The following is a 57,164-nucleotide window of genomic DNA, read 5'->3' on the forward strand; positions in this document are numbered from 1 at the left end:
ACCCGGGGACGAGGGGTGGGCGGGTCGGCGGCGGGCGGTGCTGCCGGCGCGGGCGGTGCTGCCGGCCGGGGGCGGCTGCCCGGCTCGGCGGTCTCGGGCCAGTCGGCGGTCGCCGCGGGACGCGGTGCCCCGCCGCCTGGGCGCGCGGTCTCGGGCCAGCCGTCGGCCGCCGGCGCCGGGGTCGACGGCGCGGGGGTCGCCGGCGCGGGGGCCGACGGCGCCGGGGTCGAGGACGCGGCGCCGGCCGGCAGCGGTGCCGGAGCCGATCGCGCGGGGGCTGCCGGTGCCGGCGCGGCGGCTGCGGGGGACGCGGGCGCGGACGTGGGGGGCGCGGCGGCGGCCGGCGGTCGGGTGTCCGGGCGCGCGACCGCCTGCTCCGCCTGCGACCGGCGGACGAACTCCCGCTTGGGACCCGACGGCGTGGGCTGGCCCGCGTCGGGGCCCGCGGCCGGGGCGGCGTCGGCCGGGGCGGCGTCGGCCGGGGCGGCGTCGACCCGGACGGTCTCGCGGTGGCCGATCTCCTCCCGCGGCCGGCCGGCGTGCTCGCCGGCGATCGACATCCGGCGCTCGAGCCGCTCCAGGCGTTGCAGGGTCGCGGCCGCCGACCCGTCGGTGGCCGGCAGCAGCATCCGGGCGCAGACGAGCTCGAGCAGCAGCCGGGGCGCCGTCGTCCCCCGCATCTCGGTGAGCCCCTCGTGCACGGTGTCGGCCATCCGCGAGAGCGTCGCCGAGCCCAGCGCCTGCGCCTGCTGGTTCATCAGGTCCAGCCGGTCGGGCGGGCAGTCGAGCAGGCCGTTGCCCCCCGCGTCGGGGACGGCGTCGAGCACGATCAGGTCGCGCAGCCGGTCGAGCAGGTCGGTGGCGAAGCGGCGGGGGTCGTGCCCGGCCTCCACCACGCGGTCGACGGCGCGGAAGACGCCCGGCGCGTCGTGCGCGGCCAGCGCGTCGATGGTCTCGTCGAGCAGGGCGTCGTCGGTGACGCCGAGCAGCCCGACGGCGGTCCTGTAGGTGACGCCCTCCGGCCCGGCGCCGGCCAGCAGCTGGTCCAGGATCGACAGCGAGTCGCGGACGGAGCCACCGCCGGCCCGCACGACCAGGGGGAAGACCGTCGGCTCGACCTGCACGCCCTCGGCGGCGCAGGTCTTCTCCAGCAGGGTGCGCAGCGTCGTGGGCGGCACCAGCCGGAACGGGTAGTGGTGGGTGCGCGACCGGATGGTGGGCAGCACCTTCTCCGGCTCCGTCGTCGCGAAGACGAAGACCAGGAACTCCGGCGGCTCCTCGACCACCTTGAGCAGGGCGTTGAAGCCCTGCGTCGTCACCATGTGCGCCTCGTCGACGATGTAGACCTTGTAGCGACTGCTCACCGGCGCGAAGAACGCCCGCTCGCGCAGGTCGCGCGCGTCGTCGACGCCACCGTGGCTGGCCGCGTCGATCTCGATGACGTCGAGCGAGCCCGGCCCGTCGGGGGCGAGCGCCACGCAGGAGCCGCAGACGCCGCACGGCGTGGACGTCGGCCCCTGCTCGCAGTTCAGCGAGCGGGCCAGGATCCGCGCCGAGGACGTCTTGCCGCAGCCGCGCGGACCGCTGAAGAGGTAGGCGTGGTTGATCCGGCCGCCGTCGACCGCGTTCACCAGCGGCGCGGTGACGTGCTCCTGCCCGACCACCTCGGCGAAGGTCGCCGGGCGGTACTTCCGGTAGAGCGCCAGTGCCACGGACGCAGGTTACGCGGCGGGACCGACACCACCGACGAAGCGCCGGGCGGGCCCCCGCGCGGCCGGGCGGACGTCCCCGGCCCGCTGCGGTCGGCGGTGCCGACCGGCTGTTATGAGACCGATACATACCGGTATGGGGCGGGACCGGTTCCTCGGGGCGTCCTCCTGACGAGACCTACCTCCGGAGGAGCGAGTGACCGAACACAGGGACGCGGAGTTCACCGACTTCGTGGCCGACCACGGCGGGCCGCTGCTGCGCACGGCCTGCCTCGTCACCGGGGACGCCCACCTCGGTGAGGACCTGCTCCAGACCGCTCTGGCCAAGGCCTACGGGTCCTGGGACAAGGTCCGCCAGGCCGACCACCGGGTCGCCTACGTGCGCCGGCTGATGATCAACGCGCATCTGAGCTGGCTGCGCCGCCTGACCAACACCGAGCGGGTCCTCGAGACCTTCCCCGACGTCGGCGGCGGCGACCCGCAGAGCGCGCACGCCGAGACCGACGAGATGCGCCAGGCGCTCCTCCGCCTGTCGCCACGGGTCCGCACCGCCGTCGTCCTCCGGTACTTCGAGGACCTCACGGAGGCGGAGACCGCACAGCTCATGGGCTGCTCGCGCAGCACCGTCAACAACCACGTCGCCAAGGGACTGAGCACGCTGCGCGGTCTGCTCGATCCCCGCACGGACGACGACCTCACGCCCGCGTCGGGGAGGCACCAGTGAACGACCACGAGACCACCGTCCTCCGTTCCCGCTTGACCGCGCTGGCCGACGACATGACGCCACCGCTCGACGTCGTGGGTCTCGTGCGGGACGCGAGCCTCCGGCACCGGCGGAAGCGCCGCGGCCGCCTGGCCCTCCTCGCCGTCACCACCGCGACCGCCGCGGTGGCGGCCGGAACCGTGGTCGCGGTCGACGCGCTGACCGCGGACCGCGGGCAGGAGGTGGCGCGACCGACGCCGGTCCGGACGTCCACCCCGCCCCCGCCGGTCTCCGCCACTCCCGCGGCGGAGCCGACCGCGCCGGTCACGGGCTGGGAGATCCGCACGTTCGAGGGCGTGACCTTCGAGGTCCCGCCCGGCGCGCGTGCGGCCGACACCATCGACCCGGGACCCGCCCCCTCCTTGTTCGACGGCCCGTCCCTGACCTGGAACGGCCCACGCCTGGGCGGTGACGTGTACGCCGAGGTGCAGATCACGCAGATCGTGACCTACGAGGGTGGCCTGTACCCCGCCGATGGTGGCGACTGGTTCACCGTCGCGGGCGCCGACGCCGCCTACGGCGGTGTCGACGCAGCCAGCCGGAGCGACGGCGCCGGCGCCGAGGTCGCGACGACGTCGGTCTGGCTGTACCTCCTGGACGGGGACCGGCAGTTCCGGGTCTCCGCCCTCCTCCCCGGCGGGGACACCGGTGTGCAGATGGCCGAGCGCGTCGTCGCCTCGCTCGCCGTCACCCCGGCCGCCGTGGAGGAGGACCCGGGCGGCGCCCACCAGCCCTCGACGGCGTGGGAGAGCCGCACCGTCCAGGACATCACCTTCTCGGTCCCGCCGGGGTCCAGTGCCCCCGAACACCGGACCGACTCGACGCTCATCTGGTACGGCCCGCAGGTGGACGGCCAGGCGACGTTCCTCACGCTGGACGTGACCCCTCTGCTCCCGGGCCAGTCGGTGGGCGACGGGTACGCCCGGACGACGGTCCCCGGCACGCAGGAGGCCTGGGTGATGACCGACCTCGGCACCATGAACCCCGGCATCGCGACGTTCACGGTCTGGATGCACGACGGCCTTCGGAGCATCAGTCTCGGGGGGACCCTCCCCCTCGGTCCCGGCAGCGAGGAGACGATGCGACGGGTCGTGGAGTCGGTCGTCGTGGGCTGATCGCCGAGGCTCCCGGTCGTGAGCCCGGTGCCGGCACCTCGTGGACCGGCACCGGGCTCACACCCCGGGTGCAGCAGGAACCCGATCGAGCCCTGGCCGCCGATGCGGAGGTCCGGCGAGGCCGTATCCGGCGGTGGCGACCGGCCCCCGGGAAAGCGAGGACCCCCCGCGCACCCGCCAGAGCCCGCTTATCCTTGCTGCCTTCCGGCCCTGGGGAGGTTCACAGGATGACGCCACACGAGGGGTCGCGCTCCACTGTAGAGGAAACCCCTCGGGCCGCGGACGCACGCCCCGCTACGCTGCCGCCCATGACGCTGTGGCCCCGTCCGGAGGCTCGCCCCGGGCGTGCGAGGGGCGGGGGGGACGGGGTCCTGTCACTTCCCCCGCCGCGCTCCTGACCCGGAGCCCGGCGGGCTGATCCGTCCCGCGCTCCGGGCAACGAGCCCCGTCCCGGCAGCCGCACCTGGAGCGTCATGTCCTCCCCGAGCACCACCGCGTCCCGTCGCGGCTTCTCCCTCGTCGTCCTGGCCGCGCTCTGCTGGGGCACCTCCGGCTTCAGCGGCTCGATCGTCGCCCGGCACAGCGACCTCGGCCCCCTCGACATCGCCTGGCACCGCATGGCGATCGGCGCGGTCGCACTGCTCCTCCCCTGGGCGCTCACCCGGCGCGGGGCCGCCCCGGCGCCGGCGGTCGGGCGTGGCACCACCGTCCGTCCGCCTGGCGCTGATCGGCGCCGGCCTGGCCTGCTACCAGCTGGCCTACTTCGCGGCGGTCGCGACGGCGGGGGTCAGCATCGCCACCCTGGTCGCGCTGGGGCTGGCCCCGCTGCTCATCGCCGTCGGCGCGACGGTGCTCGGCCACGGCCGCCCGGACGCGGCCACGGTCACCGCCCTCGTCGTCGCCCTCGTCGGGCTGGTCCTGCTCGTCGGCATCTCGGCCGGGGCGGACACCGGGACGGCGGTGCTGCTCGGCGCCCTGCTCGCCGTCGGCTCCGCCCTGGGGTACGCCGTCGTCACGCTGGCGGGGGCGGGGGTGCCGGCCGGGGTGCCGGTGACCCTCGTCGGCTTCGCCGGGGGTGCGCTGCTGCTCACCCCGGTCGCGCTCGCCACCGGCCTGCGGTTCACCGCCGACCCCGTGGCGCTGGGTGTGCTCCTCTACCTGGGCATCGTGCCCAGCGCGGTGGCGTACGCGATGTTCTTCACCGGGCTGCGCACCGTGCCGGGCGCGGTCGCCTCGATCGTCACGCTGCTGGAGCCGCTGACCGCGACCGCGCTGGCCACGCTGCTGCTGGGCGAGCGCCTGGCGCCGCTGGCGCTGGTCGGCGGGCTGCTCGTGCTCGGCGCGGTCGCGGGGCTCTACCTGCGCCGGCTGCGGCAGCCCGTGCCGACGGCGGGCGCCTGACCGCGGAGATGCGACGGGCCCCCGGCGTGTGCCGGGGACCCGTCGGTGCTGCGGAGGATGGGAGATTCGAACTCCCGAGGGGTTGCCCCCAACCCGCTTTCCAAGCGAGCGCCATAGGCCACTAGGCGAATCCTCCAGGTACGGCGTCGATGGTACCGGGCGCCCTCGCGCGGCTCGCCGGGACACCGCCGGGGAGGCCGGCCGCGGTGGCGTGCGGCATCCTCACCGCAGAGCGGTTGACCGGATGGCCGGCGGGGAAGGGCCTGCACCTGCGGGCCGCACAGGAGGAGGCGCAGGACATGGACGAGCACAGCGAGGTCCGGCCGGACGTCGTCGAGGCGATCGTCGGTGTGCTCAAGGGGGGCGACGCCGCGGCGCTGCCGGCCGGCGCCACCGCCGCGGAGAAGACCGCCGCGAAGGACCGCTACCTGTCCGAGTTCGCCGCCGAGCGCAGCAAGCGCGATCGCCAGGCGCAGGCCTGGGAGCTGCTGCTGACCCGCAGCTACGACGAGCCGCCCACCTGGCAGCGGATCTTCGACGACCTCGACGGCGACGTGCACACCGAGCTCGGCGGGCTGTACGACGTCCTGCCGGTCGGTGCGCAGGAGGAGTACGCACGTCGGTACGGCGTGCCCTCCACCGTCTGACCCGGCTGCCGCCCGTCGATGACCCGTCCCGCCACCGGGCCCGGCCGTCTCATCGCCGGCCGCTACCGGCTGGAGTCCCAGATCGGCGGCGGCGGGATGGGCACCGTCTGGCTGGCGCGCGACGAGCGGCTGGGCCGGCAGGTCGCGGTGAAGCAGGTGCTCTCGCCGCTGGGCGCCGACGAGCAGCTGATCGACGAGCAGCGGCAGCGGGCGCTGCGCGAGGGCCGGATCGCCGCCCGGCTCAGCCACCCGCACGCGATCTCGGTCTACGACGTGGCCCTCGAGGGCGGGGCGCCCTGGCTGGTCATGGAGTACCTGCCCTCCCGCAGCCTCGCGGAGGTCCTCGGCGCCGAGGGCGTGCTGCCCGCCGGCCTGGTGGCGCAGATCGGTGCGCAGGTGGCCGACGCGCTGGCGGCCACCCACGCGGCCGGGATCGTGCACCGCGACGTCAAGCCGGCCAACGTCCTGATCGGGGAGGGCGGTCGCGTCGCCGGCCTGGTCAAGATCACCGACTTCGGCATCTCGCACGCCAGCGGCGACGTCACCCTCACCCAGACCGGTCAGATTACCGGCACCCCGGCGTTCCTCGCGCCGGAGGTCGCCCAGGGGCACGAGATGACCGAGGCCAGCGACGTCTTCTCCCTCGGCGCGACGCTCTACACCTGCCTGGAGGGCCAGCCACCGTTCGGCATGCAGGACAACCCGCTGAGCATGCTCCACCGGGTGGCGGCGGGACGGATCACTCCCCCGCAGCGGGCCGGGGCACTCACCGACCCCCTGCTGCGGATGCTCGCCGACGACCCCGGCGTCCGCCCGCCGATGACCGAGGTGCGCGACGAGCTGGCCCGGCTCGCCGCGGGACGGGACGGCGACCCGACGACGGTGCTCGTGGCCCGCACCGACCTGCGCCCGGCGGGCCCCTCCGGGACGGCGGTGCTCGCCGCGGGCGCCGCCTCCACCGCGCCACCGGCCTCCGCCGAGACGCCGGTGCCGATCCCGCCGGCCGCCCGCACACCCGTCCCGCCCGCCGCCCGGACCCCGCTGCCGCAGCCACCTCCCGTCGGGTCCGCCGCCGCGGCGCCCGCTGCGCCGGCAGCGGCCGTGGCGCCCGCCGACCGCCGCGGACGCCGCCGGGGACCGTGGGTGGCGGCCGGCGTCGGCGTCCTCGCGCTGCTGGCCGCGCTCGGGGTCTGGCTGGGCACCTCCGGCGGCGACCCCGACGCCACGGCCGCCTCGCCCACGTCGACGACGTCCGAGGCCCCCACCTCCAGCCAGGAGCCGGTGCCCACGGAGACCCAGCCGGAGGAGCCGGCTGCACCGGTCGTGCCGCCGCCGGCGGAGGAGGAGGTGGTGGTGGAAGGCGATGACGGCGAGGACGAGGGGAACGGCAACCGCGGGAACGGCAACCGCGGGAACGGCAACGGCGGGAACGGGGACGACGGGGACCCGCTCACGGCGGACAACATCCGCGACTTCGTCGAGGACTACCACGAGCAGGTGATCGAGGACCCCGCTCAGGCGTGGGAGCGCACCGGCCCGACGCTGCGCGCGAACATCAGCCGCGCGAACTACATCAGGTACTGGGAGCAGTTCGAGGACGTGCGTCTCAGCGACATCCAGGCCGCGGACGGCGACAACACCGCGACGGCCACGATGGAACTGCGCTACGCCGACGGCCGCCGCGAGACCGGGCCGCACGTCTTCACGTTCCTGGTCCGGGACGGGCAGCTGATCCTGGACAGCGACTTCCCCGCCTGAGGGGCTCCCGGACGACGCAGCCCCCGCCCTCCCGGAACGGGAGGGCGGGGGCTGTTCCTGCTGGCGGTGGCGGTGGGATTTGAACCCACGGAGGCTTGCACCTCACACGCTTTCGAGGCGTGCTCCTTCGGCCGCTCGGACACGCCACCGCCGAAGAGACTACAGGCCCCGCTGACGGCGGAAGAAGGCACGTAGCAGCGCGCCGCACTCCTCGGCCCGCACCCCGCCGGTGACCTCGGGCCGGTGGTTGAGCCTGCGGTCGCGGACCACGTCCCACAGGGATCCGGCCGCCCCCGCCTTCGGGTCGTCGGCCCCGTAGACCACCCGCGCGACCCGCGACAGCACGCTGGCGCCGGCGCACATCGTGCACGGCTCCAGTGTGACCACCAGCGTGCAGCCCGCCAGCCGCCAGCCGTCGCCGTGCGCCCGCGCCGCCGCGCGCAGGGCGAGCACCTCCGCGTGGGCGGTCGGGTCGCCGAGCTTCTCCCGCTCGTTCGCCGCCTCGGCGAGGACCGCCCCGTCCGGCCCGAGAACGACGGCGCCGATCGGGGTGTCCCCCCACTCCTCCGCGGCGGCCGCGAGCTCCAGCGCCCGCCCCATCGCCGCGTCGAGCTCCTCCCCCGCGATCATGGCGCGGGAACCACTCGAACGGCCCCGTACGTGGTCACGGCGCCATGGTCGCGGGGCCGTCCAGCGGGAAGCCGACGAGCTCGGAGAGCTCGGCCAGCGCGACGGCGGGGTCGACCACCTTGATCGTCGAGAAGCCGAGCGCGCGGGCGGGCTTGAGGTTGATGCCCAGGTCGTCGAGGTAGGCGCAGTCGGCCGCCTCCACGCGGCGCCCGACCGCCTCGGAGAGCCGGTCCAGCGCCCTCCGGTAGATCTCCGGCTCGGGCTTGCGGACACCCTCGACCGACGACTCGACGATCGCGTCGAACAGGCCGAGCAGGTCGCCCAGCCGGCCGGTGCGCTCCATCGGCGCGACGTTGTTCGACAGCAGTGCCAGGGGCAGCCCGGCCTCGCGCAGCCGGCGCACCGCCGCGACCATCGCGGGACGCAGCTCCCCCTGCAGGGCGGCGAGCACCCGCGCGGCCTCGACCCGGTGCCCCAGCGCCGCGGCCTCGGCCTCGAAGGCGGCGGAGAACCCGGCGACGTCGAGCTCGTTGCGCTCGTACCGCGCCCACGCGTTGGTGTCGGGGTCGGTCGAGTTGAGCTGCCGGATCAGCCCCTCGGGCAGCCCCGCTTCCCGCTCGTACGCGGCGAAGGCGGTCATCGGGCTCTCGGTGAGCACGCCGCCGAGGTCGAAGACCACCGCGGTGACGGTCACGGGGTCACCGCCGCGGCCAGCTCGTCGGCGAACCCCAGGCGGGCGGCGATCCGGGCGACCATCTCGTCGGCCCACAGGTCGTCAGCGGTCACGATCGGTCGCAGCTCCTCGGCCGGAAGCCCGTCGTCGGCGAAGAGGTCCAGGTCGCCGCCGGGCCAGCCGGTCTCGTCGTCGTCGAAGGCGCCGTCGGTGTCGACGCCGATGCCGTACCGCTCGACCACCTCGGCGGCGAGCACCCACTCCAGCATCGTCGCGTCGGAGATCAGCGCCCGCACCATGCCGCCGGGGCCGTGCCGCAGCGCGACGAAGTACAGCCGCGAGTCGACGACGAGCACGAACGGCGGGGGCCAGCCCGCGGTGCCCGGATCCCCGAGCGCCCGCTCCAGCACCGGCAGCTCGTCGCCGGCGTCGGCGGCCAGCAGCTCCACCCGCCAGCGGGAATCGGCCCGGCTCACCCGGACCGCGTAGCTGGCCGACCCCTCCCCGGTGCCCGCGCTCATCGCTTGCGCAGCAGGGTCAGCCCGTCGGCGAGCGGCAGCAGGGCCGTCTCCCAGCGCGGGTCGGCGGCGAGCGCGGCGTTGAGCTCCGCCACCGCGCGGTCGGACTCGTCCGCGGGGTCGAGCACCCGACCCGACCGGAGCGTGTTGTCCAGCAGCACCACACCGTTGCCCCGCAGGCGTGGGTGCAGCTCCTCGACGTAGGCGGCGTAGCCGGTCTTGTCGGCGTCGACGAACGCCAGGTCGAAGGCCTCCTCGGCCGGCAGCGAGCGCAGCGTCGGCAGGGCGTCCCCCAGGCGCAGCTCGACCCGGTCGGCGACCCCGGCCCGCGCCCAGTACCGCCGCGCCACCGCCGTCCACTCCTCGTTGTTGTCCAGGCACAGCAGCGAGCCGTCCGCCGGCAACGCCCGGGCGATGCAGAGCGCGGAGAAGCCGGTGAACGTGCCGATCTCGATCGCCGTCCGGACGCCGAGGGCCGCGGTGAGCAGCCGCATCAGCACGCCCTGCTCCGGGGCGATCTGCAGGGTGGCCGGGGCCTCGCCCCGCGCGGCCATCTCCGCGGTCTCCCGGATCAGGTCGGCCATCACCTCGTCCACGGCGTCGGACGAGGCGCGGACGTAGTCGGCGAGCTCGGGGGTGAGCAGGAACGACCGGGGCGTCACGGCGCGTGGGGTGGCCGGAGCGGATGGATCGTCGTCATAGCCTCTGATCATGGCCGATACCGCCCGCCCCGGGGCCGTCCCCACCGGCGGGGCGCCGTCCTTCCCGGTCCCGACCATGCCCGCTCCCCCGGTCGGCGTGGTCGGGCTCGGCCAGCTGGGCGGGTCGCTGGCCGCCGCGCTGGCCGCCACCGGGCGCCCGGTCTCCGGCTGGGACGTCGACCCGGCGGCCCGGGACGCCGCGGCCGCGCGCGGGGTGCGGATCACCCGCGAGCTCTCCGGCGTCGTCGTCCTGGCCGTACCGCTGCCGGCGATGGCGACCGCGCTGGACGGGCTGGTGGTCGACCCCGACGCCACGGTGACCGACCTGGGCTCGGTGAAGGTGCCGGTGCTCGACGCGCTGGGCCCCGCACTCGGCCGGCGCTTCGTCGGCGGGCACCCCATGTGCGGCACGGAGCGGTCCGGCCACGGGGCGACGGACCCGGCGCTGTTCGCCGGGGCCCGCTGGGCCCTCTGCCTGGAGCCGGGCACCGAGCTGCCGCGGTGGCTGCGCGTCGCCGAGGTGGCGCTGGCCGTCGGCGCCGAGGTCGTACCGGTCACCGCCGCCGAGCACGACGACGCCGTGGCGGCGATCAGCCACGTTCCGCACCTGCTCGCCGCCGCCCTGGCCGCCGCGGCGGCCGAGGCCGGCCCCCTGGCGCTCGCGCTCGCCGCGGGGAGTTTCCGCGACGGCACGAGGGTCATCGGCAGCGACCCGGCTTTCGTGACCGCGATGGTGGAGGGCAACGCCGCCCCCACGTCCGCGGCGCTGGAGCGGGTCCGCGGGCAGCTGTCGCGCCCGTGGCCCGAACTGGTCGCCGCGGGTCACGCCGTCACCACCCGGGCGGCCGACCGGCGCACCGTCCGGGTTCCGCTGGACCGCGCCGCGCTGCTGGCCCTCGGCCGCGCCGGCGGCGCGGTGCACCGCCGGCTGGCCGCCTTCGTGGAGGGCTGGATCCCGGGGCAGGGCTGAGCGCCCCGGGGCACGCGGATCCCGTTTCGCGCCCGCCTCCCCGGGCACCGACCCGGTCATGGACGAGCAGGACATCTTGAAGCGCATCCACGCCCTCGTGGACGAGGAGCACTCGCTGCGCGAGAGCAGCGAGCACACCGACGAGACGCGGGCCCGCATGGGCAAGATCGAGGCCGACCTCGACCAGTGCTGGGACCTGCTGCGGCAGCGCCGCGCCAAGCGGCAGTACGACGAGGACCCCGACGAGGCACAGGTGCGCCCCGAGCAGCAGGTCGAGAGCTACCTCCAGTAGGGAGCCCCCTTCCCCCACCGCCGAGCCGCTCGCGCCGGGTGGGCGGCGAGCCGGGACCGGGCGCTGCCCGAGGTCGCGCTCTGCCCCGCCGGAGTGGGCAGAGGGCGACTGCCCGCAGGTGGTCCCCCGTCCCTTGCTCCCTCCACCGCGGGCGATCGAGGCGCCGCTCAGCACAGGCCGACCGCGCCGGTCCCCACGGGACCAGCTGCGGTCGGTCGTTCGGGTGGGGGTGCGCCGGGGCCGCGGTGTCCGCCGCCCACCTCCGGCGGCGGCTGCTACGCGGAGCGGAGTGCCGGCTCGCCGTGCTCGGTGCTCAGCAGCGCCAGCTGCCAGAGCAGCCGCGACCGCGGGTCGGTCACCTTCCGGCCCGTCACCGACTCGATCCGCCGCAGCCGGTGCATCACGGTGTTCCGGTGGCAGTACAGGGCGTCCGCGGCCCGCGTCGGCGAGCCGTCGCTGGCGAGGAACGCCGCGAGCGTGTCCAGCAGCACCGCGCGCTCGTCCCCGGGCAGCTCCAGCAACCCGCCGAGGGACTGGCCCACCAGGCGGGACCTGATCTCGGGCGAGTTGCTCAGCAACGCCTCGGGGAGCCGGTCGTCGATGCTCACCACGCGGCTCACCCCCGCCGGCAGCGTGCGGACCGCGGTCTCGGCCAGCCGGTACGCGGTGCCCACCGCGGGCGCACCCTCCACGACGTCGGACACCCCCACCGGGCCGTGCGCCGTCCCGCGCAGCAGCGCCAGCAGGTCGGCGGGGCGGGTGCCGCCGAGACCGACCAGCCCCACCTGCGCGTCACCGCGCACACCCCAGACCGAGCGCACGCCGCGCTTGAGCAGCGCCTCCCCCGGGGACCGCAGCGCCGGAACACCCTCGGGCCCCGGCAGCGCCACGACCGCCATGAGCCGGCCGTCCAGCGGTACGCCCAGGACCTCCGTGGCGGTGCGCACGAACGCCGGGTCGCTGCCCCGGCCGTCGAGCAGCCCGTCGATCGCCTGCTGGCGCGCCCGCTCGTCGACGCCCTCGAGGCGCCGCTGCTCTGTCCGGTAGCCCTCGGCCAGGGCGGCGCACTCGGCGTCGTTGGTCCGCCAGACCGACCCGGCGACCTCGAGCAGGAGGGTGTCGTGGTGCGCGGTGCCATCGCGGGAGACCGCCAGCAGCGTCTCCCAGGTGACCTGGCCGCCCAGCCGGTAGGCCCGGAGCACCGCCTCCAGCGGAAAGCCCTGGGCGGCCCGCCGCCGGCCCACTGCCCGGGCCGAGGCCAGGTGCGGGGTCCCGGTGCCCGACGCCGCAGCCATCAGGGAGTGCAGCCCGCCCTCCAGGTTCGACCGGGTGGAGTGCCGCAGGTCCTCCTCGGACTCCTCGACGAGCTGCCGGTAGGCGGGTTCGGTGCGGACGAGGACGTCGACCATGCGATCGGTCATCGCGTCGAGCTGCTCCAGCAGGCGGGGCGCCAGCTCCGCGAGCCTCGTCGCCACCTCCGGGCGGAACGGCTGCACGCGCTCACCCCCTCCTGACGCACCGCTGACAGCACAACCGGGCGCGCACGCGACTGTGCGCCGCGCCCATTGTGCGGGCGGGCGCAGGGCGACACGCGCCGCGGGGCCCAGTCGTGACCCAATCGAGGCCGGGATCGGCCGCCCTCGACGGGCTCGTCCAGGGGCTCCGATATCGACGTGGCAACGGGACGACTCACAGCACAACACGTTCTTGTGATCGCTGTGCGGTGCGCCCATTGTGACGGGTGACACGGCCGGGCAGGCTCAGCGGGACGTACTCGCGACCCGACCGTCACCACCCATGTCCGGGTGGTGCCGCACCGATGCAGAGGAGCAGTGGGCCCCTTGGCGCAGCCGACCGGCAGCCACCGAACACAGGAAATGACGCCCACCGCACGGCTCGAGATGACCGGGATCAACGTCGCCTTCGGCGGCGTGCTCGCCCTCACCGACGTCTCCGTGACCGTCGAGCCCGGGCAGGTGCACGGACTCATCGGCCCCAACGGCGCCGGCAAGACCACCCTGTTCAACGTCGCCTGCGGCCTCGTGCGCCCCACCTCGGGCCGCATCGTCTGGCGCGGCGAGGAGATGCGGCGGCTCAAGCCCAGCAAGCTCACCTCGCTCGGCATCGCCCGCACCCTGCAGGGCGTCGGCCTGTTCCCCGGCATGACGGTGCTGGAGAACGTCATGGTCGGGGCCCACCGCCACGCCCGGGCCGGTTTCGCCTCGGCACTCTTCGCCCTGCCGACGTCGGACAAGGACGAGCGGCTGCTGCGCGAGCGGGCCACCCGCGCGCTGGCCGAGCTCAACGCCGTCGAGTACGCCGGCCGCTACCCCGGCTCGCTGCCGTACCCGGTGCAGAAGCGGGTCGCGCTGGCGCGGGCCCTGGTCTCGGAGCCGGAGCTCCTGCTGCTCGACGAGCCCGCCAGCGGTCTGTCCGAGGACGAGATGAACGAGCTCGGCGAGCTGATCCGCTCCCTGGTCGGCCGGATGAGCGTGCTCCTGGTCGAGCACCACATGGACCTGGTCATGCGGGTCTGCGACCGGATCACCGTGCTCGACTCGGGCAAGCAGATCGCCGCCGGCACCCCGGCCGAGGTCCAGGCCGACCCCGCCGTCACCGAGGCCTACCTCGGTGACGCGGTCGACGCCGAGGCCGACGCCGCCGAGCTCACCCACGCCGAGGGAGGACGCCCCCATGCCTGAGACCCACGGCAGCACCGCCCTGTCGGCCACCGGCGGCACCGGCACCGCCACCCGCCTGCTCGAGGTCGAGGCCCTCACCTCCGCCTACGGCCCGGTCCGCGCCCTGGACGGCGTCAGCCTGGCCGCCGAGACCGGGCGGATCACCGCCGTCCTCGGTGCGAACGGCGCCGGCAAGACCACCCTGCTGCGCACCATCAGCGGCCTGGTCCGCCCCGTCTCCGGCCGGGTCGTCCTCGACGGCGAGGACATCACCAAGGCGCCGGTCGAGTCGATGGTCGCCAAGGGCATGGCGCACGTCCCCGAGGGCCGCGGCGTCATCGCCGAGCTGACCGTGGACGAGAACCTCCGCGTCGGCTCCCTGTTCCGCGGCAAGGTCGACAAGAGCGAGTTCGACCGCGTCTACGACCTCTTCCCGCGCATCGCCGAGCGCCGGAACAACGCCGCGCACACGCTCTCCGGCGGTGAGCGGCAGATGCTGGTCATCGGCCGCGCGCTGCTGGCCAAGCCCCGCATCCTCCTGCTCGACGAGCCCTCGCTGGGCCTGGCCCCGCGGATCGTCGCCCAGATCTTCGGGCTGCTCCGCCAGCTGGTCGACTCCGAAGGGCTCTCGGTGCTGCTCGTCGAGCAGAACGCCCGCAGCGCCCTGTCGGTGGCCGATGTCGGCGTCGTCCTCAACCTCGGCAAGGTGGTCGTCACCGACTCCGCCCGCACGCTGATGGCCGACGAGGACCTCCGGCACGCCTACCTCGGTTTCTGACCCTCCCCGCACAGCCAGGAAGGCTTCCTCCTCCGTGGACTACTTCGTCAACGTGACCCTGACCGGGTTGACCCAGGGCATGATCTACTCCGCCTTCGCCCTGGCCCTGGTCCTCATCTGGCGATCGACCCGCATCGTCAACTTCGCGCAGGGCTCGATGGCCGCGGCCACCACGTTCATCGCCCTCGCCCTGATCCAGGCCGGCCAGTCCTACTGGGTCGCCCTGATCGTCGCCCTCGCCTCCGGCTTCGTGCTCGGCGCGATCGTGGAGCGGGTCATCATCCGCCCGGTCGAGGGCGGCCCCGAGCTCAACGCCGTGATCGTGACCCTGGGTCTCTTCGTCGCCATCCAGGCCTCGATCGCGATCATCTTCGGCTCGTCGTTCCAGTCGTTCCCCACGCCGTTCGGCGTCCGGGGCCTGGAGATCGGCGACTCGACCATCCCGCTGACCCCCACGAGCCTCTACGTCATCGGCTCGGTGCTGGTGGTCATGGGCCTGCTGGTCGCGCTGTTCCGCTTCACCCGCATCGGCCTGGCCATGCGCGCCTCGGCGTTCAGCCAGGAGGTGGCCCGGCTCCTCGGCGTGAAGGTCGGCAGCATGCTCACCCTCGGCTGGGGTCTGGCCGCCGTCGTCGGCTCGCTGTCCGGGCTGCTCATCGCCGGTGGCACGTTCGTCTGGCCCGCCTACATGGACGCCCTGATCGTGTTCGGCTTCGTCGCCGCGATCATCGGCGGGCTCGACTCGCCGGTCGGCGCGATCGTCGGCGGGCTGATCCTCGGCCTGGCGCTGAGCTACGTGAGCGGCTACGCCCCGCGCGGCAGCGCCCTGGTCAACATCTCCGCACTGGTCATCCTCATCGTCGTCCTGCTCGTGCGACCCGGTGGCCTGTTCAGCAGCGCGACGGCTCGGAGGGCATGACGATGAGCGACCTGCAGAGCCCCGCTTCCACCGGCACCGCGGGCAAGGCGAGCAGCGACGCCCCGGTCAAGGCGACCGCCGGCGGGGACGCCCCCTCGGCGCCCGCGAAGGCCGGCCGTTCCTTCCTGCCGCAGTCCACGCTGCTGCGCCACCTGCTGGTGCTGGCGGGCTGCGCCGTGCTGGCGGTGGTGATCCTGGAGATCACCAGCCCGTTCCAGAACTCGCAGCTGGCGACGTTGACCTACTACGCCATCGCCGCCGGCGGCCTGACCGTGCTCACCGGCATGAACGGCCAGATCTCGCTCGGGCACGGTGCGCTCATGGCGGCCGGCGCCTACACGACGGCGTTGTTCCTCGACGCAGACGAGCCGCTGCCCCTGCCGGTGATCCTGCTGGCGTCCGTCGTCGTCGCCACGGCGATCGGCGCCCTCGTCGGGGTGGCCGCAGCCCGGCTGCACGGCCCGTACCTCGCCGGTGCGACGCTCGCCCTCGCGGTCGGGCTCCCCGGTCTGGCGATCTACTTCCACGACACCTTCGGCGGCGAGCAGGGCATGCGGGTGCGCGCCCCGCAGGCGCCGGAGTGGTTCGACGGCTTCATCGACGCCGTCTCGGGCAACTCGGCCTCGAGCACCAAGTGGCTCGCCTACGTCGGCGCCATCTGCCTGCTGATCACGTACTTCTTCCTGGCCAACCTGGTCCGCAGCCGCATCGGCCGCACCTGGCGGGCGGTGCGTGACCAGGAGGTCGCCGCCGAGCTGGCCGGCATCAACCTCGGCGCCTGGCGCGTGCTGGCCTTCGTCGTCAGCGCCGCGGCGGCCGGTCTCGCCGGTGGCGTGCTGGCCATCGTCGTCCGCCTCGCGGCCCCCAGCGGCTTCACCATCGTGCTCTCGCTGGCGCTGCTGACCGCGATCGTCATCGGTGGCCTGGGCAGCCTGCTCGGCGCCCTCCTCGGCTCGGCCCTGCTGGTCTTCCTGCCGCCGTTCGTCACGAACCTCGGTGGCGACCTCGGGCTCAGCCAGACCGAGGCCGCCCAGCTGGCCCCGTTCGTCTACGGCGTCGTGCTGATCGTCGTGATGATCTTCGTCCCGGCCGGCTTCGTGGGGACCATCCGCCTCCGCTGGATGACCCGCAAGGCCAAGCGGGCCATGGCCCGGGCCGGTGCCGACGGCGCGAGCAGCAGGGGGTGAGGGCGACCCCCTCCATCCGCCGCACGCGACACCTCCACCCGCACCACCAGCCCACACCGACTCCCGGGCACCGATGCCCGGGCCGCACCAGAGGAGCACTGTTGTCCAGATCCTCCCGACGTCTCATGACCACGATCGCCGCGGCGACCGTCCTGTCCACGCTCGCCGCCTGCGGCGGCAGTGACGACAGCGCCGGTGGCTCCGGTGGTGGCGGGGGCGGGGGCGAGAACGAGGCCTCCGACATCGGCGTCACCGAGACCTCGATCAAGCTCGGCGCCCACTACCCGCTGACCGGCGTGGCCGCCCCCGGCTACAGCGAGATCCCGACCGGCGTGCAGGCCTACTTCGAGTGCCTGAACCAGGAGGGCGGGATCTACGACCGGGAGATCGAGTTCATCTTCCGGGACGACGCCTACAACCCGACCCAGACCAGCCAGGTCACGAACGAGCTCGTCCTCGAGGACGAGATCTTCGCGATGATGAGCGGGCTCGGCACCCCCACCCACAGCGCGGTGATCGACTTCCTCAACGACGAGGGCGTCCCCGACCTGTTCGTCTCCTCCGGCTCACTCCTCTGGGGCGAGAACCCCGAGGAGTACCCGATGTCGTTCGGGTGGCAGACCGACTACATGAGCGAGGGCAAGATCATCGGTGAGTACATCGCCGAGAACTTCCCCGACGCGCAGGTCGGGCTCTTCCTCCAGGACGACGACTTCGGCGAGGACGGCGAGGCCGGCATCCGCCAGTACATCGACGACCAGATCGTCGCGGCCGAGCGCTACACCCCGGGCAACACCAACGTCGGCCCGCAGATCGCGGCGCTGCAGGCGGCCGGCGCCGACTTCGTCGTCGGCTTCAACGTGCCCAGCTACACCGCGCTGTCGCAGCTGACCGCGCTGCAGCTCGGCTACGACCCGCAGTGGTTCTACTCCAACGTGGGTTCGGACCCGACGCTGGTCGGCGGCCTGCTCAACCGCTTCAGCGAGGGCGCCGTCAGCGACGCCGCCCTGCTCGACGGCGCGCTGACCACCGGTTACCTGCCGACGGTCGACCAGGCCGACAACCCGTGGATCCAGGAGTTCCAGCGGATCTGGGACGAGTGCGGTGGCGAGGGCGAGCTGACCAACTACCGCGTCTACGGCATGGCGCAGGCCTACACCATGGCCCAGGCCCTGCAGGCCGCCGGCCAGAACCCGACGCGCGAGGGCCTGGTCGAGGCCGTCGAGACCGCCGGTGGCGAGTGGGAGGGGCCCGTGTTCGCGCCCTTCCGCTACTCCGAGGAGAGCCACATGGGCACCAGCGGCATGTCCATCGAGCGCATCGTGGGCAACGGCTCGGAGGTCGTCCAGGAGGTCCGCGTGACCGACATCGGTGACGCCCCGATCGAGGAGTTCGACGGCGAGCCGGCCACCCCGCCGACGAACGCCATCCCCGACGAGGAGTCCGTGGTCGACTGACGAAGGACCACCCTTCCCCCGACGCCTCGCTAGCGCGGCGCGGGACCCTGGAGGGTGGCCGTTCCAGCACCTCACCGGCGGGCCGCCGGTCTCCTCCGGGAGACCGGCGGCCCGTCCGCTTCCGGGGGCCGTGCAGGCGCGCTGCCCGGCACCGGGAGGGCGTGAACGGTCCCGCAGAGCGCGGCGACGGGGGACACTTCGCCCTTGAAGTGTGTGCCGAGTTGATCTCGGGGTAGGACGCCCGCCGAGGTGCGTCCGCAGGTGTGCGCACCGGATGGAGCGCAGGAGGGCAGCGGCATGGTCGACGCACCGTCGTTCGAGGCACGGACCATCCAGCGGGCGGTGGTCACCGGAGGCGCCGGGTTCCTCGGCTCGCACCTGTGCGAGCAGCTGCTGGAGCGCGGGGTCGAGGTCGTCTGCCTGGACAACTTCCTCACCGGCGCCCCGGAGAACGTCTCCCACCTGATGGAGCACCCGGGCTTCCGGCTGGTCCGCTGCGACGTCACCGACTACGTCCACGTGCCCGGCCCGGTCGACCTCGTCCTGCACTTCGCCTCGCCGGCCAGCCCGATCGACTACCTGAAGATGCCGATCGAGACCCTCAAGGTCGGCAGCCTCGGCACCCTGCACACCCTCGGCCTGGCCCAGGAGAAGGGCGCGCGCTACGTGCTGGCGTCCACCTCGGAGGTCTACGGCGACCCGCTGCAGCACCCGCAGACCGAGGAGTACTGGGGCAACGTCAACCCGGTGGGCCCGCGCGGGGTCTACGACGAGGCGAAACGGTTCAGCGAGGCGCTGACCACCGCCTACCGGACGTCGAAGGGCACCGACACCGGCATCGTGCGCATCTTCAACACCTACGGGCCCCGCATGCGCGCCGACGACGGCCGCGCGATCCCCGCGTTCGTCAACCAGGCGCTGGACGGGCGGCCGCTCACCGTCGCCGGAACGGGCTCGCAGACCCGCTCCATCTGCTACGTCGACGACACCGTCGCCGGCATCCTGGCCCTCTCCTTCTCCCACCACCCCGGGCCGGTGAACATCGGCAACCCCGACGAGCTGTCGATGCTCGCGCTGGCGCGGTGGATCGTGGAGCTCACCGGTTCGGACTCCCCCATCGACCACATCCCGCTGCCGGTCGACGACCCCAAGGTCCGCCGCCCCGACACCACGCGCGCCGAGCAGCTGCTGGGCTGGCGGCCCCGGGTGACCTCCGAGGAGGGCCTCCGGCGCACCGTCGACTGGTTCGCCGCGCAGCGGACGGTCGCTGCCCCCGCTCTCTGACGGTCCGTCACGGATCGTGCGACGAGGGTCACCCCTTAGCGACGCGGGACACATCTAATCTGGAACGGCGCGCTCGGGGGAGCCGCATCCACCCCGAGTCGATCTCAGAGAGCGAGCATGGGCCGTCACGCAGATCCAGCAGCCACGCGCCGTTCGGTGCCTCCGGTTCTCGTCGCCGCGGGCCTGGCGATCGTCCTGGTCCTCGGTGGGCTGGTCTGGTGGCTGGCGGGGACCGGCGGTGGGTGCGACGAGACGGTCACGGTCGACGTCGCCGTGGCCCCGGAGCTCGGCGCGCTGACCGAGGAGCTGCTCGCCGACGTCGAGTCGCCCGACGAGGCGCTCTGCGTCGACGCCGAGGTCACCGCCCAGCAGCCGCTGCAGACCGCAGGTGACCTCAGCGCCCTCGACGAGGACGCGCTGCCCGACGTGTGGGTGCCCGACTCGTCGCTCTGGCCGGCCCGCGTCGCCGGCGCCCAGCTGGAGCAGGTCGGCTCCATGGCGATCTCCCCCGTCGTGCTGGCCACCAGCGAGGGCGTCGTCGAGGAGCTGGGCTGGGCCGGGCAGGGGCCGGGCTGGGCCGAGGCGCTCGGCACCGGGCGGCCGCTGGCCGTGCCCGACCTGGCCGCGAGCGCCGAGGCGCTCTCCGCGCTGGCCGCGGTGCGCACCGCTCTCGGTGGCGACACCGACGCCGACAACGCCGTGGTGGCCGCGGTGCTCGCCGCCGCGCGCAGCACCGAGCTCACCGCAGGGGAGGCGCTGACCGCCGGCAGCGAGGGTGGCGCCGACGCCCCGCTGGTGCCGGTGAGCGAGCAGGAGGTCTACGCGATCAACCAGGAGGCCGAGGGCTCGTCCCTGGTCGCGGTCTACCCCGCCGAGGGCTCCCCGGCGCTGGACTACCCCGTCCTCACCGTGAGCGGGCCCACCGGGGCCCAGCAGCGCGCCGTCGAGATCGTCACCGATCGCCTCCTCTCGGAGGACGCGCAGGTCGCCGTCCGGGACGCGGGCTTCCGCGGGCCGGAGGGCGCCGCCCCGCCCGGCGCCGGTGCCGACACCGGGATCGCCGAGGCGGCCCCCGAGCTGCTGCCCCTGGACGCCCCGCAGGTGCAGGCGCTGCTGACCCGGCTCTCCAGCCTCGCCGCACCGTCGCGCGTCCTGACCGTCTTCGACGTCTCCACGTCCATGGAGGCCCCGGTGAACGGTGGCACGCGGGCCACCCTGGCCCGGGACGCCGCCCGGAGCACGCTCGCCCTCGTCCCCGACGACTACGCCCTCGGCCTCTGGGCCTTCGCCTACGAGTTGAACGGCGAGCAGGACTGGACCGAGCTGGTGCCCACCCGCGAGCTCGACGCCGACGTCGGCGGCCAGACGCAGCGCGCCGTCCTCGACGAGCAGCTGCAGACCATCCCCGACCGGCTGACCCCCGGTGGGACGGGGCTCTACGACACCACGCTGGCCGCTGTGCGGGCCGCGCGGGAGAACTACGACCCGACGGCGGTGAACAGCGTCCTGGTCGTCACGGACGGCACCAACGAGGACGACGCCGAGGGCACCAGCCTGGAGAACCTGCTCAGCACGCTGGAGTCCGAGGCCGACCCCGACCGGCCGGTCAAGGTCATCGGTGTCGCCCTGGGCCCGGACGCCGACCTCAGCGCCCTCGAGGAGATCGCCGAGGCCACCGGCGGCGCGGCGTACTCGGCCGTCGAGGAGGAGGACCTGCAGATGGTCCTCTTCGACGCCCTGCGCCAGCGCGGGTAGCCGCCGTCCTCCCTCGTCGTGGAGCGTCCTCTCCCACCGCGCACCGCGAGGGAGGACGCTCCGGGATCAGGTGACCTGATCCCGGCAGCTGGGCAGGGTGGCGAGGGCCTCCAGGACCTCGTCGACGGTGATCTCCTCCAGCGCGGGGTCCAGCTCGGTGCCCCACGGGTCACCCGTGCCGTCACCGTGCCAAACCACGACGTGCTGCGGGCGCGGCGGCGGCCCCCACAGCGCCGGCGACACCGGGCCGAAGAGCACCACGGAGGGTCGCCGGTAGGCGGTCGCCAGGTGCGCGACGCCGGTGTCGCCGCACACGACCAGCCCGGCGGCGGCCACCACCGCGGCGAGCTCCGTCGACGTCGTCCGCCCGGCGAGCACGGCCGTCTCCGGGAGCCCCGCGGCCGCGGCCACCGACCGGGCCAGCTCGACCTCGGCCGGGCCGCCGGTGATCCGCACGTCGTGACCGCCGTCGGCGAGGTGCCGGGCGACGGCGGCGAAGCGCTCGGCCGGCCAGCGCCGGCCGGGGAACGCCGCCCCGGGGTGCACGACGGCGGCTCCCCGGACCGGCGGGGGCACGGCCGGCACCGCGATGTCGAGGGCGTCGGGGTCGGCGTCCACGCCCAGCCCCTCGGAGACCAGCCGGCACCAGCGCCGGACCTCGTGCTCGTCGGGGTACCACGCCGGCCCGGGGTAGCCCGGGCTGGCGAAGGTGAGCAGCCGCCGCGGGCGCAGGTCGGCGACGACCACGTGCGACGCCGGGCCCTTGCCGTGCAGGTCGACGGCGAGCTCCGGGGGCGGGCCGGCCCAGTCCAGGGGCTCCAGCTCGCGGGCGGGCAGGACCTCGTCGACCGCGTCGATCAGCTCGGCCAGCGGCTGCAGCGCCGTCGTCGTCGCCAGCACGAGCCGGTGGCCGGGCACGGCCGCCCGCACCGCCCGGATGGCGGGCACGCCGGTGAGCAGGTCACCCAGCCCCAGCGGCCGGAGGACCACGGCCGTCGGCCTCATACGCGGGAGCGCTCGACCAGGGCCGTGGTCGAGTGGCCGTCGAGGTAGGGCAGGACGACGGCCTGACCACCCCAGCTGCGCAGCACCTCGGCCTCGGGCAGGTCGGCACCGGCGTAGTCGCCGCCCTTGGCCCACACGTCGGGGCGCAACCGGTCGAGCACCTGGGTGGGGGTGTCCTCCTCGAAAACCACCACGGCGTCGACGAACTCCAGGGCCTCCAGCACGCGGGCCCGGTCGGGTGCGGTGACCAGCGGCCGCGAGGGGCCCTTGACCCGGCGCACCGAGTCGTCGGAGTTGATGCACACGACGAGGCAGTCCCCCAGGCCGCGGGCGGCGCGCAGCGTGGCGACGTGCCCCGGGTGCAGCAGGTCGAAGCAGCCGCCGGTGGCGACGACGGTGCCCCCGGCCGCGCGCACCCGCGCGATGACGCCGTCCGCCCCGGGATCGGGAGCCGCCCCCTCGACCCGCTCGTCGGCGTCCCACGCGGTCGCCCCGCCGCGGGCGACGAACGCCGAGGCGAAGGCCACCGCGGCGGCGACCGCCTCACCGGTGACCGCGCCGTCGGCGAGGGCCAGCGCTGCGGCCGCCGCGAAGGAGTCGCCGGCGCCGCAGGGGTCGCCACCGGTCACCGCGACCGCGGGCACCACCATCGGCGCGCCGGTGCCGTAGGAGAGGAGCGCGCCGCGGGCGCCCATCGTCACCGCGACCGCGCCCACGCCCCAGTGGCGGATGAGCGCCTCCGCTCGCGCACCGACGGCCGCCAGGCCCTCGCCGTCCACGGCCGGGACCACGCGGGCGGCCTCCGCCCCGTTGGGCGTGACCAGGCGGGCGCTGGGTACCGGGTCGGCGCCCCGCGGGTGCGGGTCCCAGACCACGGGGCCGCGGGCCTCGGCGAGGGCGGCGCGCACGGCGGGATCGGCCGTCGTCCCCCGGCCGTAGTCGGCGACGAGGACGGCGGCGGCGTCCCGGATCGCCTCGGCGGCCGCGGCCGGGAGCTCCCCGAGCACCGCGGTGGGCGCCCCGCTGTCCAGCCGGGCGACGGAGTGGTCGCCGACCCGCACCCGCTGCTTCACGGCGGTGCCGCCGGTGGCCGGGATCTCGACCAGGCGGACCCGGCCGGCGAGCAGGGCGCGCAGCCTCTCGGCGTCCTCGTCGGAGTCGAGCGGCGCGACCAGCACCACCTCGCGCGAGCCCGCCGAGGCAGCGATGACCGCCGCCAGCGCGGCGCCGCCGGGGCGTTCCCGCCGCTCGATGTCCTCCACCACCGGCACCGGGGCGTCGGGGGTCAGCCGCGACGCCGTGCCGACGAGGTCGACGTCGAGCAGCGCGTCGCCGACGACGACCAGCGGCCGGGCGCTCACTGCGCCGCCTCGAACGACGGCCCCGTCGGCACCCGGGGCGGGTCGGCGAGCACGGCCGCGTCGAAGGCGGCGCAGACCAGGTGCAGGGCGGCCAGGTGGCACTCCTGCACGGTGGCGGTCCACGGGGAGTCGATGCAGACCGCCTCGTCGGCGGCGGCGGCCAGCGGGTTGGGCGCCGGCCCGGTGATCGCCAGCGTGGTGATCCCGCAGTCGCGGGCCCGCCGGGCGGCGGCGACCGCGTTCGGTGACCGGCCCGACGTCGAGAGCAGGACGAGCACGTCGCCCTCCCGGCCGTGGGCCTCGACCTGCCGGGCGAAGAGCTCGTCGGCCGGGTAGTCGTTGGCGATCGCGGTCAGCGAGGAGGTCTCCGCGGTGAGGCAGATGGCGGAGAAGGGCGGCCGGTCGGCGCGGTAGCGGCCCACCAGCTCCGCGGTGAGGTGCTGGGCCTGGGCCGCGCTGCCGCCGTTGCCCGCGGCCAGCAGCCGCCCCCGGGACGGGCCGCACAGGACGTCGGCCAGCAGCCGCCCCCAGCGGTCGAGCACCGGCAGCTGCGCCTCCAGCGAGCGCAGGGCGTTGCGCAGCGAGGCGACGTGGTCGGCCCCGGTCAGGTGGGTGCAGGTGTCCGGCGCCGGAACCTCGCGCGCCGGGTCCTGGGTCGCGACGTTCTCGAAGAACGAGTGCGGGGTGACGCTCATCGGGCGACCTCCACGGGGCTGCGCCGGGTCAGGACCTGGCGGTAGACGGTCTCGGTGTCGGCGACGACGCGGGACCAGCGGTAGCGGGTGCGGGCCCGCTTCACCCCCGCGGCTCCGTAGGCGGCGCGCCGCTCGTCGTCGGCGAGCAGCGCGGCGAGCACCGCGCCGAGGCGCTCGGGGTCGCGCGGTGGGACGAGGTCACCGGTGACCCCGTCGACGACGGTGTCCTGCAGCCCACCGACGGCCGTCGCGACGACCGGGCGGGCGCAGGCCATGGCCTCCAGCGGGGTGATGCCGAAGGGCTCGTACCACGGGACGGCGAGGACGACGTCGGCCGAGCGGATCCAAGCCGGGACGTCGGCGCGGGCCACGGCGCCGGTGAAGACCAGCCGGTCGGCGACGCCGGCCGCGGCCGCGAGGGCGCGCAGCCGGGTCACCTCGGGGTCGGCGTCGAGCTCCCCCGCCGGCGGGCCGCCCACGACGACGAGCTCGGCGTCGGGCACCGCGCGCAGCGCTCGGACGGCGTCGTCCTGGCCCTTGCGCTCGACCAGCCGGCCGAGGACGAGCAGCCGCCTGCGCTCCCCCCGCGGGGCGACCGCGCCACGGGGCGTGAACACCGAGGTGTCGACGCCGCAGGGCACGATCGAGACGCGGTCGGTGGTCAGCCCGAGGCGGCGCAGCTCGAACACCTCGTCGGAGCAGGTCGCCACCACGTGGGTCACGTCGCGGCAGAGCCCCCGCTCGAGGTCGATCCGCTCGGCGGGCGAGGTGTCGGCGTCCCCCTGGTGGCGGCGCTTGACCGAGCCCAGGGCGTGGAAGGTCTGCAGCACCGGGACCGGCGCGAGCAGGCTGGCCGAGGCCTCGACCGAGGCCAGGCCGCTCATCCAGAAGTGCGCGTGCACGACGTCGGGGGGCTGGACCGCCCAGCCGTGCCGCAGCACCCGCGCGAAGGCCGGCATGTGCTCGAGCAGCTCGTCCTTGGGCAGCGGCTCGGCGGGGCCGGCGGTGACGTGGACGACGTCGTAGCCGTCCGGCGTGACCACCCGCTCGGGCAGCGACGCGTCGTCGCGGCGGGTGTGCACGGTGACCTCGTGCCCGCGCTGCGCGAGCCCGGCGGCGAGGGCCGCGACGTGCACGTTCTGCCCACCGGCGTCCACGCCGCCGATCGCGGCGAGCGGGCTGGCGTGCTCGCTGACCAGGTGGATCCTCATCGACGCACCTCCGGTGTCGGAGCGGACCGGCTTCGCCGGACTGACAGGCACATCACCGGGTCACCTCCTCGAGCAGCGCGTCCCAGTCGCGCAGGAACCGCGCCAGGCCGTAGCGCTCCAGTGCCGCCGCACGGGCGGCCTTGCCGGCGAGACGGGCCGCGTCCGGGTCGTCGAGGAACTGGCGCACCCCGTCCCAGAGACGCTCGGGGCGGGTGGAGACGACGCCGGCGTCGGCGGGCACCGCCTCGACCACCTCGGTGGTGGCCAGCGCGACCACGGGCATGCCCAGGTGCATGGCCTCCAGCAGGGAGAGGCCCAGGGAGGTCCAGCGCACCGGGTGCACGTAGACCCGGCGGCGGGCGAGCTCGGCGTGCATCGCCGCCTGCGGCGGGTCGTCGAAGAGCGCCACGCGGTCGGGGTCCAGGCCGCAGGCCTCGTGCAGGCCGGTCAGGCCCATGCCGAAGACGTCGACCGGTGCGACCGCGGCGAGCCCGGGCAGCAGGTCCGCGCCCACGGTGCGCCCCCGGCGGACCGGCTCGTTGGTGACGACGGCGGCGCGGGCCAGCTCGCCGGTCCACCGCTCCCCCGGGTCGACGATGCCGTGCTCGATCACCGTCGTCGTCGCCCGGCCGTTGTCGTAGAACAGCTCGTTGAAGTGCGTGACGTGCACGATCGGGATGTCGTCGCGGCCGGCCATCGGGTGCCGGGTGTGCGGGACCGGCCCGTCACCGGGCTCCAGCCCGGGCGCGTTGTGCTCCAGGAAGACCGCGGGCAGGTCGCGGCCCGGCTCGCGCCCGAGCCACTCGCGGCAGAGCTCGAGGTCTCGCGGGCGCTGGAGCACGACGACGTCGGGCTGCTCCTCGCGCAGCTGCGCGGGGGTGACCTCCCGCGCCGACGCCGGCCAGTCCCAGGTGCGGGCGCGACCCAGCCCGTCGCCGTCGCGGCCCGGCGTCACCGGGAGCAGGTAGTCGTGGCGGCCCTGGACGAACGCCGTCGTCCAGGAGCCGTGCACGTGCCAGATCAGGATCTTCACGCTCTCACCTGGGTGCTCGTCGCCGCCTCTCGGGCTGCGGGGCGGATGCGGTGGACGGCCGGCTGCTGGACCGCGCGCAACTTCTCCACCGCGGCGACCACGTCCGACGCGGTCACCTCGGTGAGGCAGGGGTGGCCGGGCACGGGGCACTCGCGGGCCCGGGTGCCGGCGCAGGGGGCCGACTGGTCGCCCAGCAGCACGCTGGGCACGCCGTAGGGCGCCCAGCGGACGGCGGGGACCACCGGCGCGAACAGCGAGACGACGGGCGTGCCCACGGCGGCGGCGAGGTGCGCCGGGCCGGTGTTGCCGACGACCACGGCGTCCGCGCCGTCGAGCAGCGCGGCCATCTGGGCCAGCGAGGTCTCGCCGCCGAGGTCGACGCCGCGGTCGCCGGCGACGGAGGCGGTCAGCGCGCGCTCGGCCGGGCCGCCGGTGACCAGGACCCGGTGGCCGGCGTCGGCGAGCGCCTCGACCGCCTCCGCGCAGCGCCGGGCCGGCCACGCACGCGCGGGCACGGAGGCGCCCGGGTGCAGCACGATGTACCCGGGCGACAGATCATCGCCCCGCGGCCCGGCGGCGGAAGGGTGCGCGACCGGGGGCAGGGGCCGGCGCACCGCCAGCCGGCCGTCGTCGCCGGCCGGCAGCTCGAACCCGGCGGCCCGTGCGAGCGACAGCGCGCGCTCGGGCTCCGGGAGGTCGTCCTCGACCCGGTGGCGGACGTCGAGCAGCGCACCGGGGTAGTCCACGCTGATCGCCGAGATGCGCGGCACGCCCGCCGTCCGGAGCACCAGCGCCAGGGGCAGGGGCGACTGGTGGAACGACGTGGAGATGACCGCCTCGTCCGGCGCGAGCGCCCGCAGGCGGTCGGTGAGGGCGGCGAGGTCGTCGGCGTCGACCGGCGGCGCGTCGCCGAGGATCCAGGGGCAGGCCCACGTCCACACCTCGTCGACGCCGGGCAGCAGCTCCGCCGCGGCCGCACCCGACGGTCCGGCGAGGAAGACGACGCGGTCGGCGCCGTGCGCGACCGCGCGCACGAGCGGGCCTTGCAGGAGGACGTCGCCGGCATTGTCGAGCCGGGCGACCAGGACGGTCCGCGGGGCCCTCACCACGACCCGACCAGGACGTCGTCGACGGCCGCGGGCAGACTCGTCGCGCGCTGTGGCGCCGCCGCCACCTCCTCGCGGCGGGTCACCGGGGTCGGCACCAGGATGCCCCGGGCGCCGGCCGCGGCCGCCGCCTCGACGTCGGCCCCGATGTCGCCCACGACGACGCAGCGGGCCGGGTCGACGCCGAGCTCGGCGCACGCGGCGAGGACCATCCCGGGCGCGGGCTTGCGGCAGTCGCAGCCGTCGTCCGGCCCGTGGGGGCAGACCTGGATCGTCTCGAAGGGACCGAGCAGCTCGTCGAGCCGCTTCATGCAGGCGTCGACCTGGTCGGGGGTGATGAGCCCGCGGGCGACGCCCGACTGGTTGCTGACCACGCCGACCCGCACGCCCCGGGCGCGCAGCCGGTCGAGCGCCTCCAGCGCCCCGTCCACCGGGCGCACCCACTCGGGGTCGCCGTTGTAGGGGAAGTCGTGCACCAGCGTGCCGTCGCGGTCGAAGAGCACCAGCTCGGGTAGCCCGCGCCACCGCTGCACGCCCACGTGCCGCACGACCCCGCGCAGCCAGTGCCAGGTGGCGAGCGGCGGGATCAGCGCGCTGGTGGCGAGCATCGTCGCCACCTCGGCGCGGTCCCGCGGACCGGGGGCGATCCGCCGCCAGGCGAACTCCGCGGTGCCGACGGCCCAGGCGGACGCCGCGGCGAGGGCGGCCCGCGGCCGCCGGGCTGCGGCGAGGCCGAGCGCGGCGACCGCCGCGGCGGTGACGGCGGTGTGCTGCGGCCGGCGGCCGAGGGCGGCGTCGGCCCGCTCCCGCCAGCCGGCGCCGTGCAGCCGCCGCATGAGGACGTCGTCGGCGTTGCCGGCCTGGACCCGGACGCTGACCCAGCGGTCCGCCGGCCGGACGGGGTGGGTGATCCACCGCTGCCCGCGGACCAGCCGTGCGCCGCTGTCCATGACGCGCAGCGCGAGGTCGGAGTCCTCGCGGAAGGCCCGGGGGAAGCGTTCGTCGAAGCCACCGACGGCGGCCAGCGCGCTGCGGCGGTAGGCGAGGTCGGCGGTGATCCAGCTGGAGGTGGCGAGCCCGGCGGTGCCGCGCTCCCAGTCCGTGGGGCGGCGGCCCTCGGGCAGCGGCACCCGGACCCGCCCCTGGCTGCCGGCGACGTCGGCCGGCAGGTCGGCGAGGTCGGCCGCCAGGCGTTCGTACCAGTCGGGGTCGGTGACCACGTCGTCGTCGAGGAAGGCGACCCACTCCGTGCGGGCGGTGCGCCAGCCGAGGTTGCGGGCGCGGGCGGGGCCACCGCCCCCGGTGCGGACCACGCGGACCGGCGGCAGGCCGGGGCGGTCGGGGTCCAGCGGCTCCCCGGTGGGGCGGTCGTCGACCACGATCAGCTCGGCGGGGCGCGGGCCCGGGGCAGCGGCCAGCGCGTCGAGCAGGACGTCCAGCGAGGGACGTCCGATCGTCGGCACGACCACGGTGCACTGCGCGAGCATGATCGCGTCCTGCCCGTTCTCGTACGGGCGAAACACTACGGGCTTGAAGTGTTCGGGAGGGCCCGCCTCCGGAGGATCCGCCCGACCCTCGCGGCCGGCCGCTCCGGACCGCGAGGAAGGGTCCCCGACACGTCGGTCTCTGCCCACACTGCGTGGGCAGAGACCGACATCCCCCGGAACAGGTCGGCCGGGAGAGGAACCCGATCCCGGCGCCCGGCGGGTCAGCGGCCGGACGGCTCCAGGACGGCGACCTCGTCGGCGAACTCCAGCGGGGCGGCGGTGCGCCGCTGCAGCTCCTCGCGGGTGAGCCCGGTGACCATCTCGCGCACGAGCAGCCCGCTCGGGGTGACGTCGATGACGGCGAGCTCGGTGAAGACGCGGTCGACCACGCGCGCGGCGGTCAGCGGGTAGGTGCACTCCGGGAGCAGCTTGGGCCGGCCGTCGGGGGTCGTGTGCATCATCAGCACGAGCACCCGCTTGGCGCCGACCGCCAGGTCCATCGCGCCGCCGACCGCGGGGGGCAGGTGCGCGTCGTCGGTCGCCCAGTTGGCCAGGTCTCCCTGCGCGGAGACCTGGAAGGCGCCCAGCACGGTGACGTCGATGTGGCCGCCGCGCATCATCATGAACGAGTCGGTGTGGTGGAAGTACGAGCCGCCGGTGACCAGGGTGACCGGCACCTTGCCCGCGTTGATCAGCTCCCAGTCCTCCTCGCCGGGCGCCGGGGCGGGGCCCATGCCGAGGATGCCGTTCTCGCTGTGGAAGACGACCTCCTTGCCATCGGACACGACGTCGCCGACGAGTGTGGGCATGCCGATCCCCAGGTTCACGTAGGAGCCGTCGGGGATCTCCTGGGCCACGCGGGCGGCCATGTCGGTCTGCGACAGCGGGACGGTGGTCATGCGCCCACCTCGACGACCCGGTCGACGAAGATGCCGGGGGTCACGACCGCCTCGGGGTCCAGGTAGCCGAGCTCGACGAACTCCCGCACCTGGACGACGGTCAGCTCTGCGGCGGTGGCCATGGTGGGCCCGAAGTTCCGCGCCGCCTTGTTGTAGACGAGGTTGCCCCACCGGTCCGCGCGCAGGGCCTTGACCAGGGCGACGTCCCCGCGCAGGGGCTCCTCGAAGACGTGCTGACGTCCACCGATCATGCGCAACTCCTTGCCGCGAGCCAGCAGTGAGTCGGCGCCGGCCGGCGTGAAGAAGCCGCCCAGCCCCGCCCCCGCGGCCCGCATCCGCTCGCTGAGGGTGCCCTGCGGCACCAGCTCGAGGTCGATGTCGCCGGCCCGGTAGAACTCCTCGAACCAGATCGACCCGGCCGACCGCGGGTACGAGCAGATGATCTTGCGCACCCGCCGTTCCCGGATGAGCGCGGCGACGTCGGTCTCCCCGCTGCCGGCGTTGTTGGTGACGATCGTGAGGTCCCGGGCCCCCTGCTCGAGGAGGGCGTGCACGAGCTCGACGGGCACGCCCGCCGCACCGAACCCGCCGACGAGGACGGTCGCGCCGTCCTGGACGCCCGCGACCGCGTCGGCGAGCGACGCCACCCGCTTGTCGATCACTTTCCCCCCGATGCGTAGGCCGGTGCGTGGTGAGCGGGTGCTGGCGGCACTACCCGCTGGGTTCGGTCAGGAACGGTCAGGCCCCGGCCCCCCGCCGTGTGCCGTCGAGCCGGTCGAACCCGTCGAGCCGGTGCCCTCCCGCGGGGCTCCGGTCGTGGCGCCCTCCGTGTCGTCGGTGTTCTCGAGGCCAGGCGTGCCCTCGGGCTCGGCGGTGGTCCCGGTCGCCGCCAGGTCCTCCTCGCCGGGGACGCTCGGCCGGCTGCGGTTCCGCCGACGACGGATGCCCTGGACGGTGCTCCAGATGATCACCAGGGCCATCACTGCGAAGAGCGTCCCGGACATGGGACGGGTGAAGAACGTGGAGAACTCGCCGCCCGAGATCAGCATCGACCGGCGGAAGTTCGACTCGAGGATCGCGCCCAGGACGAAGGCCAGGACCAGCGGGCCGGGCTCGAACCCGGTCTTCTTCATCAGCCAGCCGATGATCCCGAAGATCAGGACGATCCACATGTCGAAGGGGTCGTTGTTGACCGAGAAGACGCCGGCCATCGTCACCAGCAGGGCGAACGCGGCAAGGATGCCCGCGCGCACTCGCAGCAGCTGGACGAAGAAACCGACGAGCGGGACGTTGAGGATGAGCAGCATCAGGTTGCCGATGGCCATCGACGCGATGACGCCCCAGAAGATCTCGGGCTGCTGCTCGATCAGCTGCGGGCCCGGCGTGATGCCCTGGATCAGCAGCGCGCCGAAGATCAGCGCCAGCACCACGTTGGGCGGGATCCCGAGGGTGAGCAGGGGGATGAACGCCGAGGTGGAGGAGGCGTTGTTCGCCGTCTCCGGCCCGGCGACGCCTTCGATGGCGCCCTTGCCGAAGCGGGTCGGGTCCTTGGCCCTCCGCTTCTCCATCGCGTAGGAGGCGAGCGAGGAGATGACGCCACCACCGCCGGGCAGCACCCCGATGAAGAACCCGATGACCGAACCTCGCGCGATCGCGCCGGAGGAGTCCTTGAAGTCCTTGCGGGTCGGCCAGATGTTCTTGACCTTGCTCTTGATCGCCTGCGCCTTCTCGGTCTTCTCGACGTTGTAGAGGATCTCGCCGACGCCGAAGAGCCCCATCGCCACCGCGACGAAGTCGAACCCGTCGAACAGCGAGATCGACCCGAAGGTGAAGCGGCCGGTCCCGGTGATCAGGTCCTGCCCGACCGTGGCCAGCAGCAGGCCGAGGGCGGCCATGGACAGGCTCTTCACCGGGTGCCGGGTGCCCAGGTACGTGACGAGCAGGATGCCCAGCGCGGTGAGGGCCACGTACTCCTGGGACCCGAACTGGACCGCCAGGTCGGCCAGCGGCGGCGCGAGCAGGACCAGCCCGACCACGGAGATCGTGCCGCCGATCCAGGAGCCGACCGCGGCGATGCCCAGGGCCGGGCCGGCGCGGCCCTGCTTGGCCATCTGGTAGCCGTCGAAGGTGGTGACCACCGAGGCGGCCTCGCCCGGCAGCTGCAGCAGCACCGAGGTGATGGTGCCGCCGTACATCGACCCGTAGTAGATGCCCGCGAGCAGGATGACTGCGGTGACCGGCTCGATCTCGTAGGTGATCGGCAGCAGGAGCGCGATGGTCGCCGTCGGCCCGAGACCCGGCAGCACGCCGATGACCGTGCCGATGAGCACGCCGATGAAGACGTAGAGGAGGTTCGTCGGGTCCAGCGCGACCGAGAACCCCTGGCCGAGACCTTCGAGGATGCCCATGGCTCAGCTCCCGGCCGGTGCGAAGAGGATGCCGTCGGGGAACGGTACGGCCAGCGCCTCGACGAAGACGAGGTGGAACGCCAGCGCACCGAGGACGGCGAGGGGCACGGCCAGGCGCCACGGCTCTCGCGCGAAGATCCGCAGCCAGAACAGCAGCATCAGCACCGCCGAGACCAGGAAGCCGATCGTCTGGAAGAGGACGATGAAGACCGCGAGGCTCACCAGCCCCAAGGCGATCCCGAGGGTGCCGCGGGTCCACGGCTCGTAGTCCTCGGGGTCGTCGATGAAGAGCAGCACCACCCCCGTCGCGGTGAGCACGAGCGACACGATGAAGGGCCACAGGCCGGGACCGGGGGCGCCCAGCTCACCGAGACCCAGCCCACGGGCGCCCAGCATCGCGGCCACACCGAGGGCCACCAGGATCAGCGGCGCGAGCCGGTGCAACTGCTTCGTCATCAGATCTCCGGGGGAAACGGGCGGACGGCACCAGGCGTGCAGCCGCGGGGACCGGCGCGGTGCCGGTCCCCGCAGCTGCGGGGATCACTCCTGCAGGATGGGTCCGTAGGCCTCGACGATCTCGTCGATCCGCGTGGCGAAGTCGTCGCTGCCGATGAACTCGTCGGGAACGTACTGCTCGCCCAGCTGCTGCCGCACCTCGTCCTTCTGGAGGCAGGTGTCCACCGTCTCCTCGAGCGTGGTGACGACGTCGTCCGGGACCCCCGCCGGGGCGGCCAGGCCGAAGACCGAGACGCTGTTGGTCAGCTCCTCGAAGCCGGACTCGGCCAGGGTCGGCGCCTCGATGTAGTCGACCGGCTCCGGCGGGCTGACCGCGAGCGGGACGAAGCTGCCGGCCTCGATGTTCTCCAGCACGTCCTGCGAGCTGTTGATGAAGATGGCGTCGACGTTGCCGCCGAGGATCGCCGTCGTCATCTCGGCGTTGCCCGTGAACGGCACCGCGGTGACCTCGACGCCGTACTCCTCTGCCAGGCGGCGCAGCTCCATCGCCTGCGACGTCGTGGTGCCGGGGACGCCGACGTTGAGCTCGCCCGGGTTCTCCTCCGCGTAGGTGAAGAACTCCTCGGCGGTCGAGAACTGGGAGTCCGCCCCCACGATGAGCGCCGAGGGGATCTCGGTGACCGCGGCGATCGGGACGTAGTCCTCGTTGGTGTAGCCGACGTCGTCCTGCAGCGGGTTGGTGGCCGAGGCCGGCACGGCGATCAGGGACAGCGTGTACCCGTCGTTCCCGCCGGCGAGCATCGCCTGCATGCCGACCGAGCCGGAGGCGCCCTCGCGGTTCTCCACGATGACGGTCTGGCCCAGCTCCTCCTCGATGCAGCTGCCGATGGTGCGCGCCGCCAGGTCGGTCGGGCCACCCGCGGCGTAGGGGACGATCAGGTTGATGCTCTCGGTGGGGTAGTCCGAGGCCGCGGCATCGCCGCCACCGCCGCCGGTGGCGGCCTCCTCACCACCGTCGTCGCCGCCGCAGGCGGCGAGGGTGAGCACGGACGCGGCGATGAGCGCGGGGAAGGTCGAGCGGGTACGGCGCATGGGTTCCTCCGGTGGTCGGGGGCGGGTCGTACGGGGATCGGGTCAGCCGAGGATCGGTTCGTAGACCTCCTGGGTGCGGTCGAGGACCGCGGCGAGCTCCTCGGCGCCGGCGAACTCCTCGAGGACGTACTCCTCGCCGAGCGTCTGCTGCACCTCGGGCTTCTCCAGGCAGGTCTGCAGGGTGTCCTCCAGCGTCGAGACGACGTCGTCGGGCAGCCCCGCCGGGCCGGCGAGGCCGAAGGTCGACCCGGACAGGGTCAGGCCGTCGTAGCCGAGCTCGGTGAAGGTCGGGGTGTCGGGCAGCCAGGACAGCCGCTCCTCGGGCGAGGCCACGAGCGGGACGAACGCGCCGGACTCGATGTTCTGCACGACGTCGCTCGAGGCGTTGATGAGCACGGCGTCGACGTTCCCGCCGAGCAGGGCGGTGGTCATCTCGGCGTTGCCGTTGAAGGGCACCGCGGTCACCTGCACGCCGTGCTCCTCGGCCAGCCGCTGCAGCTCGATCGCCTGGGGCGTGGAGGCTCCGGGGGTGCCGACGGTGACGGTGCCCGGCTGGGCCTCGACGGCGGCGAAGAAGTCCTCCGCGGAGGCGTACGGCGAGTTCTCCCCCACGGCCAGGACCGACGGCACCTCGGTCATGACGCCGACCGGGGTGATGTCGTCCTTGGTGTAGCCCACCTCGTTGGCCAGCGGCGTCAGCACCATGGTGCCGGCGGTGACCAGCGACAGGGTGTACCCGTCGGGCTCGGCGGCGATGAGCTCGGTCGTCGCCAGGGCACCGGAGCCACCGGGCAGGTTCTCGACCACCACGGTCTGCCCGAGCTCCTCCTCGATGCAGGCGCCGACGGTGCGGGTGGTCAGGTCGGTCGGCCCGCCCGCGCCGTAGGGCACGATCATGCGGATCGACTCGGTCGGGTAGGACGAGGCGGCGTCACCGCCACCGGTGCCGCTGTCGGCCGCGGTGCCACCTCCGCCGTCGTCCCCGCCGCACGCGGAGACCAGTCCGATCAAGGCCACGCCTGCGAGGCCTGCCGAGATGCGCATGCTTCCTCCCCCATCGGTCGTCGTCGACCGCTCGCCACCGCCGGATGCCTCCGGTCGGTGGTGTGGATCACCTGGATACAAGCACAGGGTCCGCGCACGCACGGCCCCGGGAGGCAACGATCCGGACTCGGTCAGCCCACGGAGAGCACGACGTCGATCACGTGCGGTCCGGGTTCGGTGACCGCGCGCCGGAACTGCTCGACGAACTCCTCCGCGGTCGTCGCCCGGCTGCCGGGAACGCCCATCCCGGCAGCGAGCGCGACGAAGTCGAGGTCCGGCCGGTTCAGCTCCAGCAGGTCCCTGGACCGCGGCCCGGAGGCCTCCGCCCCGACGTTGCGGAGCTCGCCCTCGAGGATGCGGTAGGAGCGGTTGCTGAAGACGACCGTGGTGACGTCGAGCTGCTCGCGCGCCTGGGTCCACAGCGCCGAGATCGTGTACATCGCGCTGCCGTCGCCCTCCAGGTTGACCACCCGCCGCCCCGGGCAGGCGACCGCTGCGCCGGTGGCGACCGGGAGCCCCTGGCCGATCGCACCGCCGGTGAGGGTCAGCCAGTCGTGGCGTGGCGCGCCCGCGGTCGGGACGGGCATCTGCCGGGTGGAGGTGACCCCCTCGTCCACGACGACCGCCCCCTCGGGGAGCAGGGCGCCCAGCGCCGCGCCGACGGCGTCCGGGGTCAGCGCGCCGGTCGGCAGGTCGGGCCGCCGGAGGGGCTGGAGGTCGGGCTCGACGTCCGGGCCCACGAGGTCGGCGAGCCGGGCGAGCGCCCCGACGACGTCGTCCCCGCCGTCGCCGAGCACGTGGACCTCGCAGCCCTCGGGGACCAGGCTGCTGGGCCGGTCGGGGTAGGCGAAGAACTCCACCGGCGGCCGTGCGCCGACGCAGACGAGGTGGCGGACGCCGGCCAGCCGGGCGGCGACCTGCTGGCCCGCCCGGGGCAGGCGCTCGACGGCCGGCAGGCCGGCCCCGCGCTCCAGCCGCGCCGGGAAGGTCTCGCAGAACAGCCGCGCCCCGGCCGCCTGTGCGACGCGGCTCGCCGCGAGCAGCCCGGGTTCCCTCGTCGCCGCGCCGCCCACGAGGAGCGCGCATGGCTCGCCGGAGGTCAGCAGCGCGGCGACCTGCGCGACCGCGTCGTCGGCCACGGTCGCCGGCCGGCCGGCCGGCCGGGGAGCCGCCGTCGCCGCTCCCTCGGACCAGGAGACGTCGGCGGGCAGGATCAGCGTGGCGATGCCGGTGGGCGCGGTGCAGGCCGCGGCGATCGCCTCGGCCGCGTCCCCCGCCACGTCGGCGGAGCTCCCCGAGCGGCGCACCCAGCGGGACACCGTGCCGGCGAGCGCGTCGATGTCGCTGTCCAGCGGGGAGTCGTACTGCTTGTGGTACCCGGCGTGGTCACCGACGACGGTCACCATCGGGGTCGCGGCGCGGCGGGCGTTGTGCAGGTTGGCCAGCCCGTTGGCCAGCCCCGGGCCGAGGTGCAGCAGGACGCCGGCCGGCCGGCCGGTCATCCGGCCGTAGCCGTCGGCGGCCCCGGTCGCCACCCCCTCGAACAGGCAGAGCACGCCGCGCATCTCGGGGACGGCGTCGAGCGCCGCGACGAAGTGCATCTCGGAGGTGCCCGGGTTGCCGAAGCAGACGTCGACGCCGCCGTCGACGAGCGTCCGGATGAGGGCCTGCGCGCCGTTCACGCCGCACCCCCCGCTCGCTCGGAGCCTGCGTGGCGGCGATCACCCTGGGCACCCATGGAGGGCACCGTACGCAGCACCCCCCGCACGCCGGCGGGTGGGTTCAGCGACGGGTGCGGGTGGCGGCCGAGACCCGGGCGAGAGCGTCGGTGACGACGTCGGCGTCGGTGCCGAGCAGCGTCAGCAGGTGGGCGACGAGCTCGTCGTGCGTGGTGCAGGCCGCCGTCACCCGCGCCCGGCCGGCGGGGGTCAGCCGGGCGTGCAGCAGGCGCCGGTCGCCGTCGACCCGCTCCCGCACGACCAGCCCCTGGGCGACCAGGCGGTTGATCGTGCTGGTGACGCCCGGCCGGGAGAGGCCGACGGCTTCGGCCACCTCTCCCATCGAGGCCCGTTCCCCCGGTGACTCCGCGATGCGCCGCAGCGCCTCGAAGCCGGTGAGGGAGAGGTCGTGGTGGCGGTGGAGCGCGGAGTCGACCCGCCGGGTGATGTGGTCGTGCACCTGCACGATCCGCAACCAGGTCTCGGCGGGACGGGGGGCGGCTCCGGGAAGAGCGGCGGCGTCCCGGGGGACCCCGCGCGCGAGCGCGTCCTCGGACAGTGGCACGCGGTCAGGGTCCCCTGAACGGGCGACGGCGAAACCGACTCAGGCGGCGGAGGCGGATCCGACGGCGCGTCGGCCGGCGTGCTGCCGGCCGGCGACCGAGACGAGCCCGCCGGCGGTCGTGACGAGCGCCAGCGCGGCGATCGCCAGCGAGGCCAGCGAGACGACACCACGGGCGGGCGGCTCCTCCTCGACGGAGGCCGCCACCTGCAGCGCGACACCGGCGCTGACCGCGGAGTCGGCCCCGACCAGGTCGAGCGTGGCGGCACCCGCGGCGACCCCCTCGGGGATGCGGACGTCGACGCGGAAGGCCCCGCTGGGGTCCGCGGTCACGGTGGCCAGCACGGTCCCGCTGCCGTGGAGCAGCACGTCCACCCGCTCGCCGGGGATGAAGCCGGCGCCGCGCAGGACCACCGTGCCGCCCGGCTGCACGGGGGAACCCCCGCCCCGGGAGCCGGCCGGGACGAGCGCGCCCGCCTCCTCGGAGGTGCGGGGATGCCCGCCGGTCGTGGCCTCCGGGCTGGTCGGCGTCCCGGTGCCACCGGGGGTCGTCGGTGCGGGCGCCGTCGTGCCGGCGGAGGAGCCCGGGTCGGTGGGCTCCACCCCGGCGGTGGGCGGGGCCGGCGGAGGCGGCGGCGGGGACATGGCGACCTCGCAGTCCTCGACCGTGGGCCGGGTCAGCGTGTAGTCCGCCAGGTCGTCGACGAAGGTGTCCCCCGACCCGTCCTGGGCGGTGAACTCCAGCCGCGGGTCGATGGTCTCGCCCGGGGCGACGTCACCCGTCCGCAGCACCACGCTGCCGAGGGCCACGAGCACGGCCTCGTCCTCGCCCGAGGGCGTCCGCCCGGTGGCGAGCACGACGCTGTAGGGCACGGTGCCGGCGACGACCTCCACGACGATGCCGCCCGGTCGGCAGCTGGGGCCGTGGGTCACCCGCGCGTCGGGACGGGAGGGGTCGTCGAGGGCCTGCGCCGGGGCCGCACCGGCCACGGCGAGGCCGAGCAGGACGACGAGGAGGCCGGTCACCACACCGGCGGGGAGGGCACCGTGGCCCAACCGCGCCGACGTCGTCCACGTCGGCCCGGCGATCCGCCCGCAACCGCTGTTCAGCCCTGCTCCCCTTCCGATGCCCTCGAGTTCCAGGATGACGGAAGTGACGCTTCGTCGCTAGCCCGTTACGGGCGTGTCGCGCGTGTCGCGCGGTGTGTCGGCAGAAACCCGTCGATCACCCCACCAGGTGAACCCCCGGGGCCCCTGATGTCATCCCGCGCTACCCCGCATCCGGCGATCGCACGCGTGTCCTGGCCGGCCACCCGCCCCTGCCGCAGCACCCGTGAGCAGGGTCACTACGGTGGCCGGGTGACCGAAGCGGGCGCCGGCCGACGGCGGCAGAACGAGGTGTACCGGGCCGGCGTGTACGGCCGCTCCCCCCGGGTGCCGGTCGGCGTCCGGCGGCTGCAGGAGCGCGCCAAGCGGGCGCTCGACGCCCGGGCCTACGCCTACGTCGCGGGTGGAGCCGGCGACGAGGTGACCCAGCGCGCCAACCGCGCCGCCTTCGACCGCTGGGCCGTGGTCCCGCGGGTGCTGCGCGACGCCAGCGTGCGGGACACCTCCGTGGAGCTCTTCGGGCGCCGGCTGCCCGCCCCGCTGCTGCTGGGGCCGGTCGGGGCGCTGGAGCTGGTGCACCCGGAGGCCGACCTCGCCGTCGCCCGCGCCGCCGCGGCCACCGGCGTCCCGATGGTCTTCTCCAACCAGGGCTCGCGCCCCATGGAGGAGTGCGCCGCGGCGATGGACGGTTCCCCGCGGTGGTTCCAGCTGTACTGGTCGACCTCCGACGAGCTCGTGGAGAGCCTCGTCCACCGCGCAGAGAAGGCCGGCTGCGAGGCGCTGGTGGTCACCCTCGACACCACGATGCTGGGTTGGCGCCCGCGGGACCTGGACCTCGGCCACCTGCCGTTCGCCCTCGGCAAGGGGATCGCGCAGTACACCTCCGACCCGGTGTTCCGCCGCCTCGTCGAGGAGCGGGCCGCCGCGGCCGGCCCGCGGGAGCCCCAGCCGAGGCCCACCCCGGCCGCCGTGCGTGCGCTGGTCACGATGGCCCGCGCCTGGCCGGGGCCGTTCCGCGAGAACCTGCGCTCACCGCTCCCCCGCGCCGCCGTCGAGACGTTCCTGGCGATCTACTCGCGGCCCTCCATCAGCTGGGCCGACCTCGCGTGGCTGCGCGCCCGCACGGAGGTGCCCATCCTGCTCAAGGGCGTCCTGCACCCCGACGACGCGCGCCGCGCGCTGGACGAGGGCATGGACGGCGTCGTCGTCAGCACCCACGGCGGGCGGCAGGTCGACCGGTCGATCGCCGCGCTGGACGCGCTGCCCGACGTCGTCGCGGCCGTGGGCGACCGGGCGCCGGTGCTGCTCGACAGCGGCATCCGCAGCGGCGCCGACGTCTTCACCGCCGTCGCCCTGGGGGCCCGTGCGGTGCTGCTCGGCCGGCCCTTCGCCTGGGGGCTCGCGCTGGCGGGCGAGGCGGGGGTGCGCCAGGTGGTCGAGGACGTCGTCGGGGAGTTCGACCTGACGCTGGGCCTGACCGGGCACACCGCCGTCGACCAGCTCGGCCCGGAGGTCCTGCGCCGCGTCGGCTGACCGACCCGGACGGATCGGTACCGCGGGTTGACGACGCCTGTGGCCTGGGTCACAGTAGGGGCGGGCGGGGGAAGCCGGGAAACAGTGGCTACCCACTGCTGGGTAGACCGACCAACGCGGCCAGACCGCCAGGACCGGCCCCCCGCCCCTCACCCTCTCGCCCCACCCGCTCTCACTGCACCGCGTCCGGCGGCGTCGTCGGCTCGGCGGGCGGCTCTGCCGGTGGCCGGGGCGGCTCCGGCTCGCCCGGCGGGGGCGGCGGCGGTTCCGGCGCGGGCGGCGGCGGGGGCTCCGGCGCGGGCGGCGGCGGCGGCTCCGGCGCAGGCGGGGGCTCCGGCGCAGGCGGCGGCGGCTCCGGCGCGGGCGGCGGGGGCTCCGGCGCAGGCGGGGGCGGCGGAGGCGGCGGCGGGGGTTCCGGCGCAGGCGGGGGCGGCGGCGGCGGAGGCGGCGGCGGCGGCGGAGGCGGAGGCGGCGGCGGCGGCGGCGGGTTCCAGCGGGCGCCGTTGCTGACCAGGACCGTCACGGCCTGGGTCCGGTCCAGGATCGCCCCGGGCCCGGGGTCGACGCGGACGACGACGCCCGGCGGGCGGGCGCTGTCGACGGGCACGACGCTCGCCGTCAGGTCCCGTGAGCCCAGCAGGCCGCGACAGCGGTCGGCGGACCGGCCGACGCACCCACCCGGCACCGTCTCCCGGGTGCCCTGCACGTAGAACGGGTCGGCCGGCGGGAACGGCACCGGTTCCCGCGCGCTGAGGATCGGCTGCATGGCGTCGTGCCAGATCTGCGCGGGGACACCCCCGCCGAAGCCGCCGACGTCCTCGTTGCGCACCGGGTTGTAGACCATCACGCTCGCCGCGACCTGCGGGGTGTAGCCGACGAAGGTGACGGAGAAGTTGTCCTGCGTGGTGCCGGTCTTGCCGGCGATCTGGTGGCCGGGGACGTAGGCCCGGCGGCCGGTCTGGCCGGGGAAACCCGGCTCGACGTCCTTGCGGAGGGCCTGGTTGAGCGTGTGCGCGAGTCCGGGGGCCACCACCTCCGCCTCGCACCGCGGGCCGCCGAGCGGCTGCCCGTCCTCGCCGAGCAGCGGCTGGCCGTCGCGGTCGAGCACCCGGCTGATCGGCGTCGGGGCGCAGCGGGTACCGCCGGCGGCCAGGGTCGCGTAGGCGTTCGCCAGGTGCAGGGGGCTGGTGGCCTCGGCGCCGAAGGTGAACGAGCCGCGGTTCTCGGCGATGACCTGGTCGGCGACCGGGTCGAGGGAGGCCAACCCCAGCCGCTGCGCCATGCGCACCGGCGCCTCGACGCTGCCCAGTTGGTCCTCCAGCGCGAGGAAGTAGGTGTTGGAGGACATGTACAGCGCCTGCTCCATGTCCAGCTGCTGCCGGTAGCGCCCGGCGTTCCGGACCTCGTAGGGTCCGTCGCCGTCGCGGTACACCGTCGACACGTACGGGTCCGGCGTGGTGATCACGTGGTCCAGCCCGAAGCCCTGCTCGAGCGCGGCGGCCGCGGTGAACACCTTGTAGGTCGACCCGGTGCCCTGACCGGCCACCACGTTGAGGTTGACCGTCGTCTTCGCCGGGTCACCCTCGGCGGCGCCGAAGAGCCGGTTGACCGCCATGGCGAGGACCCGGCCGGTCCCCGGCTCCACCGCGGTGTAGATGCCGGCGCGCGAGTCCTCCCTCGCCAGGGCGTTCAGGACGGCGGCGTCGCCCGCCCGCTGCATCGCCGGGTCCAGGGTCGTCTCGACGGTGAGGCCGCCGGTCTCGATCCGCTCGCGCGAGATGCCGAGGACGCCGGTCAGGTAGTCCATGGCGTAGTCGCAGAAGAACGCCCCGAGCCGCACCTCGCGGCAGCCGCGCGGGTCCCCTGGTCCGGGTGCCAGGACGACGGGGCCGCTGCGGGCCTCGGCGACTGCAGCGGGATCCGCCAGGCCGAGCTCCTCCATCCGCGCGAGGACGACGTCGCGGCGCTCGGTGGCCCGCTCGGGGGCGACGAAGGGGTCGTACTGGGCGGGGCTCTGCACCAGGCCGGCGAGCGTGGCCGCCTGCGCGAGGGTCAGCGCGTCCGGCGTCACCCCGAAGTAGGTCTCGGCCGCGGCAGCGATGCCGTAGGCGCCGGCACCGAAGTAGACCCGGTTGAGGTAGCGGGTGAGGATCTCGTCCTTCGTGTACTCCTGCTCCAGCGCCAGGGCGAGCTGGGCCTCCCGCAGCTTGCGGCCGATGCTCTCGTCGGTCGCGGCCTGCCGGGCTTCGGGGTCGGTCGCCGTCTGGACCCGGATCTGCTTGACCAGCTGCTGGGTCAGGGTCGAGCCGCCCTCGACCACCTCGCCGGCGCTGAGGTTCCGCAGCAGCGCGCGGGCCAGGCCCTTCCCGTCGACGCCGTTGTGCGAGTAGAACCGGCTGTCCTCGATCGCCACCAGCGCGTCCTTCATCACCGGGGCGATCGCCTCGCTGGGGACGACCGTGCGGTTGCGCCGGTAGAACTCGGCGATGAGGGAGCCGTCGGCGGCCAGCACCCGGGTGTTGCTCGGCGGCGTGCGGTCGAGGAGCTCGTCCCCGACCGGCCGCATCAGCTCGGCGCCCGCGCGCGTGGCCATGGTGGCGCCGCCCACCAACGGGAGGGCGAACCCGGCGAGCAGCGCCCCGGCCAGCACGACCGCCAGCGCGAGCTTCAGCAGTGCGCTCGACCGCCGGCGACGCCGCACCGGCGCCTCCTCCACCCCGGGCAGGGGCAAGCCGTCTTTGACGGGACGGGGCGACACGGAACTCCTCGGCGCAGGGGGCAGCGGCGGCTCCCACGCGGAGCGGGACCACGTCCCTCGGTACCCCGCGATCGGCGCGGTGCCAGCTGGCGGACCGATCTGTCACACGATCGCAAAGAGCCTCCGCCACGCGTCCGGGCACGGCTCCGGCTCAGTCGGTGGAGAGCACGAGGGGCTCGTCCACCACCTCGCGGCGGGGCACCGGCACCGCCGCGGGCACCACCCGCACCGGTTCACGGTGGCCCGACGGCAGCCAGCCCAGCCAGCGCGGCAGGTACCAGTTGCGCTCCCCCAGCAGCTGCATCACCGCGGGCAGCAGCAGCGCCCGGACGACGGTGGCGTCCAGCAGGACGGCGACCGCCAGCCCGAGCCCGATCTGCTTCATGCTCGTCATCGACAGCGTCACGAAGGTCAGGAAGACGAAGACCATGATCACCGCGGCGCTGGTGACCACCCCCGCCGACGAGGTGATCCCCTGCGCGACGGCGTCCTTCGTGGCCAGCCCGCGGTCCCGGGCCTCGCGGATCCGGCTGAGGATGAAGACGTGGTAGTCCATCGACAGGCCGAAGAGGATCACGAACAGGAACAGCGGGATCCAGTTCACGATCGCCCCGGTCCGGTCCAGGTCGACGAGGTCCGCGCCCACGCCCTCCTCGAACACCAGCACCATCACGCCGTAGGCGGCGGCCACGCTGAGCAGGTTGAGCACGATGGCGGTGATCGCGACGGTGACCGAGCGGAACGAGACCAGCAGCAGGAGGAAGGCCAGCACCAGGACGAAGCCGAACACCCACGGGGTGCGCTCGGCCATCAGCTCGTCGAACGCCACGGAGTAGGCCGTGCCGCCGGTGACCACCGCGGTGACGCCGTCCACCGCACCGACGGTCGCCGGCACGACCTCGTCGGCGAGGGTCGCGAGGGCCTCGCGCGAGGCCTGCTCCTCGCCGTCCCCGACCAGCGGCACCCCGACGACGGCGACGGTGCCCGCGTCGTTGGTCTCCACGTTGATCGGCTCGTTCATCTGCCCGCTGGCCAGGGCGCGCTCGCGTAGCTCGGCGATGGCGGCCTGCACCGGCGGGGCGGTGACGTCGGGCGCCTCGACCACCACCTCGGCGGGGGCGGGACCGCCGGGGAACGCCTCGGTGATCCGGTTGTAGGTCTGGATGACCGCGAGGTCCTGCGGCAGGTCCTGGACGCCCTCGGCGCGCAGGTCCATCGACAAGGCCGGGACGGCGAGGCCGATCAGCGCGCCGCCGGCCAGGAGCGCGGCGACGAGCGGACGGCGCAGCACCGCGCCGAGGACCACGGGCCAGAACCGCCCCGTCCGGTCGGCGGTGCGGCGGCGCACGAACGGCAGCCGACCCTTCTCGACCCGGTCGCCGAGCCAGGCCATCATCGCCGGCAGCACCGTCAGCGAGCCGAGCACCGAGCACGCGACGACCAGGATCGTGGCCGAGGCGACGCCGGTGAAGACCGAGAAGCCGGTGAGGAACATGCCGGCCATCGCCACCATGACGGTGATGCCGGAGATGAGCACCGAGTGCCCGGAGGTGGCGGCGGCGACGTCCAGGGCGTCGACGGGGCCCGCGCCCTTCGCCCGCTCCTCGCGCTCCCGCTTGAGGTAGAAGAGCGAGTAGTCGACGCCGACGGCCAGGCCGATGAGCAGCATGACGATGGACGCGGTCTGGTCGACGTGCCAGATCTGGCTGGTGAGGCTCAGCAGGCCGAGCGCGCCCACGAAGGCGGTCAGCGCGAAGACCAGCGGGAGGACGGCGGCGACGAGCGCGCCGAAGGTCAGCAGCAGCACGGCGAGCGTGATCGGGATGGAGAGCAGCTCGGCCCGCTGGAAGTCCGCGTCGAGGGTCTCGGACAGGGCGACGTCGGCGCTGGTGCCGCCGAACTGCTCCACTCGGACGCCGTCGTGCTCGGCCGCCACCGCGGCGACCGCGGCCTGCACGGGGGCGATCTGCACGGCGGCGGCGTCCGGGGTCCCGGCGAGGTCGAAGGTGACCAGCGCGGAGCGGCTGTCGGCGGAGACCAGCGGGGCGCCGTCGAGCGGGCTGACCAGGTTCGTCACCTCCGGGGTGGCGCGCAGCTCGTCGACGAGGTCGGTGAGCGCGGCGGTGGCGGCGGCCTCGGGCACGTCGGCGTCGCGCTGCACCAGCACCATCTCCGACGCCGGCTCCTCCCAGCCGTTGGCGTCGAGGATCTGCTGCGCCCGGGCGGGCGCGCCGATCGCCTGCTCGGCCGAGGTCAGCTGCGCCTGGGGCACGACCGCCCCGACGGCGACGGCGGCCAGCACGAAGGCCAGCCAGCCGAACACCGCCGTCTTCCGGTGGCGAGCGCTCCACCGGCCGACCCTGCCCGCGATGTTGCGGGATCCATCCATCGTCGTCTCCTGTCGCGTGCGGGTGCCCGCAGGTCGATCCGCCGGCGGGGGCGCGCGCGCCCATCCCGTCAGCTGGTCGGTCGGGGGTCGGGGCGGCCCGACCATGGGGGCGCGTCCCGTCGGCGGAGAGACTTCCGGAGGAGCCGTGGCCGAACATCAGGGAAACCCCTGAGCCCGTCCCTGATCTTGGTCGAGACCCGGCCAGGGTCCGCGCCGGGGGTCCGGCGTGACTCCTCACCCGTGGGCGGGCAGCCCGGCGATGCGGTCGGGAACCGCGGTCGCCCAACCATGCGCACTCGTGGGGCATCAGCGGCCGATGGCCCCGAGCCAGCAGCACTCGACCGAGCCGAGCGGTGGTGCGATCCCGCGGGTGGGTCGCTCAGCGGCGCAGCGCCGGACCGGTCGTCGTGTCAGTCGTGGTCGGCGATCAGCCGGCCGGCCGGTGGAGCTGGTTCAGCGATGCGACCGACTCCAGGGTGGGGCCGAACCCGATCGGCGCGTGCTGCAGGTAGTGCGTCCGCGCGGTGCCGGCCGCCGAGTAGATGCCCTGCTTGATGTAGACCGACTGGTCGACGTACAGGTTGGCGACCTTCTCCGACAGCACCTTCTCCCCCTGGTGCCAGACCTCGATCAGCCCCGTCGTGGGGTCCGGGGACCACACGAAGCGGACCGTGAGGTCGTTCCAGGCACCCTTGTCGATCGCGCCCAGGTCGAAGGTCTCGACGTACTGCGCGTCACCGGCGACCCGGCCGCCGGCACCGCCGCGGACGTCGACCATGAGGTGCTCGTCGACGTCGGACCAGAAGTGGACGTTCGGGTTGCCCGAGTTCACCGTCTGGTGCCACTGGGTGAAGATGAGGAACTGGCCGCGCTCGTCCCAGTCGTGGTCCGCCGGGAAGAACGTCGACCAGGCCCAGTACTGCTCGTCGCCGGGACGCACGTCGCCGGAGTCGGCGATCGAGTCGCGCACCTCGGATCGCAGGGTGCCGCTGGTGCCGTTCCAGCCGGTGTCCCCGGGGTGGACCGTGAAGAAGGCCGTCCGGGAGCTGCCGGGGTACGGGTTCTCCGTGGTGAGGCCCTGGGTGTCGGACCGCAGGGAGTGGACCTCGTCCCACGGGTCCGGGAGCAGGCCCGTGGACGCCTCGTAGCCCCAGACCCGGGTGGGCAGGGAGGGGGACTGCTCGGGCTCCGTCGCCGGCGGCGTCGGCGGCTCGGTGGGAGTCGGCTCGGTGGGAGTCGGCTCGGTGGGAGTCGGCTCCGTGGGAGTCGGCTCGGTGGGAGTCGGCTCGGTGGGAGTCGTCGTCGGCTCGGTGGGAGTCGTCGTCGGCTCCGTCGGCGGGGTCGTCGGCTCGGCGGGGAGCGTGGCCGGCGTCGACGGCTGGCCACCCGGGAAGACCTGCACCGGCTCGGTGCGAGCGCCCTGCGTCTTGGCGGAGTCGCGGGCCACGACGACGAACGAGTAGGCCGGGGTCGACAACGGCAGGCGCGGCGAGGTCCACGACGTGCCGGTCGTGGAGCCGACCAGGCGCCCGGCGTCGCTCCGTGTGACGTCGATGACGACGTAGTCGCGGGCTCCGGCCACGCCCGACCAGTCGAGCACCGCCCGCTGGGCGACGACGTCACCGGTGAGGTCGGCGGGCGCGGGGAGCACGGTGGCGACCTGGGTCTGCGATGCCGTGGGGCGCGGTGCCGCGAGAGCGGCGCCGGCGAACCCGGTGCCACCGATCACGGTCATGGCGGCCAGGACGGCCAGGGTGCGCTTGTTCACGACGTCGGTCCTCACATCCGGTCGAGCACGGCGGGTGCGACCCGCACCGGCCCGGCGCGGCGAGCCGGAGCGGGGGGCGCCGTGACGATCCCACACGCAGAGTAGTGAAGCAACTACTCAGTGCGGCGTCAGGTGCGTGGCGTCGCGTCGCACGGCCGGGTGCTCGTCGCCGCGGGCGTCCGCGCCCGCGAGCGCACGGTCGTGCGACCTCGTGACGATCAGCGCGCGATGGGCCCGAGCTCGCCCCAGCGGCCGAGGACGCAGCCGGAGCCGCCCCGGACCAGGGCCGGCGGGCCGGCCGCCGCGCGCCGCGCCTCGGAGCCGCGGCCGCCCGCGGACGAGGCGGCAGGGCGTGGCATACGAAGCGGCCCCGCACTTCCGTCGAAGTGCGGGGCCGCTCGGTGTCTCAACCAGACGTGCACCCGAAGGGATTCGAACCCCTAACCTTCTGATCCGTAGTCAGATGCTCTATCCGTTGAGCTACGGGTGCGTGTGTTCAGTTGTCGTGCGCGGAGGCTCCGGGATTTGAACCCGGGATGGGGATTAACCCAAACCGCATTAGCAGTGCGGCGCCATAGACCGGACTAGGCGAAGCCTCCCGGGGCTCGAGTCGCCTCGGAACCACCGAGGAAAGAGACTACCAGCGCCCCGCGGCCGGTTGTCCCGGGGGTCGGGGCGTCCCGTCCGCCGACCGACGAGTGCAGCCACTCGGGCCGGCGCGATCAGGCGGCGACCGGCTCCCGACGGACGGCGGCGGCGCGCGGCCCACGCCCGGGCACGAGGGTGACGGCGACGGCCGCGGCCGCTCCCGCGCACGCCAGCACGAGCGCACCGGACACCCCGGCGGAGGTCTCGATCAGCGCACCACCGAGAGCCGCGCCCACGGCCGAGGCCCCGACGGTGATCGTGGACAGCCAGGTGAACGCCTCGGTGGTGGCGTGCACGGGGGCGAGCGAGCCGACCAGAGAGTTCTGCACGGTCAGGGTGGGCGCGATCGCCGTCCCCCCGAGGAACAGCAGCACGCCGAGCGCCCACGGGCTCGAGACCCAGGCCAGCGGGGCGAGGCCGATGGTCACACCGAAGAGCAGCCAGCGGTACTGCCGCGGCAAGGAGGCGCTCATCACCCGCGCACCGAACCAGAGGCCGCCGGCGACCGAGCCGAGCGCCCACACGGCCAGCAGCACCCCGGACATCCCGGGCGTGCCGATGGAGTCGGCGAAGGCAGGGATGGCGACCTCCAGCGCGCCGAAGCCGAGCATCAGGCCCGACCCGCTGGCGAGCACGCGCGGCATGCCCGGGGCGAGCACGGTGGAGAAGAGGCTCGCCGACGGCGCCACCTCCGGCACCCACGAGCGAGCGGCCCCGGCGACACCGACGGCTCCCACGACGGCGAGCGCGCCGGCCACCCCGACCGCCCAGGACGGCGCGGCCAGCACCGCCAGCGTGGCGACGAGGGCGGGGCCCACCACGAAGACCAGCTCGGTGGCGGTGGCGTCGAGGGCATACGCGGTGGACCGGCGCTGGGGGTCGGTGCGCGACCACAGGGCGCGGACGGTCCCCGACACCAGCGGCGTGGTGGCGCCGGCCAGGGCCGAGGCGGCGACCACGGCGAGGTCGGACGCGCCGCCGAGGGTCACCGCCACCAGCAGCGCGAGCAGCAGCGGGTAGAGCGCCGCCTGGGTCAGCAGGATCCGGCGCGGCCCCCGCCGGTCGGCCAGCCGGCCGAGGACCGGGGCCATGATCGCCGAGGCGATGCCGAGCGTGGCCGCCGCGAGGCCGGCGATCGCGTACGAGCCGGTCTGCTGCTGCACCATGAGCAGGAGCGCCAACGGCACCATGGCCGACGGCAGACGACCGGCGAAGCCGCCGAGGAGGAGCACCGGGGCGGAGGGAAGCCGCCAGACGGCGAGGTAGGCACGCACGCTTGCACTCGTTTCACACTGCAGGGAATCGGAACAGTAGGCGGTCAAAGACCGTTGACCGCCTACGCAGTCCCGAGACTAGGGACGAAACGGTAGGGAGTCAATTGGACTACGACACCTACGGGTCGACCGCGGTCGAGCTGGCCATCGATCTGGCCAACGCCGACCTCGAGCCCGACGACGGTGTGGCGCTGTTCCTGGCGTCCCACGGCGAGTGGTTCACGGCCGGGACGTCGCTGGACCTCAGCTCCTCCGACGTCGAGAAGGCCGCCGTCACCGCGCGGCTGGTGCGCGCCGTCGCGCTGGCCGAGTCGCAGGCCGACGTCCTCACCCGGCTCAACGAGCTGCTCGCGCTGGCCCGCCCCCGGCCCTACGCCACCGACCACGACGGCGAGCTGCACCTGCACTACGCCCGCCCCGACGCCCCCGCCCTCGAGCAGCTGACGACGACGGTCGCGATGGGGCTCTCGCAGGTGGTCGTGCAGCACGGCTGGCAGCGCCTGGGCGTGTGCTCGGCCGAAGGTTGCGACGACGTCTACGTCGACACCTCGCGGAACGCCAGCCGCCGCTACTGCTCCAACACCTGCGCGAGCCGGTCGACCGTCGCCGCCTACCGCGCCCGCCAGAAGAGCTGACCCCGCCATGATCAGGGAACCTGATCATGGCGTGTCCTCCCTCAGCGCCCACCGTGAGGGAGGACGCTCGACGATCAGGTGAGCTGATCGTGGCCGGGGTGGTTAGCGTCCGGGCGTGCGCTTCCCTCGCGACCTCGACGCGCGGCTGCACGCCTGGATCGGCGAGCTGCCCACCACCCCGGCCGACCGGTGGCTGCGCCGGCTCTCGACCGCCGCCGACCACGGGAAGCTCTGGCTGCTGATCGCGCTGGCCCTGGGCGGACGGCGTGGTCGGCTGCGCCGGGGCGCACTGCACGGCACCGCCGCGATGGCGCTCACCAGCGCGCTGGTCAACGCCGTCCTCAAACCGCTCTTCGGCCGGGTCCGCCCCGACCTGGAGAACCTGCGCACCGAGCGCCGGCTGCGCCGCGAGCCCGGGAGCCTGTCCTTCCCCAGCGGGCACTCGGGCTCGGCCGCCGCGTTCGTCACCGGCATGGCGCTGGAGTCGCCTGCCGCCGGCGCCGCGCTCGCCCCGCTGGCCTTGGGCATCGGCTACTCGCGGGTGCACGTCGGCGTGCACTACCCCGGCGACGTGCTGGCCGGGCTGGCGGTGGGCGGCGCGGTGGCCGCGTCGGCGCGGCGCCTCCGTGACCTCAGGCCGGAGTGAGGAACCGGTCGAACAGGAAGCCGGTGGCCTGCGCCTGCAGGTACTTCTCCCCGACGTCGATCGCCCAGTCCTGCGCCGTCCAGGTGCGGGGCGCGTAGACGCCGAGCGCGGTGGCCAGCGCGACGTCGGCGGGGTAGACCACCGCGAAGACGGCGTTGACGGCCTTCTGGCCACGGAGGCCGCACCGGGCGGCGACCGCGTGCGCGGTGCCCCACATGCCGCCGAGGGAGAAGTGGGAGGCGTAGTTGAGGGCGGTGCGCCCCGACTGCGTCGACGGGTGCACCGGCAGCACCCGCTCGGCCATCTGCGCGGGCGCGAAGCTTGCCGACCGCCCGGTGAGCGGCATCTCGACGAGCTTCTGGAACGCGGTCATCACGACGGTGCCGGCGACGCCGGCGAGGACGCCGCGGCCGAGCAGGGAGGAGAGACCGGAGGAGGACATCGCCCGGGCCTACCCGGCGCGCCGCGCGGGACACCTGACCCTCGGGCGCCCGCCGCCGGCCCCGCCCGTGCGACCCCGGTGATTGCCGGGTGGATCTTCGGGGCAGTGCACCGTGCGACTGCCCCCAGACCCTCCGAGGAAAGAGGTTCCCCATGCTGGTTCGCCGGATCGCGCGGCCCCTGCTCGCCACCCCCTTCATCTACGGAGGCATCAGCACCCTGCGCAAGCCGCAGGACCGCGTGGCGGGGGCGCGCCCGGTGGTCGAGAAGATCGCCGAGACCGCCGACAAGCAGCTGCCGGTGCAGCTGCCCCGGGACGTCGAGCAGTGGGTGAAGGCCGACGCGGCGATCAAGGTCGCCGCCGGCACGCTGTTCGCGCTGAACAAGTTCCCGCGGCTGACGGCCATCGTCCTGTCGGCCTCGATCGTGCCCACCACGCTGGCCGGGCACCGTTTCTGGGAGCACGACGACCCGACGGAGCAGTTCGGGCAGATCTCGAACTTCGTCAAGAACACCGGCCTCTTCGGCGGCCTGCTGCTGGCCGCCGTCGACACCGAGGGCAAGCCGTCGGTGGGCTACCGCACGCGCCGGGCCGCGAAGCGTGCCGCCGACGTCACGGAGAAGAACTACGAGAAGGCCACCAAGCGCGCGATGAAGGCGCAGAAGAAGGCCACCCGCACGGCGGGCAAGAAGGCCGGCAAGAAGACCGGCAAGGGAGCCCTGAAGGTGTTCAGCTGAGCACCCCGCTCCCACCCGCGGCCGCGCTCCGGAGGATCGCCTTCCTCCTGGAGCGCGGCCGCGAGGCCAGCTACCGCGTGGCCGCCTACCGGACGGCCGCGGCGATCGTCGACGCCCTGGACGACGCCGAGCTGGACCGCCGCATCCGCACGAACACGCTGAAGGACCTCAAGGGCATCGGCCCGAAGACGGCGACGGCGATCGCGCAGGCCCACCGCGGCCAGGTACCCGAGGCGCTGGCGTCGCTGGAGGAGGCGTACGCCGGTGAGCTGCCGGCCGCCGAGGAGGTCGCCGCCTTCCGCGCCGCGCTCCGGGGCGACCTGCACGCCCACTCCGACTGGTCCGACGGCGGCAGCCCGATCCGGGAGATGGCCGAGGCCGCGATGGCGCTCGGTCACGAGTACCTGGCGCTCACCGACCACTCCCCCCGTCTCACGGTGGCCAACGGCCTGAGCCCCGAGCGGCTGGAGCAGCAGCTCGACGTCGTCGCCGCGCTCAACGAGGAGCTGGCGCCGTTCCGGATCCTCACCGGCATCGAGTGCGACATCAACGTCGACGGCAGCCTGGACCAGACCGACGAGCTGCTGGGCCGGGTCGACGTCGTCGTCGCGAGCGTCCACTCCGACCTGCGCGCCGACGCCCGGTCCATGACGGCGCGGATGCTCGCCGCCGTCGCCAACCCGCACACCGACGTCCTGGGACACTGCACCGGGCGGCTGGTCATCGGGCGCCGGCAGCGCAACGGCACGCAGAAGCCGCGGCCGGAGAGCCGGTTCGACGCCGAGGCGGTGTTCTCGGCCTGCGTCCAGCACGGCACGGCGGTGGAGATCAACAGCCGCCCCGAACGGCTGGACCCGCCCCGGCGGTTGCTCACGCTGGCGGTGGAGCTCGGCTGCGAGTTCGCCGTCGACACCGACGCGCACGCGCCCGGCCAGCTGGACTGGCAGTCCAACGGCTGCGAGCGGGCGGTCGAGTGCGGCGTCCCGGTGGACCGCGTGATCAACACACGCACCGCCGACGACCTGCTCGCCTGGACCGCGGGCTGACGGCTCGCTCCCCGCAGCGTCCGCCTCGATCACGCGCGGCGGCAGACCGGATCCGAGGGGTCGGGATGGCTCGTTCCGCACGCGACGACGGGGCCCGGGGCGCCCCGAGGAGGCGGCAGGCGACCGACGAGCGGCCCGCGCGCTGACGCCGCGGGCCCCTGGTTCAGCGGGCCGGCTTCTCCAGCGGCGCGACCGGCTCCAGACCGTAGGCGTCGTCCGCCCGGCGCATCGCCCAGTCGGCGGGCAGCACCAGGCGCGGCGCGACACCGACCAGGACCGCCATGAGGAGCGCGACGCCGGCCAGCGCCTCCCCCGACTCCTCCACGAAGGTGGCGGCGACGCGCAGCGAGGCGGGGGCGAGGGCGGAGAGGGCCGAGAGGCCGACGGCGGCGACGCCGTAGCCGGCGAGGCTGCCCAGCACCCGGCGCCGGTCACGGCGCTCGGTGCGGCTGAGGAAGAAGAGGGCGCCCACGACGGCCAGGGCGGCGAGCGCGCTGAGGGCGATGGCCGCGGGCCGGCCGACGGCGGCGTCCAGCCGGGCCATCGCGTCGGCGTGCACGGTCCCGCCGGCCTTGACCGACGCGATGCCGGCCGAGACCAGCCCGACGGCCAGCCACCAGGTGCGGCGGCCGGGGTTGCGGGCGGCGCCGGCGACGGCGGCGACCGCGGCGACGGCGAAGAGCCCGGCCACGAACAGGCGGGGCAGGGAGAGCGGGGCGTCCATGGAGAGGGCCTGGGCGGCGGGGCCCGTGGCCCCGTTCAGGCTCAGCACGAAGCCGGTGGCCATGAGCACCACCGCGGCGGCGGCCAGCCCGATCCCGACCGGCGGCAGCGGGACGGCGCGGCGGCGGGTGCGCGCGGCGGTGGCTACGGGGGCGGTCGCGGGGGCGGTCGCGGGGGCTCGGCCCGCCGGGACGGACGCCTCCTGCTGGTCCGCGTGCCGGATGACCCGGCCGATCACGATCCCGAGCACGACGGCGATCGCCGTCCAGACGACCAGTCCGCCGACGATCCAGGCCCACCACACGCGCTGATCATCGGCACGGCGGCGGCAGAACTTGACCCTCCAGCCCGCGTGTCGCCACGAGCGGGGCGGAGGGGTCAGCTGGGACCGGCGAGGTGGCGCCGCAGGGCCTCGCGTCCGTGCAGCGGCGCCAGCCCCCCGTTCATCGGCCACCGGGCGACGCCGTTCCGACTCCCTCCGGTCACCGAGAGTGAGGCCGGGCCGCACGGGGCCGCTGTTCACCCGCGCGCCACCCGGGCCCGGTTCCCCTCACCCACACTTCGGGCCGAAGGTGTCCTCGAGAGGAGCCACAGGGGGTTCGCATGTCCATCGGTCGGCCGTGGGGCCACGCGCGGGAGCCGCGCGGCCTCCGCACGCCGCCGGCCGGACCCGCCCGCTGGTCCTGGCGCCTGCTGGTGACCACGTTCCTGCTCCTGGGCGCCTGGGCGCTGCTCGGCGCCACCGCCGACGACGCGGCGCTTGCCGACGCCGGAGAGCCCCCGGAGGGCGACACCTCCGTCGTCGAGCCGGCCGGTGAGGGGACGACGCCGCCCGACGACGCGGCCGGTCCCCCTCCGGGTGCGCCCGTCGACCCGCCCCCGGACCCCGCGGAGCCGCCGCCCGTGCCGGCCGACCCGCCCCCGACCGTGCCGGCCGCCCCGCCGCCGGCGCCCGCCGACCCCCCGCCCGCACCCGCGGACCCGCCGCCGGTCACCGACCCGCCGCCCGCCGAGGAGCCGCCCGCCGAGGAGCCGCCCGCGGAGGAGGTCCCGGCCGCGCCCGAGCCGCCGCCCGCCGCGGAGGTCCCGCCGGAGCCGGCCCCCGTCACCGACGTCCCGGCCACGGACACCCCCGCCGCGGAGACCCCGGCCACCGAGACCCCGGCCACGGAGACCCCCGCCGTCGTCGAGACCCCGGCCACCGACACCTCCGCCGACGTCGAGACGCCGGCCACCGACACCCCCTCCACCGGCACCGCGTCGACCGACGTCCCCGTCACCGAGCCCCTCGCTCCCGCCGAGGTGCCCGCCGACCTGCCCGCCGAGGGCACGGAGGAGACCGAGCCGGCGCCCGCCGATCCCGCGGCGGCCGACGAGTCGGCCGGCCCGACTCTGCTCACGGTCACGGTCTCGGTCACTGCTGTGGAGGCGGCGCTGATCGCGGCCCCGTCGCCGGTCACGACCCTCACGGCCCCCTGCCCGGAGCCCGGCGCCGTCACCGTCTCGTCGACGCCTCCGTCGGGCGGCGGGGCGGCGGTGGTCCGCGCAACCGGGCTCGCCACGGCCGCACCGGCGGACGACCCTGCTCCGGAGCGCGCGCCACCGGTCCGCCGACCTGCTCCCCCGGCTCCTCCGGCGACGCCGGTCGCACCGGTGCCGGCGTCCGCCCCCGGCGGCCCCGCCTCGGCCTCGGTGTCGGGCGGCGGGTCGTGCGGGACCGGCCACACCGATCACGCCGACGCCGCGCTCGCGGTGCTCGACGCGGGCTTCCCCGCCTTCCTCGTCGGCTCGATCCGGGCCGCTCGCGGGCACGACGCCGCCCTCCTGGGCCGCATCGACGAGCCGGGTGCCAGCCCCGACTGACGGGCGCACCCCCTCGTCCTGCCCCGCCGGTCCCTCGATCGGCTCGTCGACCAGTCCATGACCCGCACGCGCGCGACCTCTCCCGGTGCGCTTCTCCGCACCGGGCGCCGGATCGCCGTTCGCACCGCAGGGAACTCACGCGATGAGCAGTGAAGCCATTCCGTCCGAACACCTCACCCAGCACCCGTCTGCGCCGCTGCCGGGGCTGCCGCGGCCGGATCCGCTGCGGGGAGCCGGTACCGCCGCGCGGCGAGCGTGGCGCGGTCCCTACGTCCGCCGGCTGGTGGTCTGGGACGCCCTCTGCGCGAGCGCGGCCGCCGGGAGCGGTCTGCTCGCCCGCTTCGCCCCGCCGGACGTCGGCGCCACGAACGCCTCCCTGGCCATCGCCGTGGCCCTGCCGGCCGTGTGGGTCTTCGCCATGGTCGTCGCGCGCAGCTACGAGAGCCGCTACCTCTGGGAGGGCCCGGAGGAGTTCCGCCGGGTCTTCTTCGCCGCCGCGCTGCTGCTCGCCATCGTGGGCACGGTCTCGTGGGGGCTGAAGCTGGAGGTGGCCCGCGGCTTCGTCGTCGTCGCCCTCCCGCTCGCCACCCTGCTCACCCTCGCCCACCGCCAGGCGCACCGCTCCTGGCTGCACCGCCAGCGGGCGCACGGCCGCTTCCAGCAGACGACGCTGCTCGTCGGTCACCGCAACGGCGTCGCGGCGCTCCGCGAGCAGCTGCACCGCGAGGCCGACCAGGGCTACCGGGTGATCGGCTACTGCATGCCGCACGGCTCGGGCCGCAGCAGCGGCCCCGGCGGGCTGCCGGTGCTCGGCGGCCTGGGTGAGGTCGTCGACGTCGTCGAGCGGTACGAGGTCGACACCGTGGCCGTGCTGCCCTCCCCCGAGCTGGACGGCGCGGCGCTGCGCCGGCTGGGCTGGGAGCTCGAGAAGACCGAGGCCGACCTGCTGCTCGCGCCGTCGGTCTCGGAGGTCGTCGGGCCCCGCATCCGGGTGCGCCCGGTCTGCGGGCTCTCCCTGCTGCAGATGGAGCGCCCCGAGCTGCGCGGCCTGCACCTGCTGGTGAAGGAGACGTTCGACCGGACCTGCGCGGTCCTGCTCCTGGTGCTGCTGGCGCCGGTCCTCGTGACCGCCGCGCTGGCCATCCGGTTCGACAGCCCGGGGCCGGTGCTCTTCCGGCAGGAGCGGGTGGGCCGGGACGGCCGCCGGTTCGCCATGCTCAAGTTCCGCAGCATGCACGTCGGGGCCGAGCGCCAGGTCGCCCGCCTGGCCGCGGTGGACGAGGGCAACGGGGTGCTGTTCAAGATGCGCCAGGACCCGCGCGTGACGCGGGTGGGCCGGACGCTGCGGCGGTACTCGATCGACGAGCTGCCCCAGCTGCTCAACATCCTCCGGGGCGAGATGTCGCTGGTGGGGCCGCGGCCGCCGCTGCCCTCGGAGGTGGAGCGGTACGGCGTGGAGATGCACCGCCGGCTGGTGGTCAAGCCCGGTCTGACCGGGCTCTGGCAGGTCAGCGGGCGCTCCGACCTGTCGTGGACCGACTCGGTGCGGCTGGACATCCACTACGTGGAGAACTGGTCGCTGACGCTGGACCTGATGATCCTCTGGCGGACGGTGGGGGCGGTCTTCACCGGCCGCGGCGCCTACTAGGGACGACGAAGGGGCGGGCGCCGCGCGTCTGCGCGGCACCCGCCCCCTCGAGCGGTCAGGTCAGCGGTAGCCGGGAGAGACGTACCCGATGCCGACGGAGCCGGCCGGGACGAAGTCACCCGACGCGGGCTTGCCCTGGGTGAGCGTGCCGCTCAGGTTGCCGATCGAGGGCCACGAGACGACGCCGTTGCTGATCTTCGCGGGGCAGCTGCGGTCGTCGGTCTGCGGCCACACGCTGTAGCCCATGTCGCGGCCGACGCGCGGGTCGATGAAGACGTTCTCCAGCGCCAGCGGGTAGGTGTTGCAGTCGATGCGGATGAACTGCCCGCCCCGCTCGACGGGGGTCACCCCGGAGCTGCCGACGTTGGTGTTCCGGATCGTGCCCTTGCCGATGGCGCCGAGGTCCTGGCGGACCTGGATGCCCTGGTAGTTCGTCGTGCCGCTGAGCCGGTCGATCCGGTACTCGCGCACCCCGCCCCACGGCTGGAAGACGTCGGCGTGGTTCACCGAGTAGGTGCCGCGCAGGGCCTCCATGCGGACGTTCTGGATCTGCACGGTGGCCTCGGGGGCGTTCACGGCGATGCCGTCGGCCTGGGAGCCCGGGACGTTGCCGTTGATGAGGACGCCCTCGA

Annotated in this window: 50 protein-coding genes, 4 tRNA genes and 1 other RNA gene (2 of these 55 only partly in view); 21 read left to right on the plus strand and 34 right to left on the minus strand. The window is 74.8% G+C overall.

Annotation, left to right across the window (positions count from 1 at the left end; genetic code table 11):
• Positions 1-1,712 carry the 5' portion of a DNA polymerase III subunit gamma and tau gene (locus ACI794_RS13960; RefSeq protein ID WP_456616652.1) on the minus strand. The gene continues 694 nt to the left of window position 1, outside the view, so only the first 1,712 of its 2,406 coding nucleotides appear in the window; its start codon is at positions 1,710-1,712; its stop codon lies beyond the left edge, outside the window.
• A 193-nt stretch (positions 1,713-1,905) separates the two neighbouring features.
• On the opposite strand from ACI794_RS13960, the gene ACI794_RS13965 reads away from it, so the two are divergent.
• Both ACI794_RS13965 and ACI794_RS13970 read left to right on the plus strand, forming a co-directional pair.
• Positions 1,906-2,433, plus strand: a complete 528-nt coding sequence (locus ACI794_RS13965; RefSeq protein ID WP_456603761.1) for a SigE family RNA polymerase sigma factor — start codon at positions 1,906-1,908, stop codon at positions 2,431-2,433.
• On the plus strand, positions 2,430-3,587 hold the full coding sequence (locus tag ACI794_RS13970) for a hypothetical protein (RefSeq protein WP_456616653.1): 1,158 nt from the start codon (positions 2,430-2,432) through the stop codon (positions 3,585-3,587). Before ACI794_RS13965 ends, ACI794_RS13970 begins: the two co-directional genes overlap by 4 nt.
• Before the next feature lie 154 nt (positions 3,588-3,741).
• Here ACI794_RS13970 and ffs read toward each other — a convergent pair.
• An RNA gene (gene ffs / locus ACI794_RS13975) (signal recognition particle sRNA small type) lies at positions 3,742-3,837 on the minus strand.
• A 446-nt stretch (positions 3,838-4,283) separates the two neighbouring features.
• Here ffs and ACI794_RS13980 point away from each other — a divergent pair.
• Positions 4,284-4,988: an EamA family transporter gene (locus tag ACI794_RS13980; RefSeq protein ID WP_456616654.1), complete on the plus strand. Its 705-nt coding sequence runs from the start codon at positions 4,284-4,286 to the stop codon at positions 4,986-4,988.
• 51 nt (positions 4,989-5,039) lie between these two features.
• Here the strand turns inward: ACI794_RS13980 and ACI794_RS13985 are convergent.
• Positions 5,040-5,124 (minus strand) — tRNA-Ser (locus ACI794_RS13985).
• Between the two features lie 100 nt (positions 5,125-5,224).
• Here ACI794_RS13985 and ACI794_RS13990 point away from each other — a divergent pair.
• Positions 5,225-5,635, plus strand: a complete 411-nt coding sequence (locus ACI794_RS13990; RefSeq protein ID WP_456616655.1) for a hypothetical protein — start codon at positions 5,225-5,227, stop codon at positions 5,633-5,635.
• Between the two features lie 18 nt (positions 5,636-5,653).
• Positions 5,654-7,393: a serine/threonine-protein kinase gene (locus ACI794_RS13995; protein WP_456616656.1), complete on the plus strand. Its 1,740-nt coding sequence runs from the start codon at positions 5,654-5,656 to the stop codon at positions 7,391-7,393.
• A gap of 61 nt (positions 7,394-7,454) precedes the next feature.
• On the opposite strand, the gene ACI794_RS14000 is transcribed toward ACI794_RS13995, so the two are convergent.
• The 5 genes from ACI794_RS14000 to ACI794_RS14020 form a co-directional block, all read right to left on the minus strand.
• Positions 7,455-7,542 (minus strand) — tRNA-Ser (locus ACI794_RS14000).
• A gap of 10 nt (positions 7,543-7,552) precedes the next feature.
• Positions 7,553-8,023, minus strand: a complete 471-nt coding sequence (locus ACI794_RS14005; RefSeq protein ID WP_456602941.1) for a nucleoside deaminase — start codon at positions 8,021-8,023, stop codon at positions 7,553-7,555.
• Positions 8,024-8,057: 34 nt separating this feature from the next.
• A complete protein-coding gene (locus ACI794_RS14010) occupies positions 8,058-8,717 on the minus strand; it encodes an HAD-IA family hydrolase (RefSeq protein WP_456602940.1) in 660 nt (219 codons plus the stop codon).
• Complete coding sequence (locus ACI794_RS14015; RefSeq protein ID WP_456616657.1) at positions 8,714-9,217, minus strand: tRNA adenosine deaminase-associated protein; 504 nt, start codon at positions 9,215-9,217, stop codon at positions 8,714-8,716. The genes ACI794_RS14010 and ACI794_RS14015 overlap by 4 nt, the downstream gene beginning before the upstream one ends.
• Positions 9,214-9,876 carry an O-methyltransferase gene (locus tag ACI794_RS14020; protein WP_456616658.1) on the minus strand — a complete coding sequence of 221 codons (663 nt, stop codon included), beginning with the start codon at positions 9,874-9,876 and terminating at the stop codon, positions 9,214-9,216. Before ACI794_RS14020 ends, ACI794_RS14015 begins: the two co-directional genes overlap by 4 nt.
• A gap of 49 nt (positions 9,877-9,925) precedes the next feature.
• On the opposite strand from ACI794_RS14020, the gene ACI794_RS14025 reads away from it, so the two are divergent.
• Both ACI794_RS14025 and ACI794_RS14030 read left to right on the plus strand, forming a co-directional pair.
• The gene (locus ACI794_RS14025) at positions 9,926-10,885 is read left to right on the plus strand and encodes a prephenate dehydrogenase (protein ID WP_456602937.1); all 960 of its coding nucleotides are present in this window, start codon (positions 9,926-9,928) and stop codon (positions 10,883-10,885) included.
• Positions 10,886-10,943: 58 nt separating this feature from the next.
• Positions 10,944-11,177 carry a DUF2630 family protein gene (locus ACI794_RS14030; protein ID WP_456580157.1) on the plus strand — a complete coding sequence of 78 codons (234 nt, stop codon included), beginning with the start codon at positions 10,944-10,946 and terminating at the stop codon, positions 11,175-11,177.
• 275 nt (positions 11,178-11,452) lie between these two features.
• Here ACI794_RS14030 and ACI794_RS14035 read toward each other — a convergent pair whose 3' ends face one another.
• On the minus strand, positions 11,453-12,673 hold the full coding sequence (locus ACI794_RS14035) for a PucR family transcriptional regulator (RefSeq protein ID WP_456602936.1): 1,221 nt from the start codon (positions 12,671-12,673) through the stop codon (positions 11,453-11,455).
• Positions 12,674-13,054: 381 nt separating this feature from the next.
• On the opposite strand from ACI794_RS14035, the gene ACI794_RS14040 reads away from it, so the two are divergent.
• The 7 genes from ACI794_RS14040 to ACI794_RS14070 all read left to right on the plus strand — a co-directional run bounded on the left by ACI794_RS14040 (position 13,055) and on the right by ACI794_RS14070 (position 21,238).
• Positions 13,055-13,879 (plus strand): ABC transporter ATP-binding protein, encoded by an 825-nt coding sequence (locus tag ACI794_RS14040; RefSeq protein ID WP_456580155.1) that lies wholly within the window; start codon positions 13,055-13,057, stop codon positions 13,877-13,879.
• Complete coding sequence (locus tag ACI794_RS14045; protein ID WP_456580154.1) at positions 13,872-14,636, plus strand: ABC transporter ATP-binding protein; 765 nt, start codon at positions 13,872-13,874, stop codon at positions 14,634-14,636. Before ACI794_RS14040 ends, ACI794_RS14045 begins: the two co-directional genes overlap by 8 nt.
• Before the next feature lie 34 nt (positions 14,637-14,670).
• Positions 14,671-15,555, plus strand: a complete 885-nt coding sequence (locus ACI794_RS14050) for a branched-chain amino acid ABC transporter permease (RefSeq protein WP_456602935.1) — start codon at positions 14,671-14,673, stop codon at positions 15,553-15,555.
• 2 nt (positions 15,556-15,557) lie between these two features.
• Complete coding sequence (locus ACI794_RS14055; protein WP_456580152.1) at positions 15,558-16,742, plus strand: branched-chain amino acid ABC transporter permease; 1,185 nt, start codon at positions 15,558-15,560, stop codon at positions 16,740-16,742.
• Between the two features lie 101 nt (positions 16,743-16,843).
• Positions 16,844-18,199 carry an ABC transporter substrate-binding protein gene (locus tag ACI794_RS14060; RefSeq protein WP_456602934.1) on the plus strand — a complete coding sequence of 452 codons (1,356 nt, stop codon included), beginning with the start codon at positions 16,844-16,846 and terminating at the stop codon, positions 18,197-18,199.
• A 297-nt stretch (positions 18,200-18,496) separates the two neighbouring features.
• Positions 18,497-19,483, plus strand: coding sequence for a UDP-glucuronic acid decarboxylase family protein (locus ACI794_RS14065; protein WP_456602933.1), 987 nt, complete (start codon positions 18,497-18,499; stop codon positions 19,481-19,483).
• A 156-nt stretch (positions 19,484-19,639) separates the two neighbouring features.
• Positions 19,640-21,238 carry a VWA domain-containing protein gene (locus tag ACI794_RS14070; protein WP_456616659.1) on the plus strand — a complete coding sequence of 533 codons (1,599 nt, stop codon included), beginning with the start codon at positions 19,640-19,642 and terminating at the stop codon, positions 21,236-21,238.
• A gap of 66 nt (positions 21,239-21,304) precedes the next feature.
• Here the strand turns inward: ACI794_RS14070 and ACI794_RS14075 are convergent, their stop codons facing one another.
• The 16 genes from ACI794_RS14075 to ACI794_RS14150 all read right to left on the minus strand — a co-directional run bounded on the left by ACI794_RS14075 (position 21,305) and on the right by ACI794_RS14150 (position 38,341).
• Positions 21,305-22,243, minus strand: coding sequence for a glycosyltransferase family 9 protein (locus tag ACI794_RS14075; RefSeq protein WP_456616660.1), 939 nt, complete (start codon positions 22,241-22,243; stop codon positions 21,305-21,307).
• Entirely contained in the window at positions 22,240-23,604 is a 1,365-nt protein-coding gene (gene rfaE2, locus ACI794_RS14080; RefSeq protein ID WP_456616661.1) for a D-glycero-beta-D-manno-heptose 1-phosphate adenylyltransferase, read from the minus strand. The genes ACI794_RS14075 and rfaE2 overlap by 4 nt, the downstream gene beginning before the upstream one ends.
• Entirely contained in the window at positions 23,601-24,299 is a 699-nt protein-coding gene (locus ACI794_RS14085; protein ID WP_456602929.1) for a D-sedoheptulose-7-phosphate isomerase, read from the minus strand. Before ACI794_RS14085 ends, rfaE2 begins: the two co-directional genes overlap by 4 nt.
• Positions 24,296-25,510, minus strand: coding sequence for a glycosyltransferase (locus ACI794_RS14090; RefSeq protein ID WP_456616662.1), 1,215 nt, complete (start codon positions 25,508-25,510; stop codon positions 24,296-24,298). The genes ACI794_RS14085 and ACI794_RS14090 overlap by 4 nt, the downstream gene beginning before the upstream one ends.
• Before the next feature lie 52 nt (positions 25,511-25,562).
• Positions 25,563-26,543 carry a glycosyltransferase gene (locus ACI794_RS14095; protein WP_456616663.1) on the minus strand — a complete coding sequence of 327 codons (981 nt, stop codon included), beginning with the start codon at positions 26,541-26,543 and terminating at the stop codon, positions 25,563-25,565.
• Complete coding sequence (locus tag ACI794_RS14100) at positions 26,540-27,652, minus strand: glycosyltransferase family 9 protein (RefSeq protein ID WP_456616664.1); 1,113 nt, start codon at positions 27,650-27,652, stop codon at positions 26,540-26,542. The genes ACI794_RS14095 and ACI794_RS14100 overlap by 4 nt, the downstream gene beginning before the upstream one ends.
• Positions 27,646-29,136 carry an HAD-IIIA family hydrolase gene (locus tag ACI794_RS14105; protein ID WP_456616665.1) on the minus strand — a complete coding sequence of 497 codons (1,491 nt, stop codon included), beginning with the start codon at positions 29,134-29,136 and terminating at the stop codon, positions 27,646-27,648. Before ACI794_RS14105 ends, ACI794_RS14100 begins: the two co-directional genes overlap by 7 nt.
• 221 nt (positions 29,137-29,357) lie before the next feature.
• Positions 29,358-30,035: a 3-oxoacid CoA-transferase subunit B gene (locus ACI794_RS14110; protein ID WP_456602924.1), complete on the minus strand. Its 678-nt coding sequence runs from the start codon at positions 30,033-30,035 to the stop codon at positions 29,358-29,360.
• Positions 30,032-30,697: a 3-oxoacid CoA-transferase subunit A gene (locus ACI794_RS14115; RefSeq protein ID WP_456616666.1), complete on the minus strand. Its 666-nt coding sequence runs from the start codon at positions 30,695-30,697 to the stop codon at positions 30,032-30,034. Before ACI794_RS14115 ends, ACI794_RS14110 begins: the two co-directional genes overlap by 4 nt.
• Before the next feature lie 66 nt (positions 30,698-30,763).
• Complete coding sequence (locus ACI794_RS14120) at positions 30,764-32,443, minus strand: tripartite tricarboxylate transporter permease (protein ID WP_456616667.1); 1,680 nt, start codon at positions 32,441-32,443, stop codon at positions 30,764-30,766.
• Positions 32,444-32,446: 3 nt separating this feature from the next.
• Positions 32,447-32,899, minus strand: coding sequence for a tripartite tricarboxylate transporter TctB family protein (locus ACI794_RS14125; protein WP_456580138.1), 453 nt, complete (start codon positions 32,897-32,899; stop codon positions 32,447-32,449).
• Between the two features lie 84 nt (positions 32,900-32,983).
• On the minus strand, positions 32,984-33,991 hold the full coding sequence (locus tag ACI794_RS14130) for a Bug family tripartite tricarboxylate transporter substrate binding protein (RefSeq protein ID WP_456602921.1): 1,008 nt from the start codon (positions 33,989-33,991) through the stop codon (positions 32,984-32,986).
• Positions 33,992-34,033: 42 nt separating this feature from the next.
• Complete coding sequence (locus ACI794_RS14135) at positions 34,034-35,035, minus strand: tripartite tricarboxylate transporter substrate binding protein (RefSeq protein ID WP_456602920.1); 1,002 nt, start codon at positions 35,033-35,035, stop codon at positions 34,034-34,036.
• 131 nt (positions 35,036-35,166) lie between these two features.
• Positions 35,167-36,717 carry an acetolactate synthase large subunit gene (locus ACI794_RS14140; protein WP_456616668.1) on the minus strand — a complete coding sequence of 517 codons (1,551 nt, stop codon included), beginning with the start codon at positions 36,715-36,717 and terminating at the stop codon, positions 35,167-35,169.
• 100 nt (positions 36,718-36,817) lie between these two features.
• A complete protein-coding gene (locus ACI794_RS14145; protein WP_456580134.1) occupies positions 36,818-37,318 on the minus strand; it encodes a MarR family winged helix-turn-helix transcriptional regulator in 501 nt (166 codons plus the stop codon).
• A gap of 39 nt (positions 37,319-37,357) precedes the next feature.
• Positions 37,358-38,341 carry a hypothetical protein gene (locus tag ACI794_RS14150; RefSeq protein WP_456602918.1) on the minus strand — a complete coding sequence of 328 codons (984 nt, stop codon included), beginning with the start codon at positions 38,339-38,341 and terminating at the stop codon, positions 37,358-37,360.
• A gap of 333 nt (positions 38,342-38,674) precedes the next feature.
• On the opposite strand from ACI794_RS14150, the gene ACI794_RS14155 reads away from it, so the two are divergent.
• Positions 38,675-39,955 (plus strand): alpha-hydroxy-acid oxidizing protein, encoded by a 1,281-nt coding sequence (locus ACI794_RS14155; protein ID WP_456616669.1) that lies wholly within the window; start codon positions 38,675-38,677, stop codon positions 39,953-39,955.
• Between the two features lie 172 nt (positions 39,956-40,127).
• Here the strand turns inward: ACI794_RS14155 and ACI794_RS14160 are convergent, their stop codons facing one another.
• The 6 genes from ACI794_RS14160 to ACI794_RS14185 all read right to left on the minus strand — a co-directional run bounded on the left by ACI794_RS14160 (position 40,128) and on the right by ACI794_RS14185 (position 48,792).
• A complete protein-coding gene (locus ACI794_RS14160) occupies positions 40,128-42,713 on the minus strand; it encodes a transglycosylase domain-containing protein (protein WP_456616670.1) in 2,586 nt (861 codons plus the stop codon).
• A gap of 151 nt (positions 42,714-42,864) precedes the next feature.
• Positions 42,865-45,102: an MMPL family transporter gene (locus tag ACI794_RS14165; RefSeq protein WP_456616671.1), complete on the minus strand. Its 2,238-nt coding sequence runs from the start codon at positions 45,100-45,102 to the stop codon at positions 42,865-42,867.
• Positions 45,103-45,529: 427 nt separating this feature from the next.
• The gene (locus ACI794_RS14170; RefSeq protein ID WP_456616672.1) at positions 45,530-46,870 is read right to left on the minus strand and encodes a heparin lyase I family protein; all 1,341 of its coding nucleotides are present in this window, start codon (positions 46,868-46,870) and stop codon (positions 45,530-45,532) included.
• Positions 46,871-47,287: 417 nt separating this feature from the next.
• A tRNA-Arg gene (locus tag ACI794_RS14175) sits at positions 47,288-47,360 on the minus strand.
• 20 nt (positions 47,361-47,380) lie between these two features.
• A tRNA-Ser gene (locus ACI794_RS14180) sits at positions 47,381-47,469 on the minus strand.
• A gap of 123 nt (positions 47,470-47,592) precedes the next feature.
• Positions 47,593-48,792 carry an MFS transporter gene (locus ACI794_RS14185; protein ID WP_456602913.1) on the minus strand — a complete coding sequence of 400 codons (1,200 nt, stop codon included), beginning with the start codon at positions 48,790-48,792 and terminating at the stop codon, positions 47,593-47,595.
• Between the two features lie 104 nt (positions 48,793-48,896).
• On the opposite strand from ACI794_RS14185, the gene ACI794_RS14190 reads away from it, so the two are divergent.
• Both ACI794_RS14190 and ACI794_RS14195 read left to right on the plus strand, forming a co-directional pair.
• Positions 48,897-49,427, plus strand: a complete 531-nt coding sequence (locus ACI794_RS14190; protein ID WP_456580128.1) for a CGNR zinc finger domain-containing protein — start codon at positions 48,897-48,899, stop codon at positions 49,425-49,427.
• Positions 49,428-49,542: 115 nt separating this feature from the next.
• Positions 49,543-50,073, plus strand: a complete 531-nt coding sequence (locus ACI794_RS14195; protein WP_456602912.1) for a phosphatase PAP2 family protein — start codon at positions 49,543-49,545, stop codon at positions 50,071-50,073.
• Here the strand turns inward: ACI794_RS14195 and ACI794_RS14200 are convergent.
• Positions 50,060-50,515 carry a hypothetical protein gene (locus tag ACI794_RS14200; RefSeq protein ID WP_456602911.1) on the minus strand — a complete coding sequence of 152 codons (456 nt, stop codon included), beginning with the start codon at positions 50,513-50,515 and terminating at the stop codon, positions 50,060-50,062. The genes ACI794_RS14195 and ACI794_RS14200 overlap by 14 nt on opposite strands.
• Before the next feature lie 152 nt (positions 50,516-50,667).
• On the opposite strand from ACI794_RS14200, the gene ACI794_RS14205 reads away from it, so the two are divergent.
• The gene (locus tag ACI794_RS14205; RefSeq protein WP_456580124.1) at positions 50,668-51,252 is read left to right on the plus strand and encodes a DoxX family protein; all 585 of its coding nucleotides are present in this window, start codon (positions 50,668-50,670) and stop codon (positions 51,250-51,252) included.
• Complete coding sequence (locus ACI794_RS14210) at positions 51,249-52,298, plus strand: PHP domain-containing protein (RefSeq protein ID WP_456602959.1); 1,050 nt, start codon at positions 51,249-51,251, stop codon at positions 52,296-52,298. Before ACI794_RS14205 ends, ACI794_RS14210 begins: the two co-directional genes overlap by 4 nt.
• 163 nt (positions 52,299-52,461) lie before the next feature.
• On the opposite strand, the gene ACI794_RS14215 is transcribed toward ACI794_RS14210, so the two are convergent.
• Positions 52,462-53,325, minus strand: a complete 864-nt coding sequence (locus ACI794_RS14215) for a hypothetical protein (protein ID WP_456616673.1) — start codon at positions 53,323-53,325, stop codon at positions 52,462-52,464.
• Between the two features lie 299 nt (positions 53,326-53,624).
• On the opposite strand from ACI794_RS14215, the gene ACI794_RS14220 reads away from it, so the two are divergent.
• Both ACI794_RS14220 and ACI794_RS14225 read left to right on the plus strand, forming a co-directional pair.
• On the plus strand, positions 53,625-54,884 hold the full coding sequence (locus ACI794_RS14220) for a hypothetical protein (protein WP_456616674.1): 1,260 nt from the start codon (positions 53,625-53,627) through the stop codon (positions 54,882-54,884).
• Positions 54,885-55,026: 142 nt separating this feature from the next.
• A complete protein-coding gene (locus tag ACI794_RS14225; RefSeq protein ID WP_456602908.1) occupies positions 55,027-56,532 on the plus strand; it encodes a sugar transferase in 1,506 nt (501 codons plus the stop codon).
• A gap of 60 nt (positions 56,533-56,592) precedes the next feature.
• On the opposite strand, the gene ACI794_RS14230 is transcribed toward ACI794_RS14225, so the two are convergent.
• Positions 56,593-57,164, minus strand: partial view of a hypothetical protein gene (locus ACI794_RS14230; protein ID WP_456602907.1) — the end only. It continues 649 nt past the right edge of the window; only the last 572 of its 1,221 coding nucleotides appear in the window; the start codon falls outside the window, past its right edge; the stop codon is at positions 56,593-56,595.

It is taken from the genome of Blastococcus sp. SYSU DS0541, from assembly GCF_054050875.1.

Coding starts and splice junctions, on each gene's coding strand:
- ACI794_RS13995 (WP_456616656.1), top strand. CDS start 5,654: ATGACCCGTCCCGCCACCGGGCCCGGCCGTCTCATCGCCGGCCGCTAC.
- ACI794_RS14005 (WP_456602941.1), bottom strand. CDS start 8,023: ATGATCGCGGGGGAGGAGCTCGACGCGGCGATGGGGCGGGCGCTGGAG.
- ACI794_RS14015 (WP_456616657.1), bottom strand. CDS start 9,217: ATGAGCGCGGGCACCGGGGAGGGGTCGGCCAGCTACGCGGTCCGGGTG.
- ACI794_RS14025 (WP_456602937.1), top strand. CDS start 9,926: ATGGCCGATACCGCCCGCCCCGGGGCCGTCCCCACCGGCGGGGCGCCG.
- ACI794_RS14030 (WP_456580157.1), top strand. CDS start 10,944: ATGGACGAGCAGGACATCTTGAAGCGCATCCACGCCCTCGTGGACGAG.
- ACI794_RS14040 (WP_456580155.1), top strand. CDS start 13,055: ATGACGCCCACCGCACGGCTCGAGATGACCGGGATCAACGTCGCCTTC.
- ACI794_RS14045 (WP_456580154.1), top strand. CDS start 13,872: ATGCCTGAGACCCACGGCAGCACCGCCCTGTCGGCCACCGGCGGCACC.
- ACI794_RS14055 (WP_456580152.1), top strand. CDS start 15,558: ATGAGCGACCTGCAGAGCCCCGCTTCCACCGGCACCGCGGGCAAGGCG.
- ACI794_RS14065 (WP_456602933.1), top strand. CDS start 18,497: ATGGTCGACGCACCGTCGTTCGAGGCACGGACCATCCAGCGGGCGGTG.
- ACI794_RS14075 (WP_456616660.1), bottom strand. CDS start 22,243: ATGAGGCCGACGGCCGTGGTCCTCCGGCCGCTGGGGCTGGGTGACCTG.
- ACI794_RS14085 (WP_456602929.1), bottom strand. CDS start 24,299: ATGAGCGTCACCCCGCACTCGTTCTTCGAGAACGTCGCGACCCAGGAC.
- ACI794_RS14090 (WP_456616662.1), bottom strand. CDS start 25,510: ATGAGGATCCACCTGGTCAGCGAGCACGCCAGCCCGCTCGCCGCGATC.
- ACI794_RS14105 (WP_456616665.1), bottom strand. CDS start 29,136: ATGCTCGCGCAGTGCACCGTGGTCGTGCCGACGATCGGACGTCCCTCG.
- ACI794_RS14110 (WP_456602924.1), bottom strand. CDS start 30,035: ATGACCACCGTCCCGCTGTCGCAGACCGACATGGCCGCCCGCGTGGCC.
- ACI794_RS14120 (WP_456616667.1), bottom strand. CDS start 32,443: ATGGGCATCCTCGAAGGTCTCGGCCAGGGGTTCTCGGTCGCGCTGGAC.
- ACI794_RS14125 (WP_456580138.1), bottom strand. CDS start 32,899: ATGACGAAGCAGTTGCACCGGCTCGCGCCGCTGATCCTGGTGGCCCTC.
- ACI794_RS14130 (WP_456602921.1), bottom strand. CDS start 33,991: ATGCGCCGTACCCGCTCGACCTTCCCCGCGCTCATCGCCGCGTCCGTG.
- ACI794_RS14135 (WP_456602920.1), bottom strand. CDS start 35,035: ATGCGCATCTCGGCAGGCCTCGCAGGCGTGGCCTTGATCGGACTGGTC.
- ACI794_RS14165 (WP_456616671.1), bottom strand. CDS start 45,102: ATGGATGGATCCCGCAACATCGCGGGCAGGGTCGGCCGGTGGAGCGCT.
- ACI794_RS14200 (WP_456602911.1), bottom strand. CDS start 50,515: ATGTCCTCCTCCGGTCTCTCCTCCCTGCTCGGCCGCGGCGTCCTCGCC.
- ACI794_RS14205 (WP_456580124.1), top strand. CDS start 50,668: ATGCTGGTTCGCCGGATCGCGCGGCCCCTGCTCGCCACCCCCTTCATC.
- ACI794_RS14220 (WP_456616674.1), top strand. CDS start 53,625: ATGTCCATCGGTCGGCCGTGGGGCCACGCGCGGGAGCCGCGCGGCCTC.
- ACI794_RS14225 (WP_456602908.1), top strand. CDS start 55,027: ATGAGCAGTGAAGCCATTCCGTCCGAACACCTCACCCAGCACCCGTCT.